Annotated in this window: 55 protein-coding genes (2 of these 55 cut by a window edge); 37 read left to right on the top strand and 18 right to left on the bottom strand. The window is 64.9% G+C overall.

The genetic code is table 11. The features are described 5' to 3' along the window. A protein-coding gene (locus ACW5CM_RS05915) for an ABC transporter substrate-binding protein (protein ID WP_457124453.1) crosses the window boundary here: on the top strand, positions 1-167 show its 3' portion. Its footprint begins 1366 nt before the window's first position; the window shows 167 of its 1533 coding nt (coding positions 1367-1533); its start codon lies beyond the left edge, outside the window; the stop codon is at positions 165-167. Positions 168-225: 58 nt separating this feature from the next. Continuing rightward, a complete protein-coding gene (locus ACW5CM_RS05910; protein WP_457124452.1) occupies positions 226-738 on the top strand; it encodes a hypothetical protein in 513 nt (170 codons plus the stop codon). 180 nt (positions 739-918) lie between these two features. Here ACW5CM_RS05910 and ACW5CM_RS05905 read toward each other — a convergent pair whose 3' ends face one another. Continuing rightward, on the bottom strand, positions 919-2085 hold the full coding sequence (locus ACW5CM_RS05905; protein ID WP_457124451.1) for an acyl-CoA dehydrogenase family protein: 1167 nt from the start codon (positions 2083-2085) through the stop codon (positions 919-921). 58 nt (positions 2086-2143) lie between these two features. Further along, positions 2144-2611, bottom strand: coding sequence for a MarR family winged helix-turn-helix transcriptional regulator (locus tag ACW5CM_RS05900; protein WP_438253893.1), 468 nt, complete (start codon positions 2609-2611; stop codon positions 2144-2146). Between the two features lie 88 nt (positions 2612-2699). On the opposite strand from ACW5CM_RS05900, the gene ACW5CM_RS05895 reads away from it, so the two are divergent. From ACW5CM_RS05895 to ACW5CM_RS05875, 5 genes are all read left to right on the top strand, one after another. Beyond that, complete coding sequence (locus ACW5CM_RS05895; protein ID WP_457124450.1) at positions 2700-3623, top strand: SDR family oxidoreductase; 924 nt, start codon at positions 2700-2702, stop codon at positions 3621-3623. 13 nt (positions 3624-3636) lie between these two features. Continuing rightward, complete coding sequence (locus ACW5CM_RS05890) at positions 3637-4521, top strand: amidohydrolase family protein (protein WP_457124630.1); 885 nt, start codon at positions 3637-3639, stop codon at positions 4519-4521. A gap of 37 nt (positions 4522-4558) precedes the next feature. Continuing rightward, positions 4559-5011, top strand: coding sequence for a MaoC family dehydratase (locus ACW5CM_RS05885; RefSeq protein WP_457124449.1), 453 nt, complete (start codon positions 4559-4561; stop codon positions 5009-5011). Positions 5012-5107: 96 nt separating this feature from the next. Further along, a complete protein-coding gene (gene menE, locus ACW5CM_RS05880; protein WP_457124448.1) occupies positions 5108-6637 on the top strand; it encodes an o-succinylbenzoate--CoA ligase in 1530 nt (509 codons plus the stop codon). A 51-nt stretch (positions 6638-6688) separates the two neighbouring features. Next, the gene (locus tag ACW5CM_RS05875) at positions 6689-6943 is read left to right on the top strand and encodes a hypothetical protein (protein WP_457124447.1); all 255 of its coding nucleotides are present in this window, start codon (positions 6689-6691) and stop codon (positions 6941-6943) included. A 501-nt stretch (positions 6944-7444) separates the two neighbouring features. Here ACW5CM_RS05875 and ACW5CM_RS05870 read toward each other — a convergent pair. After that, positions 7445-8530, bottom strand: a complete 1086-nt coding sequence (locus ACW5CM_RS05870; protein WP_457124446.1) for a PQQ-dependent sugar dehydrogenase — start codon at positions 8528-8530, stop codon at positions 7445-7447. Between the two features lie 138 nt (positions 8531-8668). On the opposite strand from ACW5CM_RS05870, the gene ACW5CM_RS05865 reads away from it, so the two are divergent. Genes ACW5CM_RS05865 through ACW5CM_RS05850 form a run of 4 tightly spaced genes read left to right on the top strand, consistent with a single transcriptional unit; the run spans position 8669 to position 12914 of the window. Further along, positions 8669-9286, top strand: coding sequence for a TetR/AcrR family transcriptional regulator (locus tag ACW5CM_RS05865; RefSeq protein WP_457124445.1), 618 nt, complete (start codon positions 8669-8671; stop codon positions 9284-9286). Beyond that, positions 9283-10869, top strand: coding sequence for an MDR family MFS transporter (locus ACW5CM_RS05860; RefSeq protein WP_438255604.1), 1587 nt, complete (start codon positions 9283-9285; stop codon positions 10867-10869). Before ACW5CM_RS05865 ends, ACW5CM_RS05860 begins: the two co-directional genes overlap by 4 nt. Positions 10870-10909: 40 nt before the next feature. Further along, positions 10910-11917 carry an NAD-dependent epimerase/dehydratase family protein gene (locus ACW5CM_RS05855; protein ID WP_457124444.1) on the top strand — a complete coding sequence of 336 codons (1008 nt, stop codon included), beginning with the start codon at positions 10910-10912 and terminating at the stop codon, positions 11915-11917. Between the two features lie 10 nt (positions 11918-11927). Further along, positions 11928-12914: an aldo/keto reductase gene (locus tag ACW5CM_RS05850; RefSeq protein ID WP_457124443.1), complete on the top strand. Its 987-nt coding sequence runs from the start codon at positions 11928-11930 to the stop codon at positions 12912-12914. A 24-nt stretch (positions 12915-12938) separates the two neighbouring features. Here ACW5CM_RS05850 and ACW5CM_RS05845 read toward each other — a convergent pair whose 3' ends face one another. Together ACW5CM_RS05845 and ACW5CM_RS05840 are read right to left on the bottom strand one after the other, a co-directional pair. Beyond that, entirely contained in the window at positions 12939-13913 is a 975-nt protein-coding gene (locus ACW5CM_RS05845) for a serine hydrolase domain-containing protein (protein ID WP_457124442.1), read from the bottom strand. Beyond that, complete coding sequence (locus ACW5CM_RS05840; protein ID WP_457124441.1) at positions 13913-15673, bottom strand: glycoside hydrolase family 35 protein; 1761 nt, start codon at positions 15671-15673, stop codon at positions 13913-13915. Before ACW5CM_RS05840 ends, ACW5CM_RS05845 begins: the two co-directional genes overlap by 1 nt. A gap of 75 nt (positions 15674-15748) precedes the next feature. Here ACW5CM_RS05840 and ACW5CM_RS05835 point away from each other — a divergent pair, with 75 nt between their 5' ends. The 16 genes from ACW5CM_RS05835 to ACW5CM_RS05760 all read left to right on the top strand — a co-directional run bounded on the left by ACW5CM_RS05835 (position 15749) and on the right by ACW5CM_RS05760 (position 33680). Then, positions 15749-17524: an ABC transporter ATP-binding protein gene (locus ACW5CM_RS05835; protein WP_457124440.1), complete on the top strand. Its 1776-nt coding sequence runs from the start codon at positions 15749-15751 to the stop codon at positions 17522-17524. Positions 17525-17563: 39 nt separating this feature from the next. After that, positions 17564-17719, top strand: a complete 156-nt coding sequence (locus ACW5CM_RS05830) for a hypothetical protein (RefSeq protein WP_439255799.1) — start codon at positions 17564-17566, stop codon at positions 17717-17719. After that, positions 17716-18609: a DUF6807 domain-containing protein gene (locus tag ACW5CM_RS05825; protein WP_439255800.1), complete on the top strand. Its 894-nt coding sequence runs from the start codon at positions 17716-17718 to the stop codon at positions 18607-18609. The genes ACW5CM_RS05830 and ACW5CM_RS05825 overlap by 4 nt, the downstream gene beginning before the upstream one ends. Then, entirely contained in the window at positions 18606-19334 is a 729-nt protein-coding gene (locus ACW5CM_RS05820; protein ID WP_457124439.1) for a cupin domain-containing protein, read from the top strand. The genes ACW5CM_RS05825 and ACW5CM_RS05820 overlap by 4 nt, the downstream gene beginning before the upstream one ends. Then, on the top strand, positions 19331-20425 hold the full coding sequence (locus ACW5CM_RS05815; RefSeq protein WP_457124438.1) for a Gfo/Idh/MocA family protein: 1095 nt from the start codon (positions 19331-19333) through the stop codon (positions 20423-20425). The genes ACW5CM_RS05820 and ACW5CM_RS05815 overlap by 4 nt, the downstream gene beginning before the upstream one ends. Further along, complete coding sequence (locus tag ACW5CM_RS05810; protein ID WP_457124437.1) at positions 20422-21339, top strand: family 43 glycosylhydrolase; 918 nt, start codon at positions 20422-20424, stop codon at positions 21337-21339. The genes ACW5CM_RS05815 and ACW5CM_RS05810 overlap by 4 nt, the downstream gene beginning before the upstream one ends. A 129-nt stretch (positions 21340-21468) precedes the next feature. Continuing rightward, positions 21469-22761, top strand: a complete 1293-nt coding sequence (locus ACW5CM_RS05805; RefSeq protein WP_457124436.1) for an ABC transporter substrate-binding protein — start codon at positions 21469-21471, stop codon at positions 22759-22761. A 90-nt stretch (positions 22762-22851) separates the two neighbouring features. Beyond that, positions 22852-23838: a carbohydrate ABC transporter permease gene (locus ACW5CM_RS05800; RefSeq protein ID WP_457124435.1), complete on the top strand. Its 987-nt coding sequence runs from the start codon at positions 22852-22854 to the stop codon at positions 23836-23838. Beyond that, on the top strand, positions 23835-24728 hold the full coding sequence (locus tag ACW5CM_RS05795; protein ID WP_457124434.1) for a carbohydrate ABC transporter permease: 894 nt from the start codon (positions 23835-23837) through the stop codon (positions 24726-24728). Before ACW5CM_RS05800 ends, ACW5CM_RS05795 begins: the two co-directional genes overlap by 4 nt. 4 nt (positions 24729-24732) lie before the next feature. Continuing rightward, entirely contained in the window at positions 24733-25404 is a 672-nt protein-coding gene (locus tag ACW5CM_RS05790; protein ID WP_457124433.1) for a hypothetical protein, read from the top strand. Positions 25405-25455: 51 nt separating this feature from the next. Beyond that, complete coding sequence (gene arfA, locus ACW5CM_RS05785) at positions 25456-26979, top strand: arabinosylfuranosidase ArfA (RefSeq protein ID WP_457124432.1); 1524 nt, start codon at positions 25456-25458, stop codon at positions 26977-26979. A 15-nt stretch (positions 26980-26994) separates the two neighbouring features. Further along, on the top strand, positions 26995-29226 hold the full coding sequence (locus ACW5CM_RS05780; protein ID WP_457124431.1) for a beta-galactosidase: 2232 nt from the start codon (positions 26995-26997) through the stop codon (positions 29224-29226). A 93-nt stretch (positions 29227-29319) separates the two neighbouring features. After that, positions 29320-30483, top strand: coding sequence for a Gfo/Idh/MocA family protein (locus ACW5CM_RS05775; RefSeq protein ID WP_457124430.1), 1164 nt, complete (start codon positions 29320-29322; stop codon positions 30481-30483). Beyond that, positions 30480-31652 carry a dihydrodipicolinate synthase family protein gene (locus ACW5CM_RS05770; RefSeq protein ID WP_457124429.1) on the top strand — a complete coding sequence of 391 codons (1173 nt, stop codon included), beginning with the start codon at positions 30480-30482 and terminating at the stop codon, positions 31650-31652. Before ACW5CM_RS05775 ends, ACW5CM_RS05770 begins: the two co-directional genes overlap by 4 nt. 92 nt (positions 31653-31744) lie before the next feature. Continuing rightward, positions 31745-32611, top strand: coding sequence for a sugar phosphate isomerase/epimerase family protein (locus ACW5CM_RS05765; protein WP_457124629.1), 867 nt, complete (start codon positions 31745-31747; stop codon positions 32609-32611). A 10-nt stretch (positions 32612-32621) separates the two neighbouring features. Further along, positions 32622-33680, top strand: a complete 1059-nt coding sequence (locus ACW5CM_RS05760; protein ID WP_438255623.1) for a LacI family DNA-binding transcriptional regulator — start codon at positions 32622-32624, stop codon at positions 33678-33680. A gap of 25 nt (positions 33681-33705) precedes the next feature. On the opposite strand, the gene ACW5CM_RS05755 is transcribed toward ACW5CM_RS05760, so the two are convergent. Both ACW5CM_RS05755 and ACW5CM_RS05750 read right to left on the bottom strand, forming a co-directional pair. Beyond that, on the bottom strand, positions 33706-35037 hold the full coding sequence (locus tag ACW5CM_RS05755; RefSeq protein WP_457124428.1) for a cellulase-like family protein: 1332 nt from the start codon (positions 35035-35037) through the stop codon (positions 33706-33708). Continuing rightward, on the bottom strand, positions 35034-38312 hold the full coding sequence (locus ACW5CM_RS05750) for a DUF5107 domain-containing protein (protein ID WP_457124427.1): 3279 nt from the start codon (positions 38310-38312) through the stop codon (positions 35034-35036). The genes ACW5CM_RS05755 and ACW5CM_RS05750 overlap by 4 nt, the downstream gene beginning before the upstream one ends. Positions 38313-38403: 91 nt before the next feature. Between ACW5CM_RS05750 and ACW5CM_RS05745 the strand changes: the two genes are divergently transcribed. Next, positions 38404-39267 carry a helix-turn-helix domain-containing protein gene (locus ACW5CM_RS05745; RefSeq protein ID WP_457124426.1) on the top strand — a complete coding sequence of 288 codons (864 nt, stop codon included), beginning with the start codon at positions 38404-38406 and terminating at the stop codon, positions 39265-39267. A 29-nt stretch (positions 39268-39296) separates the two neighbouring features. On the opposite strand, the gene ACW5CM_RS05740 is transcribed toward ACW5CM_RS05745, so the two are convergent. The 3 genes from ACW5CM_RS05740 to ACW5CM_RS05730 form a co-directional block, all read right to left on the bottom strand. Further along, entirely contained in the window at positions 39297-40184 is an 888-nt protein-coding gene (locus tag ACW5CM_RS05740; protein ID WP_457124425.1) for a carbohydrate ABC transporter permease, read from the bottom strand. Continuing rightward, positions 40178-41104, bottom strand: coding sequence for a carbohydrate ABC transporter permease (locus tag ACW5CM_RS05735; protein WP_438255628.1), 927 nt, complete (start codon positions 41102-41104; stop codon positions 40178-40180). The genes ACW5CM_RS05740 and ACW5CM_RS05735 overlap by 7 nt, the downstream gene beginning before the upstream one ends. Positions 41105-41194: 90 nt before the next feature. Beyond that, positions 41195-42520 carry an ABC transporter substrate-binding protein gene (locus tag ACW5CM_RS05730; protein ID WP_457124424.1) on the bottom strand — a complete coding sequence of 442 codons (1326 nt, stop codon included), beginning with the start codon at positions 42518-42520 and terminating at the stop codon, positions 41195-41197. A 252-nt stretch (positions 42521-42772) separates the two neighbouring features. Here ACW5CM_RS05730 and ACW5CM_RS05725 point away from each other — a divergent pair, with 252 nt between their 5' ends. The 6 genes from ACW5CM_RS05725 to ACW5CM_RS05700 all read left to right on the top strand — a co-directional run bounded on the left by ACW5CM_RS05725 (position 42773) and on the right by ACW5CM_RS05700 (position 50189). After that, on the top strand, positions 42773-43780 hold the full coding sequence (locus ACW5CM_RS05725) for a LacI family DNA-binding transcriptional regulator (protein WP_439255815.1): 1008 nt from the start codon (positions 42773-42775) through the stop codon (positions 43778-43780). A 113-nt stretch (positions 43781-43893) separates the two neighbouring features. Then, positions 43894-44865, top strand: a complete 972-nt coding sequence (locus tag ACW5CM_RS05720; protein WP_457124423.1) for an aldo/keto reductase — start codon at positions 43894-43896, stop codon at positions 44863-44865. A gap of 52 nt (positions 44866-44917) precedes the next feature. After that, a complete protein-coding gene (locus tag ACW5CM_RS05715) occupies positions 44918-46912 on the top strand; it encodes a beta-galactosidase (RefSeq protein WP_457124422.1) in 1995 nt (664 codons plus the stop codon). 150 nt (positions 46913-47062) lie between these two features. Further along, positions 47063-48394, top strand: coding sequence for an APC family permease (locus ACW5CM_RS05710; RefSeq protein ID WP_457124421.1), 1332 nt, complete (start codon positions 47063-47065; stop codon positions 48392-48394). Between the two features lie 26 nt (positions 48395-48420). After that, positions 48421-50055, top strand: coding sequence for a sodium-dependent transporter (locus ACW5CM_RS05705; protein ID WP_438255634.1), 1635 nt, complete (start codon positions 48421-48423; stop codon positions 50053-50055). Beyond that, on the top strand, positions 50052-50189 hold the full coding sequence (locus tag ACW5CM_RS05700) for a methionine/alanine import family NSS transporter small subunit (protein ID WP_438255635.1): 138 nt from the start codon (positions 50052-50054) through the stop codon (positions 50187-50189). Before ACW5CM_RS05705 ends, ACW5CM_RS05700 begins: the two co-directional genes overlap by 4 nt. Positions 50190-50191: 2 nt before the next feature. Here the strand turns inward: ACW5CM_RS05700 and ACW5CM_RS05695 are convergent, their stop codons facing one another. After that, positions 50192-51184, bottom strand: coding sequence for a cation diffusion facilitator family transporter (locus ACW5CM_RS05695; RefSeq protein ID WP_457124420.1), 993 nt, complete (start codon positions 51182-51184; stop codon positions 50192-50194). Next, positions 51181-51585: a transporter substrate-binding domain-containing protein gene (locus ACW5CM_RS05690; protein ID WP_457124419.1), complete on the bottom strand. Its 405-nt coding sequence runs from the start codon at positions 51583-51585 to the stop codon at positions 51181-51183. Before ACW5CM_RS05690 ends, ACW5CM_RS05695 begins: the two co-directional genes overlap by 4 nt. A gap of 236 nt (positions 51586-51821) precedes the next feature. On the opposite strand from ACW5CM_RS05690, the gene ACW5CM_RS05685 reads away from it, so the two are divergent. Both ACW5CM_RS05685 and ACW5CM_RS05680 read left to right on the top strand, forming a co-directional pair. Then, positions 51822-52388, top strand: a complete 567-nt coding sequence (locus ACW5CM_RS05685) for an NADPH-dependent FMN reductase (RefSeq protein ID WP_457124418.1) — start codon at positions 51822-51824, stop codon at positions 52386-52388. 52 nt (positions 52389-52440) lie between these two features. Continuing rightward, positions 52441-53697: an FAD-binding protein gene (locus ACW5CM_RS05680; RefSeq protein WP_457124417.1), complete on the top strand. Its 1257-nt coding sequence runs from the start codon at positions 52441-52443 to the stop codon at positions 53695-53697. On the opposite strand, the gene ACW5CM_RS05675 is transcribed toward ACW5CM_RS05680, so the two are convergent. The 4 genes from ACW5CM_RS05675 to ACW5CM_RS05660 form a co-directional block, all read right to left on the bottom strand. Next, complete coding sequence (locus tag ACW5CM_RS05675; RefSeq protein WP_438255640.1) at positions 53675-53947, bottom strand: DUF7218 family protein; 273 nt, start codon at positions 53945-53947, stop codon at positions 53675-53677. The genes ACW5CM_RS05680 and ACW5CM_RS05675 overlap by 23 nt on opposite strands. A 9-nt stretch (positions 53948-53956) precedes the next feature. Next, positions 53957-54370, bottom strand: coding sequence for a CBS domain-containing protein (locus ACW5CM_RS05670; protein ID WP_457124416.1), 414 nt, complete (start codon positions 54368-54370; stop codon positions 53957-53959). 80 nt (positions 54371-54450) lie between these two features. Beyond that, positions 54451-54936 carry a hypothetical protein gene (locus ACW5CM_RS05665; protein ID WP_438255642.1) on the bottom strand — a complete coding sequence of 162 codons (486 nt, stop codon included), beginning with the start codon at positions 54934-54936 and terminating at the stop codon, positions 54451-54453. Between the two features lie 96 nt (positions 54937-55032). Then, positions 55033-55347 (bottom strand): DUF7882 family protein, encoded by a 315-nt coding sequence (locus ACW5CM_RS05660; protein WP_438255643.1) that lies wholly within the window; start codon positions 55345-55347, stop codon positions 55033-55035. A 77-nt stretch (positions 55348-55424) separates the two neighbouring features. Between ACW5CM_RS05660 and ACW5CM_RS05655 the strand changes: the two genes are divergently transcribed. Further along, on the top strand, positions 55425-55775 hold the full coding sequence (locus tag ACW5CM_RS05655; RefSeq protein ID WP_438255644.1) for a DUF7882 family protein: 351 nt from the start codon (positions 55425-55427) through the stop codon (positions 55773-55775). On the opposite strand, the gene surE is transcribed toward ACW5CM_RS05655, so the two are convergent. Together surE and ACW5CM_RS05645 are read right to left on the bottom strand one after the other, a co-directional pair. Next, a complete protein-coding gene (gene surE, locus ACW5CM_RS05650; RefSeq protein WP_438255645.1) occupies positions 55697-56521 on the bottom strand; it encodes a 5'/3'-nucleotidase SurE in 825 nt (274 codons plus the stop codon). The two genes, ACW5CM_RS05655 and surE, sit on opposite strands and share 79 nt — an antisense overlap. Beyond that, positions 56518-56966 carry the end of a 1-phosphofructokinase family hexose kinase gene (locus ACW5CM_RS05645; protein WP_438255646.1) on the bottom strand. It continues 550 nt past the right edge of the window, so 449 of the gene's 999 nt are visible here — the last part of the coding sequence; the start codon falls outside the window, past its right edge — the gene reads right to left on this strand; its stop codon occupies positions 56518-56520. The genes surE and ACW5CM_RS05645 overlap by 4 nt, the downstream gene beginning before the upstream one ends.

Raw genomic sequence — 56966 nt, 5'->3', positions numbered from 1 at the left:
CGTGGGTGGAGTTCCAGGATGCGTTGGCGACGGATGTGCCTGCCCTGTACTTCGTTGGCGTTCCGAATGTCCTGGGTACTGCGTCTACGGTACGGGGCGTCGAGTTCATCTATCCAGAGGGGACGCAGAACGCCTTTGATTGGCGCGGTGTCTACAAATCCAACTGACAAACACTAATCGCACTACCGGGCGGGCGCTGTGTGCTCGTCTGCTGAAAGGAGAATGATGGTTGCTTACGAGGTTTCCATGGGCCGACCGCGCACGCTGGAGGAGTTGAGCGCTGAGGCGGCATGTACGGCGGTGATGCACGCGATTATCGATTGCACCGATGGATTCGGTGGGCACAGCTCGTTGGATCGGGTGAACCTGCTGACGGATGACATCAAGATGATCAGTCACAACCCACACTATCTTGCGGAGATTCGCGAGGTGATCGGCAAAGAAGCGGTTGTCAAGATGCTTGAGTTCCGTAACGACGAGACGATGAGTAAGGGCTACAAGCACCTCACGACGAACATTCGTTTCGAGCTCGTCGATGAGACGCACGCGTCGATCGTGTCGATCCGTTCGATCTATGAGATGAAGTCCGCCACACCGCTCAAACTGGACGCGATCGAGGAAGTGTTTCAGGACTTCCGGCTTGAGGGCGGTAACTGGAAGGTGTGCAGCACGCGCGTGGACGCACACGCCTCGACATCGCAGCTGAAGCTCACCGCAGCCGGTGCCGCGACGTCGTAACGGCCGGCGGCACGAGCTGCGTTCGACACAACGCGGGGCTCGGCTCGGGGCCCGAGCCCCGCGTTGCGAGCTAGTTTTGCGGGACCAGTCGAATGCAGCGCTCCCCAGGCATGCGGCTGGCCTGATCAAGCGCTGGTGCCATTGAGATTCAAGCGTCGCCAGCGCCTTTCGTTCGGGGATTTAGCGCGTCAGGCGCCGCCCGATGATCTCTTTCATGATCTCCGTGGTGCCGCCGAAGATCGTCGCGACGCGGGAGTCCATGTAGTCGTGCGCCACGGCGTATTCGCGCATGTACCCGTATCCGCCGTGTAGCTGTAGGGCGCGCTGGATGACGCGCTGGTGCAGTTCTGTTGCCCACCACTTCGCCATCGCCGCGGTCACCTCGTCCAGCTCGTGGCCGGATGCGTCGAGGATGCAGCGGTCGATGAACGTTTGCGTCACCTCGATCTCGGTGGCAAGCTCAGCCAGGTAGAAGCGGTTCGCCTGGAAGTCGGCGATGCGCTCGCCGAAGGCCTTGCGCTCGGTCGCGTAGGTCAACGCCTGGTCGAACGTCGCCCTCATCCGCGCCATGGATGTGACGGCGATGCTGAGACGCTCGACCGCGAGGTTCCGGCGCATGTGGGTGAAGCCCTCACCCGCTGTGCCGAGGATGTTCGTGCGCGGAACGCGCACGTCGGCGAAAGACAGCTCGGCGGTGTCCTGCGCGGACAGGCCGATCTTCTTCAGCGGTCCGTTGCGAGTGAATCCCGGAGTATCAGCATCCATGATGAGCAACGTGATGCCCTTGCGGCCGGCTGCGGGATCGGTGCTGACGGCGACGATGAAGAAGTCCGCGAGCAACCCGTTCGATATGAAGGTCTTGGATCCATTGACGATGAGGTCGTCACCATCCGCGATCGCTGTCGTCGTGATGGCTGCGAGGTCGGAGCCCGTGCCTGGCTCAGTCAAAGCGATGGCGCCGACCAGGTCTCCGGAGATCATCGGAGCCAGCCAGCGGGCGTTCTGCTCGGGTAAGCCGAAGGCGATGAAGTAGGGCGCCACGAGGTCGTTTTCGCCGTCGATCGACATGGAGACGTCTGTCGCGCCGGCGCGGGCGAACTCCTCGATGATGATCGCGTTGTATCGGAAGTCTTCGACGCCGCCGCCACCGAACTCCTCGGGTGCGGTGATGCCGATCAGGCCGGTCTCGGCTGCCTTGCGGAAGAAGCTGCGGTCGACGCGACCTGCTTCACCCCACGCTTCGAGATTCGGGCTGACCTCGCGTTCGACGAAACGACGAACGACGTTTCGGAACTCGTCGTGCGACTCGTCGAAGATCGTGCGGGGAAGGGCGACGGATGTCATCATCTGCTCGATTCTGGAGGCGGGTTTGCTAAGGCTGCGAGACGAGTGTTCGGGCGTCGGCTCAATCGGATGGGAAGGCGAGCTGCCGGAGCACACGGCTGAGCGTCTCGCGTTCGGATGCGGTGAGGGGAGCCAGTAGCTCTTCCTCGGCCTGTCGTACTTCGACGCGGGCGCGGGCGTGTGTTGCTTTACCCTCGGGTGTCGCAACGAGGACATTCGATCGACGGTCGCGGGGGTCCGGCACGCGTTCGACGTATCCGCGCTCCTGGAGATCGTCGATGAGGCTGACCACCTGGCTGGGATCCAGCCGCAGCAGCTCGGCGATCTCCTTCTGACTGGGCCGGCCACCGTCGCAGGCGAGCGCCAGCACGCTGTACGAACGCACGCGGAGGCCGTGGCCGGCGAGCCGGGTGTTGGCGGTCGAAAGCGAGACGGCGTTCGCGCGGGCCATCAGGAAGCTGACGTCGCTCCCGATGCTGCCAGCGGCCAGCTGCTGCTGACGTGATGGGGTGTCGATGTCGGTGGTCACACGACCAGCATAGCGAATGAAGAAGTAGATAGTTGACTTTTCCTACTATTGTATGGTCTTATCAATTTACGACCTTAAGGAGCACACCATGTCGCTGAACGGCAAAGTCGCCATTGTCACAGGTTCGGGCCGCGGCCTCGGCCTCGCCTACGCCCAGGAACTCGCGCGGCAGGGCGCATCCGTCGTGATCAACGACGTCGACGCGCAGACCGCCGCAGATGCGGTTGCCACCATCGAGGCCGACGGTGGCAAGGCAGTCGCCGTGGTCGCGCCGGTCGGTTCGACTGAGACGGCGAAGCAACTCGTACAGACTGCGGTCGACTCCTTCGGGGGACTCGACATCCTCGTCACCAACGCGGGAGTGCTCCGCGACACCGTGCTCTGGAAGATGAGCGACGAGGACTTCGACCTGGTGATCAACGTGCACCTCCGCGGCACCTTCACCTGCGTCCGCGAGGCAGCGACCTACATGCGCGAGAACGGTGTCGCTGGCCGCATCATCACGATCGGGTCCCCGACTGGTCAGCGTGGCAACTTCGGTCAGACCAACTATGGCGCTGCCAAGGCCGGCATTGTCGGGATGGTCCGCACCTGGGCGCTTGAGCTCAAGAAGGCGGGTATTACCGCTAACGCAGTCATTCCGGTTGCTGCGACCGCGATGACCGCCACCGTGCCGTACTTCGCCGCTGCTGTCGGGGCAGATGCGAAGGGCGAGCCCATGCCGGAGTTCTTCCGCAAGGAGATTGGCTTCGGCAATGCCTCCGACGTGTCCGGCCTCATTGCATTCCTTGCGTCCGACGAAGCGGCTGCGATCACCGGTCAGGCGATCGGCGTCGGCGGCGACCGTCTGCAGGTCTGGAGCCACCCGGAGCCCGCCGTTACCGAGTACCGTGACGGCGGATGGACATTCGACGCGCTCGTCGAGCAGTCTGCTCTCCTCACGGGCAACGTGCAGTCGGTCGGCGAGAAGTTCCCGGCGCTTCCTGCCGAGCTTCAGCCCGCTCAGGCGTGATCCGATGCCTGCGATGACCCGTTACGAATCTGCGATCGACCTTGGGGCGATCACTGCGATCGACATGCACGTGCATGTCGAAGTCGACGGACACGGACACACCTCCTTGCCCGATGACCTCAACGAGGCCGCGACGAAGTACTTCTCCACCGATGCCGGGCGCCCCGACCTTGACTCCATCGCGGAGTACTACCGTGAGCGCAAGATGGCGGCGGTCGTGTTCTCGGTCGACGCCGAGACTCACCTGGAGCACCCGCCGATCTCCAGCGCGGAGATCGCAGAAGGCGCGGCGCGTAACAACGACGTCCTCATCCCGTTCGGCTCAGTCGACCCGAACCGGGATGACGCGGTCGAGCGGGTCGCTCGCCTGATCGGCGATCATGGCGTGCGCGGCTTCAAGTTCCACCCGACGGTGCAGAATTTTGATCCGAGCGACGTGCGCTATCAGCCGATCTATGCAGCTCTGCAGGATGCCGGTGTCGTCGCGTTGTTCCACACCGGGCAGACCGGTATCGGCGCTGGTCTTCCTGGAGGCCGTGGCCTTCGGCTCGGGCTGTCGAACCCGATGCTGCTGGACGGTGTGGCTGCGGAGAACCCCGACCTGCAGATCATCATGGCGCACCCGTCGGTGCCGTGGCAGGACGAGGCGCTCTCGGTCGCCACGCACAAGCACAACACCTGGATCGACCTGTCCGGGTGGAGCCCGAAGTACTTCCCTGCCGAACTCGTCCGGTACGCGAACTCGCTCCTGAAGAAGCGCGTCCTGTTCGGGTCGGACTTCCCGCTCATCACCCCGGACCGATGGCTCAAGGATGTCGAGCAGACGGCCCTCAAGCCCGAGGTGATGCCGGGAATCCTCAAAGGCAACGCGGCCCGTCTCCTCGGCCTCGACGCTTGAACGCTGACGTCATTCCCCTCTGAAAGGACTCACCATTATGACCACCACTGTTACTTACGCGGACCTCGCCACCCTCATCGGCTCGGAGCTCGGCCCGTCCGAGTGGATCGATATCACTCAGGAGCGGGTCGACACGTTCGCCGATGCGACCGATGACCACCAGTGGATCCACACCGACCCCGAGCGCGCGAAGGATGGCCCCTTCGGCGGTCCGATCGCGCACGGGTTCCTGAGCCTGTCGTTGCTCATCCCGCTGTGGGAGTCGCTGCTGGATGTCGAAGGTGTCACGACCAAGGTCAACTACGGTCTCGACAAGGTCCGCTTCGTGTCGCCTGTCAAGGTTGGATCGCGTGTCCGCGCGACGGCCACGGTCGCCGAGGTCACCGAGGTGGCCGGCGGTGCCCAGCTCACGATCGATGTCACGATCGAGGCGGAAGGCAACGGCAAGCCCGCCGTCGTCGCCCGGAGCCTGCAGCGCTTCTACGCCTGACGCACTCTCCGGGTCGGCTTCCCCAGTGCGCCGGCCCGGAGATTCCACCATCGCGACGGTCGTAGACGACTGCCAGCCTCGACGGAGAGACATACGATGCATGATCATGGACTCGGTTCCTGGATGGCGACGCGTCGTCTGAAGACACCGGATAAGACCGCGCTCGTCTTCGATGACGGGCGCAAGCTCACGTATCGCGAACTGGCAGAGATGGCCGACGTCGTCGCGGCCGATCTCGACCGTCGCGGCACCGGGCCGGGAGATCGCGTCGCCTACCTGGGCGAGAACAGTCCTGACTTCCTCGCGGCTTTGTTCGGAACAGTACAAATCGGGGCGGTATTCGTGCCCGTCAACACCCGACTCGCTCCTCCGGAAATCCAGCACGTCCTCACGGACTCGGGAGCGCGAGTGCTGATCCACGATGCCGAGTTCAGCGCTCGAGTATCGGACGTCGCATCGTCGGTCGCGCATGTGATCGCAGCAGGTTCCGCGCATGAGCGGGAGGCATCTGCGCCGCGCGAAGCCGTGGACGTTCCGCGGCAGCGCAATTCGGAGGATGCGCCTGCCGCGCTGGACCGGCCCGCGGCCATCCTCTACACCTCGGGAACGACGGGGAAACCGAAGGGCGCAGTCCTCACGCACGGGAACCTGACCTGGGCGGCGCTGAACGCCATCATCGACTACGACATCGTCTCGACCGATGTGGCCCTGATGATCTCGCCGCTTTTCCACGTCGCATCCCTCGGGATGGGCGCGCTTCCGATCATCATCAAGGGCGGCACGCTGGTGCTCGAGAAGCGGTTCGATCCAGGTCGTGCGCTCGCGCTCATCGAGCACCACGGCGTCTCGATGCTCTCCGGCGTGCCGACGACATACCAATTGCTCTGTGATCATCCCGATTGGGCCGCCACGGATGTCTCGAGCATGCGGAAGCTGACCTGCGGAGGATCCGCCGTACCCTCACGCGTCCTGAACGCCTACGAGGAGCGAGGGTTGTCGTTCTCGCAGGGTTACGGAATGACCGAGACTGCTCCTGGCGCGACCTTACTTGCTCCTGAGCGCACGCGCGAGAAGCAGGGGAGTGTCGGGGTTCCGCATTTCTTCACCGATGTGCGGATCGCGGGCGAGGATGGCCGTGCCGTGCCGAGCGGCACAGTCGGGGAGATCGAGATCTCGGGACCCAACGTGTTCGCCGGCTACCACGGTCGACTTGAGGCAACGACAGAAGCGTTCACCGCAGACGGATGGTTCCGCTCCGGTGACCTCGGATACCTCGACGGCGACGGCGTGCTCTACATCTCGGACCGACTCAAGGACATGATCATCTCCGGCGGCGAGAACATTTACCCCGCCGAGATCGAGAACCTCATCAATGACATGGATGGTGTCACCGGTGTGGCCGTCATTGGAGTTCCCGACGAGCGTTGGGGTGAGGTGCCCTGGGCTGTGCTCACTGTTCGGGACGGCATCATGATCGGCGCCGATCAGGTGCGTGCTCATCTGGATGGGCGACTGGCGCGCTACAAGGTGCCGGCGAAGACCGTGATCGTCGATGAGTTGCCTCGAACGGCGAGCGGCAAGATCAGAAAGGCCGATCTGCGAGCTCGATTCGCACCGTCCGCGTAACCGCTGGGTGGCGAAACTCGAACGTCAACGAGAGCGGGGCGGCCAACAAGGATGCGCCCGATATCTACCGCATCCTCGCAGCCGCGCCCCACGGTCGACCTCGTCGGCAGCATCCGGTTCATCCTTCGCGAAGATGTGAGCTGCGATGTCGCCGCAATCGCACTCGCAGACCTCTTCGCCGCGGGACCAGAAGTGCTGGGGTCGGCCATGGCGGGGCAAGCGGAGCTGGGTATCGGTGACCCCGCGCAAACGTCGCTCGCAGCAAGCATCCTCGCCGCAGACTTGATTGAGGCCCTTGCAGGGTGAGGCGTTCGAACGGCTTTACCCCTACCGCTACCAATTGCGGTACGCGAGACTGATCTGGAACGCAGAATGTGACCGTCGACGTGGTAGTGCGAGAGCCAGTATCCGTGCCCACATTTTGCGTCAAATTGAACAAGAATCGATCCTGCCGAGACGGGCTGAGACCAGATCTTCCGGATCCCAAAATCGCGTGAATCCGGGGTTTCCGAGTGAATCGGGATGAGACCGGATTCGAAAGATGGGGTTCAAATCCCTCCGTCTCCGCCATAAATCCCTGGTCAGAAGTTGTTTTGCAGGGTTCTTTCTCCGCGTTCTGTGGGCCTCTGTTCAAATCCCACAGTCTCTGACTCCACGGGCAGTCATAGTCAAATGGCGCCTGCGGCACGCCTCTCGCCGCAGGCTTGATCGAGGGTCATGCAGGATGATGTGTTCGAACCGCTTCACCTCTAGCGTCACCAATTAGTTCAATCTTGCGTCGACCACTCATCGGTCAGCGGGGTGGCGCTATCCCCAGGTCACTTCGATGAGGCGATCATCGTCGGCATCGGGTTCGCCTCGTCCGTCAGTGTTGTTCGTGATGAACCAGATGGTGCCGTCTGGTGTGACGGTGACGTCGCGGATGCGGCCGTACTCGCCGCTGAAGTAGTCGGTTGACGCCGTGGGGTCGGCGACGGGAACTGTTCGGAGTACTGCTCCGCGTAGGTTTGCGATGAACAGAGTGCCATCAAGATGGGTCATGCCGCTGGGGCTGGCAATGCTCGGTTCCCATTGCTGCACGGGATCCGTGAAGTCGTCGTTGTTCGCGATGCCCTCTACCGTGGGCCATCCGTAGTTGGCGCCGGGGGTGATGATGTTCAGCTCGTCCCAGGTGTTCTGCCCGAACTCGGTTGCGAACATGGTGCCGTCATCCGCCCAGGTCAGCCCTTGGGGGTTGCGGTGTCCGTAGCTGTACACGAGCGAGCCGGCGAATGGATTGTCGGCCGGGGCTTCGCCGTCGGCGGTCATGCGGAGGATCTTGCCGCCTAAGGAATCCAGTTCTTGGGCGGCGCTGCCCTGACCTGCATCGCCGGTGGTGGCGTAGAGCATGCCGTCGGGGCCGAATGCCAGGCGTCCGCCATCGTGGTAGCTCGCAGAAGGTATCTCGTCGAGGATTGTCACGGCGTCGCCCAGTGCGAGTGATCCCGGTGTGCCCGTCACGTCGTAGCGTTGGATTCGGTTTCCGTCCTTCCCTGTCGAGTAGACATAGAGTCGCCCGTCGCCCACGGTCATGCCGAGAAGCCCGCCCTCGCCGGCATAGTCGATGCCCGCCACCGTTCCGATTTCGCGGGTCCTGCCATCGTCTGCGAGTTCAAGGACGCGGCCGCTGTCGCGCTCGCTGATTAGTGGGGCGCCGTCGAGGAAGACGACTGACCATGGTGCGTTCAGACCGGTAGTGACCACGCGTGGTGTCCCAGACGGTGCGTCCGCTTGATCCGTCGCCGCGTGGTCGCTCGCCGGGGGAGTGGATGGTTCTGGTGTCGCGGTGGTGCAGGAAGTGAGAAGGATGCTGAGTCCGATGGTGGCGGCAAGCGTACCGGTGGTGCGGTTCATGCTTCGCATGGGATGGCCTCAATCGTGACGAATCGGTAGCGGGCGTCGTTTGGCTTTGGTCATTCCGTCAGCCCGCTGCACTGCATAGTACGTGACCTGTATCTCGTGCATAATTGCAGATCGTGCAATAATGCGTACGTGCAACAACCAGAAGGTCTGAGAGCCCGTAAGCAGCGGCAGACGCGAGATGCGATCCACCGAGCGGCCGTGGACCTGGCTTTCGAACTCGGGCCAGAAGCGGCGACGGTCGCCGAGATCAGCGCGCGCGTTGACATCTCGCCGCGCACGTTCTTCAACTACTACCCGACCAAAGAAGATGCGTTCGTCGGCCTGCACGAGGGGCTGCCGAGCGACGACGAACTCGACGTGTTGCGCTCCGGAACCTCCGACGATCTCATCGGCGACATTCTGACGCTCATGCTCGGAGTCTTCACGCCCAGCGACGAGACACTGCTTGAACAGCGCAGGGCACTGATGGCGCAGCATCCGCAGCTCATTCAGCGGCAGTGGGCCCGAATGATCGGCGTCGAGCAGCGCATCGCCGGTGCTGTTGCCGACCGAATGCGGACCGGAGGCACCTTCACTGCACTGTCGGAGATCGACGATGCAGCGCGTGCTCTGGTTGTGACGTGCAATGCGGTGCTCCGCCTGAGCATCCGAAAGGTCATCGAGGGGCACACCTCGGCCGCTGATATCCGACCCCAGGTCGACGAAACTCTGCATACCCTTCGAGAGGTATTGCGTACGCTGCCATGATTGTTTCCTCGACCACTCCACGGCCCCGCTCGCACGAGTCGCGGCGGGGCATCATCCTGCTCTTCATCGGGCTGGTTCTGGCGATGCTGCTCGCCTCGCTCAGCCAGACGGTGCTCAGCGCCGCGATGCCCACGATGGTCGGTGAACTCGGCGGCGTCGACCAGATGCTGTGGGTGATGACCGCCTACATCCTCGCCTCGACCATCATGATGCCGATCTACGGCAAGATGAGCGACCTGATCGGTCGTAAAGGGCCGATGATCTTCGCGATAGTGACGTTCATGGCGGGCTCCGTGATCGGTGCGCTCGCCCCCGACATGACGGTGCTCATCGTCGGACGAATCGTGCAGGGGCTCGGCGGCGGCGGGCTCATCATCCTGTCGCAGGCGATTATCGCCGATGTCGTTCCGGCGCGCGAGCGTGGCAAATACATGGGCATCATCGGCGCTGTCTTCGCTGTGTCGTCGGTGGCCGGCCCGCTCCTTGGCGGCTGGCTCACCGAAGAGGTCGATTGGCGTTGGACCTTCTGGATCAACATCCCCCTCGGCGCTCTCGCGCTTGCGGCGGCGATCACTCTGCTGCATCTGCCGAAGGGCACGAACTCGAAGCCGAAGATCGACGTGTTCGGGATGATGACGCTCGCGGCGGCAACGGCGAGTCTCATCCTGGTCGCCTCCTGGGGCGGCAATGACTACGAATGGACGTCCCCGGTCATCCTTTCGCTCATCGCGGCAACCGTCGTGTTCGGGGTGCTGTTCGTTTTCGCGGAACGGCACGCCGTCGAGCCGATCATCCCGCTGGTCCTGTTCCGGCACCGCAACTTCAACCTCGCCACCGCCGCGGGCCTGCTCATCGGCGTCGCGATGTTCGGCGCGATCGGGTATCTGCCGACCTATCTGCAGATGACATTCGGTGCGGATGCCACGATGGCGGGCATCCTCATGGTTCCGATGATGGGCATGATGCTGGTCACCTCACTGCTCAGCGGCTGGCTCGTGAGCAAGTACGGGCGCTACAAATGGATGCCGATCGTTGGGGCGGCTTTGGTCGCGCTCGGACTGGTTCTGCTGGGAACGATGACGCCCGAGACCCCGCTGTGGCGCTTCTGCATGGACGTGGGCATGCTGGGAATGGGCCTGGGCATCAACATGCAGATTCTTGTGCTGATCGTGCAGAACACGTTCCCGAACCGGGTGGTGGGCACAGCGACTGCCGCGAACAACTTCTTCCGTCAGATCGGCGCCTCGCTGGGCAGCGCGGTGATCGGGAGCCTGTTCGCCGTGAGGTTGGTGGACATCATCGGAGCTCGGCTTCCTTCTGGTGCTGCGGCAGCCCAGGTCGGCGATATCGCTTCGCTCACTCCGCACAGTGTGCTGGAGCTGCCGGCATCCGTGCACGAGGTCGTGGTGCACGGATACAACGACGCGCTGACCCCACTCCTGCTCGGCATGGCGCCTCTTGCGCTTGTCGCGGTCGTGCTGCTGTGCTTCATCAAGGAGGTGCCGCTGAAGACGACCGTCGAACGCGATATCGCGCCGGACGCCGTCGGCGAGAGCCAGCTCATCACTGATGAAGGGGTGTGAGCCGCGCGCGTTCAGCAGGCCGCATCGATAGAGTGCAGACATGGCTCAGATGAAGGTGCTGTTCATCGGCGGGACGGGGATCATCTCCTCGGCAGCAAGCGCACTCGCGGCGCAGCGTGGCATGGAGGTGACGCTGCTCAACCGCGGGCAGTCCCGCCGTGCGCCCGCGGAGGGCGTCGAGGTGCTGACGGCTGACATCTCGGATGCAGCGGCGGTCGATGCCACGCTCGGTGGCCGTGAGTACGACGTCGTCGTGGACATGGTCGCGTTCACACCCGACCAGGTGCAGCGCGATATCGATCGCTTCGAAGGTCGCACGGGGCAATACGTCTTCATCAGCTCCGCATCCGCCTACCAGAAGCCGATTGCACGCCTGCCGATCACGGAATCGACGCCGTTGCGCAATCCCCACTGGCAGTACTCTCGCGACAAGATCGCATGCGAGGAGCTGCTCGCTCGGGCGTATCGTGACCGGGCGTTCCCGGTGACGGTGCTGCGCCCATCGCACACCTACGACAAGTGGACGATCCCCGCATTCGGCGGTTGGACGGCGATCGACAGAATCCGGCGCGGCGAGGAGATCGTCGTTCACGGTGACGGTACGTCGCTGTGGACGCTCACACATGCGAGTGACTTCGCGGTCGGATTCGTCGGACTCCTCGGCAACCCGCTCGCTTACGGCGACACATTCCAGATCACCAGCGATTTCGTCTACACATGGAACGAGATCTACACGATCCTCGGTCGAGCAGCAGGGGCGGAACCGAAGCTCCGTTACGCCACCAGCGCCGAGATCGAGCAGGCAGCTCCCGAGCGCGCAGGTCAGCTCACCGGCGACATGGCGCACTCCGTGATCTTCGACAACACGAAGATCCGTCGAGTGGTGCCCGACTTCAACCCGACCGTCGCGTTCCACCTCGCGGCTCGGGAGATCATCGGATGGCATGACGCCCACCCGGAGCTGCAACGCGTCGACCCCGCTGTGGACGCGCTCTTCGCTGAGCTGTTGTCTCGCAGTCCGGGCCGCGCTCACCCCGGTTCACCGTAGACTCGGCCCCATGCAGCATCGCACCCTGGGTCGCACTGGCCGCGACGTCTCCACCATCGGTCTCGGAACCTGGCAGCTCGGTGCCGATTGGGGCGAGGTGAGCGAAGCTGACGCCCGTGCCGTGCTCGATGCGAGTGCGGAATCCGGAGTCACTTTCTTCGACACAGCCGACGTCTACGGCGACGGACGCAGCGAATCGATCATCGGACAGTGGCGACGCGACAACGCGGATGTCGAGCTGACGGTCGCCACCAAGATGGGCCGCCGCGCGGAGCAGATCCCGGCCAACTATGTGTACGAGAACTTCCGTGAGTGGACCGATCGCAGTCGCCGCAATCTCGGCGTCGACACGCTCGACCTCGTGCAGCTGCACTGCCCGCCGACGGCGGTGTACGCCGACGATACTGTGTTCGACGCGCTCGATCGCCTCGTCGAGGAGGGGGCTATCGCGAACTACGGTGTGAGCGTCGAGACGACTGCCGAAGCGCTCGCCGCGATCGCGCGCCCCCGCGTCGCGACGGTGCAGATCATCCTCAACGCATTCCGGTTGAAGCCGCTCGACGAGGTCCTTCCGGCAGCGCGCGAAGCCGGTGTCGGCATCATCACGCGAGTGCCGCTGGCAAGTGGACTTCTCTCGGGCCGCTACTCCCGCGACACGGTCTTCGCCGCGAACGATCACCGCACCTTCAACAGGCAGGGTGAGGCCTTTGACCAGGGGGAGACCTTCTCTGGCGTCGACTACGACGAGGGCGTGGAAGCGGCGCACGAGTTCTCCACACTCGCCCAGAACGTCGGGCTCGAGCCGGCCACAGCCGCCCTCGCGTGGGTCTCACAGCTCCCGGGCGTCTCGTCTGTCATTCCTGGTGCTCGCAGCGTCGCGCAGGCCCGATCGAACGCGGCGGCGGGCTCGGTGCCGGAACTCGACGAGGCCTTCACCGCGTCCGTGCGGGAGCTCTACGACCGCCGCTTCCGCGCCGCCGTCCACCCGCGCTGGTGACGGGGGCAACCCCCCTGAGGGATGTCAGAAGGCCGCGATGATCGCGTTGTCGAGCTGATCGAGCTCGACTCCATCGCGCATCGCGCGGTTCGTCAGCAGAACCCAGGCGAGTCCTGCAGTCGGGTGCACCCAGAATTCCGTGCCGGCCCAACCGCCGTGGCCGAAGACGTCGCGATCGATAAGACCGGGAGCGCGCGTGCGCAGGTTCCAGGTGAATCCCCAGTCCTGCCCGCGCTCGGCGATGTACGGCTCCAGCCGGGGGATGTCGCCGGTCAGTGGGCGGCGCATCATCGCCAGGGTCGACGGATGCAGGATGCCACCCCGCTCGCCCGTGCCGATCCGCAGGAGCGCGGAGCCGAGGCGCAGCAGATCATCAGCGCGTCCTGCAAAGCCTGCGCCGGGGGAACGTTTGAGGGCAAATCGTTCCATGTCGACGCCGGCGGCGGAGGCATCCGCAACGGTGTGCGCGTCGGACAGGTCGAGACTCAGCCCATCCGCGCCGATCTCGGCTGCCCAGGCACTGACCTCGGCGTCCCAGGTGCCGCCGGTTGCCTGCTCGATGAGCGCGGCGATGCCCTCGAAGGCGAGCGTCGAGTATCGCGAAGCGGTACCCGCGACGAAGTCGCGGCCCTGCGCGAGCAGTTCCTCCCGCATCGGGGTCACCGAGTCCAACGCTGTCTCGCTGATCCCCGACGTGTGGCTGACAAGATGTCGCAGCCGCACGATGTCATCGCGTCCGGCGCCGAACCCGGGCAGTGCCGCGGTCAGCGGGGTGTCCGGGGTCAGCAAGCCGCGCTCGATCGCACGAGCCGCGGCTATGCCGGTGAGCGGCTTCGTGATCGAGAACAGTGGGTAGCGGTCGTCGATCCGAGCATCGCCGAACGCCTCCAGTGCGACTGTGCCATCGGCCGTTGCTACGCCGAGTACGGCGGTGGGAAGTCGTTCGGCCTCGACGTGTCGTCGGACCCAGTCGAATGCGGCGTTGAATGCGGGGGCCATCACTCGACCTCGTGCCCGAGATCGGGGCGGGCGAGGAACCGGGCCGTCGCGTCGGTCACTGCTTCGAGTTCGACGATGACGACCTGATTGTCTCCGGCACGCGTCACCGGCGCTGGCACATACAGGGTCCGTTGCGGGCCGCGGCGCCAGTACCGTCCGAGGAAGAAGCCGTTCACCCAGGCGTAGCCCTTGCCCCAGCCGCGGGTGTCGAGGAAGAGGTCCGCCTGCTCGTCGAGCACGAACGCGCCGCGCAAGCCCACCGGACCGGAAGCGCGGCCGTTCACGATCAGCGCGGTATCGGTCGCGGCATCCGCCACTGCCCGGCCGAGCGCCGGCACGTCGATCGTGCGCACCTGCCACGGGCCCGCTACGGGTTCACCGTCGATGCGAGGGGCGTCGATGAGGCCCTTTGCCTCGCCGATCCGGGTGTCGTAGTTGACGCGGCCGGTCTCTTCGACGAGAAGCTCCAGCCGATTGCCGGCGGGAAGCATCAGGCTGTCGTCGCCGATGCTGCGCTGCAGACGACCGACCGGCTGCGCGTCACGCGAGACCCACGCGTAGTCGCGGATCTCGGCCTCGAGCACACCGGGGCTCGAGGTATGAGCCGAAGCCGAGTACTCCACGAGCACGACGTCCGCGCCGAGCTCGTCCATCGTCGCAGGCGTCTCGAAGGCGCCGCGATCGGTCGCAGTCAGCCCCAGCGGATCGGCGACCGCCTCGAACGGGACGGAGAACGTCGGGGCATCTGCCGGCGTCGTAAGCGGCAGATCGGGAACCGGCGCGTGCTTCGCGATAACCTCGCGGAAGGCGTGGAACTTCTCGGTCAGATCGCCTGATTCGGTGATCGGCGAGTCGTAGTCGTAGCTGGTGACCATCGGCAGGTAACGCCCGGAGTCGTTCGCGCCCGCGGTGAGACCGAAGTTCGTGCCGCCGTGCACCATGTAGATGTTGACGGATGCTCCGGCGGCGAGCAGCCGGTCAAGGTCAGCGGCGCTGTCGGCGAACGCGGTGGTGTGATGCTTCTCGCCCCAGTGGTCGAACCAACCGCACCAGAACTCCATGCACATCATCGGCCCGGTGCTCTGGTGTTCGCGCAGGGTTGCGAGACGCTCCTGGATGCGTCCGCCGAACGAGCCGGTCTTGTGCAGCGCGGGGTGCGCGCCGCCGGCGAGCATGTGCGGGATGGGCTGGTCGACCTGAGTCAGGGGCACGGTGATGCCGCCAGCGCGGGTGGTGGTGACGAGGGCGTCGAGGTAGGCGGTGTCGGCTCCGTAGGCCCCGTACTCGTTCTCGATTTGCACGAGGATGACGCTGCCGCCGTTGTCGATCTGGCGGGGCGCGATGATCGCGTTCACCTTCTCGAGGTACGCGGTGACCTCGGCGAGGTAAGCAGGGTCGGAGCTGCGCAGCCGCAGCGACTTGTCGGCGGTCAGCCACGTCGGAAGTCCGCCGTTGTGCCACTCCGCGCAGATATAGGGTCCGGGCCGCACGATCGCGTGCATCCCTTCTTCGGCGATGATGTCGAGGAACCTGCCGAGGTCGACGTCCCCGTCATCGCGCCACTGGCCCTTGACCGGTTCATGCGCGTTCCAGGCCACGTAGGTCTCGATCGCGTTCAGCCCCATGAGGCGCGCCTTGCGGATGCGGTCACGCCACAGATCGGGGTGCACCCGGGGGTAATGCATGGCGCCGGAGATGATCTGGTGCGGCTGGCCGTCGAGTAGGAAGTCGGTCTCACCGATGAGGAAGCGCGAAGTCACGCCGTCAGCCTACCCCGCTCGGGCAAGCGCTTTCCAAGTGGCGGGATGCTGTGCTCGAGGGGCTAGCATGGACTCGTGACGCGGAGAGCGCTTTCCCGGATTCCCGACCTCATCGATGGGTCTCACCCGACGCGGTCGGTGCTGAGGCTGCTCCGGCGCCGGCCAGGACGGATGCTCGTCGCTGTTCTCGCCTTCACGATGAAGGAGGTCCCGCTGTGGTTCCTGCCCGTCGTCACAGCAGCCATCATCGACATCGTCGCAGGACGGGGCGAGGTATCGGCAGTGGTGTGGTGGTTCGTGCTTGCGTCCGTCCTGCTGCTGCAGAACTACCCGAACCACATCCTCTATACCCGCAACTTCATGACCGTCGTGCGCGATACCGGCGCCGACCTGCGTAATGCCCTGGCCGCCCGGTTGCAGAGTCTGTCGATCGGATACCACACGCGAGTCAGCTCTTCGATCGTGCAGACCAAGGTCGTCCGCGACGTCGAGAACGTCGAACTCATGCTGCAGCAGGTCACGCATCCGCTGCTGTCCGCTGCGATGGTGATGACCGGCGCCCTCGCGATGACGGCGATCGCCGTGCCGCAGTTCCTGCCGGTATATGCACTGGCTGTGCCGATCGCGATCGGCATCCGCTACGGCATGCGCAACCGCTCCCGGGCGCGCAACGAGGTGTTCCGCCGCGAAGTCGAGACGCTCTCCGCACGTGTGGGGGAGATGGCATCACTCATCCCGGTCACCCGTGCCCACGGCCTCGAGGAGACCGCCGTCACCCGGGTGGCCAGCGGCGCGGACGGCGTGCGGCGTGCGGGTCTTCACCTCGACATGCTCAACGGGCACGTCGCTTCTATCTCCTGGGTCGCGATGCAGCTGCTCGGTGTCGGATGCCTCGTGCTCGCCGCGGTATTCTCACTCACCGACTTCCTGCCGATCACGCCCGGTGAAGTCGTGTTGCTGTCGACATACTTCACGCTGCTCACCGGTGGGCTCACCCAACTTCTCATGCTCATCCCGGTCGGTGCTCGAGGTCTGGAATCGGTGCGCTCGATCGCCGAAGTTCTGCAGGAGCCCGACCTCGAACTCAACGAGGGCCGACGTGCGATCGCCGCCGTCGACGGCGCGATCACCCTCGAGAAGGCCTCGCACCGCTATGCGGATGCCGAAACGGATGCCCTGCACGAGATCGACCTCGAGATCCCCGCCGGCGCGACCGTTGCCTTCGTCGGGTCATCCGGATCAGGTAAATCGACGCTCCTGAACCTCGTGCTCGGCTTCGTGCGCCCCAGCAGCGGACGCATCCTGCTCGACGGCCTCGATATGCAGACGCTCGACATGCGCACGGTGCGCCGGTTCGTCTCGGTCGTCCCGCAGGAATCGGTGCTGTTCGAAGGATCGATCCGCGACAACATCGCGTACGGGATGCCGGATGCCACGGACGAGCGGATCGTCCGGGCGCTGCGCGATGCCAACGCCTGGGACTTCGTGCAGGAGCAGCCGCACGGCTGGAACACCGTCGTCGGTGAGCGCGGCGCGCGGCTGTCCGGCGGGCAGCGGCAGCGCCTTGCCATTGCCCGCGCGCTCGTGCGCGACCCGCGGATCCTGCTGCTCGATGAGGCTACGTCCGCGCTCGATCCGGAATCCGAGGGGCTCGTCAAACAAGCGCTGGAGCGGCTGATGCGCGGGCGCACCACCCTCGTCGTCGCCCACCGCCTATCCACCATTCGACAGGCCGACCGCATCGTCGTGCTCGAACAGGGCCGCATCGTCGAGAGCGGCGCGCACGACGAGCTGCTCGCCGCCGACGGCCGCTACGCGAAGCTGCACCTCACCCAGTCGGGGCTCACCTGAGCCGCGATCTCGAAGAATCCGCGTCCACAAAGGAGTGACATGGCAACGGACCGACCGTTCCAGGCGGCCATCATCGGCACCGGAGGGATCGCCGCGGGTGAGACCACGGGCGATGATCCGTTCTTCAGTACGATGTCGGGCGATGCTGTGCCCTGGCATCCTGTCAAAGACCGCACCGAGGAGGCCGTGTCATGACCCTGTCCGCCATCCGCACCGAGTCCGAGTTCGTCGTCCGCGATGGCGATGTGGAGCTGCTCCGTTACGTGTTCGTGCCCGATTCGCCGCAGCTCGAGTCGCCCAAGCCCTACCTCGACCCGCTGCGCACGCGCGCTGGCCGCGTTGTGAGCCTGTTCCGGCCGTGGGACCACGTCTGGCACAAGGGCATCGCCTGGTCGCTGCCGGTCGTCGACGACCAGAACTTCTGGGGCGGGCCGACCTACGTGCACGGGCATGGCTACGTCCAGCTGCCCAACGACGGCACGCAGGCGCACATCGCGGTCACCGCAGTCGAGGAGGGTCAGATTGCCCGCTTTGCGCACGACCTGGAATGGATCACCGAGAACGGCCGCCGTCTGTTCACCGAGCGCCGCGAGCTCACCGCGCGACTACTGGCCCCCGAAGCATGGGCGCTCACGTTCGCGACCGAGATGACCAACATCACGGATGCACCGATCCTGATCGGCTCCCCGACGACGAAGGGCCGCGACAACGCGGGCTACGGCGGACTGTTCTGGCGCGGCCCGCGCTCGTTCACCGACGGAATGCTCGTCACCGCAGACGGCACAGGGTCGGGATCCGACATCCGTGGTCAGCGCCATGAGTGGATGGGATTCGCCGGCAGGCACGACGAGATCGACGCGACCTCTCTGCTCGTGATGGTCGATTCGGCCGCCAACCCGCACCATCCGCCGCAGTGGTTCGCGCGCTCCGAGGAATTCGCCGCGCTCAACCCGGCGCCGTTCTTCAGTGAAGAGCTGACGATCGCCCCGGGCGAGAAGGTGGTGTTCCGCTACGCGGTCGGGATCGCGGATGCCGGAGCGCATGCGGCATCGGCACTCGCGGCGCACTTGCGGGAGCTACTGTGACGGGTATCTTCCCCGGCGGCGTTGCCGTCTCCGACCTCGAGGTGTACGACTGGGAGGCCGCGGACGGATGCCGAAGCGGATCCCCACACGTGCACACCGCATCGAGCGAGGGGTACGTCGTGATCGCGGGGAGCGGCGCCGTCCAGACGCTGTCGGCCGCGGGATTCGACGAGCAACCGCTCACACCCGGCGACGTCGTTTGGTTCTCGCCCGGCACAGTGCACCGCCTCATAAACCACAGCGACCTGCGCCTGTTGGTCGTGATGTCGAACGCCGGCCTGCCGGAAGCGGGCGACGCGGTGCTCACCTTCCCCACCGAGGTGCTCGACGATCCGGATGCTTACGCTGTGGCGGTCGCTCTGCCCGCGGGCGAAGGCCGTGCCGCTGCTGCCCGAGCTCGACGTGATCTCGCGCTGGAGGGGTTCACCGTGCTGCGCGCCGGGGGAGCAGAGGCGCTCGCCCGCTTCCACGAGCGCGCCGTACGACTTGTTCGGCCCCGCACCGCCCAGTGGCGCGCCCAGTGGGAGACGACCGTCGTGGCTGAGACCGCGCGTGTAGACGCGCAGTTGACCGCGCTCGCCGCGGGAGAGCCCGGGCTGATGTCGGCCGCTTCCGTCACCCGCATCGCTCCCACATCCCCCGAGCGCAGCTACGGCATGTGCGGGCGCCTGCACACCTGGCAATGGGCCGCCGCACCCCCACGAGATTCCGAGGCATCCGCATGACTTCCCTCCTCCGCACCGCGATCGTCGGCACCGGATCCGTCGCCAATCTGCACGCCCAGGCTGTGGCGCTGCATCCACGCGCTGAGCTCGTCGCCGTCACTGACCTGTCGCGCGCCGCCGCCGACGTGTTCGCCGCTCGATACGGCGGACCCGCGGTGCATGACACTCTCGACGAGCTCCTGGCCGCCGAGCATCCCGACGTCGTCCTCATCTGCACGCCGCCGGTCGTGCACCGGGAACAGGCGCTCGCCGCGTTCGCCGCCGGGGCGCATGTCGTGGTGGAGAAGCCCCCGGCGCCGTCGCTGGACGAACTCGACGAGATGCGCGCGGCCGCTGTTGCAGCCGGCTGTCGGCTGGCCGTCGTGTTCCAGCAGCGCACCGGAACCGCAGCAGCGCACGTGCGGCGCCTGCTGCATCAGGGGGCGCTGGGGCGCCCACTGATCGCTCTGTGCCAAACGCTCTGGTATCGCGGCGAGGACTACTTCTCCGTGCCCTGGCGCGGCAAATGGGAGACCGAGGGCGGTGGCACCACATTGGGCCACGGTATTCATCAGCTCGATCTGCTGGGGTTCCTGCTCGGCGACTGGGCGAGTGTGCAGGGGCGCCTGTGGCGGCTCGATCGCGAGACAGAGACGGAGGATGCATCCACGGCGACAGTCACGTTCGCGAACGGCGTCGTCGCGCAGGTCGCCACCAGCGCCGTCTCGCCGCGCGAGACCAGCTCGATCCGCATCGATACGCAGAAGGCGACGGTAACCGTCGACCATCTCTATGGGCACGGACATGAGAACTGGGCGATCACCCCGGCGCCCGGTTTCGAGCATGAGGCTGATGCCTGGGTGCTGCCCTCGGCGGAGGAACGCAGCGACCACTCGGTGCTGCTGCGGGAGGTGTTCGATGCGCTGTTGGATGGTCGGCAGCTCCCGGAGACCGCCGACGAGCCTGCCCGCTCGTTCGAGCTTGTCGCCGCGATCTACGCCTCGGCTGCGGCCGACGGTGCGGTGATCACCCCAGCCGATCTGGCGACGCATCCGACGCATCGCTCCGGATTCGCGAGCCCGGTGACTGATATGCGTGGCGTCAGAGGATGACGCTCGCCGAGCTCTACCGTGATCCGGTCTACGACGGCGCGACGGATCCGACCGTCGTCATCGCTGACGGGCGGTGGTCGATGTTCTACACGCAGCGCCGGGCAACGCATCCCGATCCGGGTCCCGGCGTCGCCTGGGTGCACGGTAGCCGCATCGGCGTCGCGCACTCCGAGGACGGGGTGGACTGGACATATGCGGGGACCCTCGAACCGACGTCCGACGGGCTACAGCTATCAGCCTCGGGGCCGCCAGCTTCCACCGATCGTACCCACTGGGCACCCGAGGTCATCTACGACGGCATGTGCTGGCGGATGTACCTCACCGAGATCGACGGGGTGCCCGATCGCTGGCCCGGATATGCGCGCGAGATCGTCGAATATGTCTCCGATGACCTCGCTCGCTGGACGCGCCGCGGCCCGATCGTGCTGTCGAGTGATCGCGTCATCGACGCAGCCGTCGCACGCGCGCCGCATGGTGCATGGCGGCTCTGGTACAAGGATGAGGCGGCGGACAGTGTGACCATGGTCGCAACATCGCCCGACCTCGAGGACTGGACTGTCGAGGGCGTCGCGATCGGCGGGCGTCCGCACGAAGGACCGTACGCGTTTGAGCTCGACGGCTGGTGGTGGATGATCGTCGACGAGTGGCGTGGCATGGCCGTGTACCGCTCGACGGATGCGACCGCGTGGGAGCGGCAGGGCGACGCGGACAGCGTGATCCTCGGCGCCGGGAAGATGCCGGGTCTCGGGGTCGGCCATCACGGTGCCGCCGTGCGTGACGGAGAGCGCCTCTGGTTCTATTTTTTCGGCCATCCCGAGGGCGCCCAGGAGCGGCGCTGCGCGGTGTATCGAGTGCAGCTGGACGTCGTCGATGACAGGCTCATAACGTCGCTTGCAAAACGTTTCAACGCGTAGTACCGTTGCGGGCAAGCGCTTTCCCGGTTGGTGACTCTTGCCGATGGGAGCGCACCCACCCTGCATTCATACGGACAACGAACGTTCGCCAGAGCACCGAGAACGCTGACGTTCACAGAGAGGACAAAGATGTTCAATAAGAAGCGGTCACTTGCCGCGGTCGCACTCGCGACCGGCGCGGCACTGGCGCTCGCCGGCTGCGCCGGTGGCGGCAACGAACCAGCAGCGGAGTTCGACCCCGATGAGGAGGTCACTCTGGACCTCGCGTTCTGGGGCAACGACGTGCGCGCTGACCTGTACAACGAAGCCATCGCGGCGTTCAACGAGGAATACCCGAACATCACGGTGAACTCCACCTTCCTCGGCTTCCCGGAGTTCTGGGAGAAGCGGCAGACAGAGGCGGCAGGCAAGAACTTGCCCGATGTCATGCAGTTCGATTACTCCTACCTGCGTCAGTACGCCGAGAACGGGCTTCTGCTCGACCTCGATCCGTACCTGGGCGACGTCATCCAGACTGAGCCGCTCACCGAGAGCGCCCTGACGATCGGTGTCGTTGCCGACGCCACCTACGCGCTTCCGACCGGGACCAACGCCTGGGGCCTGTTCACCAACCCCACGATGCTTCAGACGATCGGCGCCGAGGACTTCGATGGTGGCACCTGGGCCGATTACACCGACTGGATGGCCGGTGTCACCGAGGCTGCAGGAGGCGAGGTCTGGGGCGGCAGCGACTACACCGGTCGCATTCAGAACTTCGAGCTGCAGCTGCGTGCCGATGGCAAGGAGCTATTCAACGAGGACGGCACGCTCGGCTTCGATGAAAAGCGCCTCGCCGAGTTCTGGCAAGAGGGACAGGAGATCCGCGATGGGATCGGCGCCCCGCAGCAGACCGTCGAAGAGCTCCTCCCTCTCGGCCCGTTCGATTCTGCAGTGGTCGCCAGTGAGCTCACCTGGGACAACTTCGGCAGCGGCTACCTCGGCAACCTCGGCGAGGCATACCCCGAGCTGAACCTGCAGGCACCGCCGGTGACAGTCGAGGGCGCGAAGGACCTGTACCTGAAGCCCACGATGCTGCACTCGATCGCTGCGAACACCGAGCATCCCGTGGCCGCCGCAACCCTGGTCGATTTCCTGATCAACTCGCCTCAGTCGGGCGAAATCTTCGGCACCAACCGCGGCCTGCCGGCATCGAGCACGGCACTGGACGCTGCCGAGCTCGACCCGCTGAGCCAGCAGATCAAGGACTACGAGACCGCGATCGCGGATCGTCTCGGCGACGCTCCGCCGGTACCGGTCGTCGGCTACGGCACGATTGAGGAGAAATTCCGTCAGCTTGGCGCTGAACTGAACTTCGGTACGATCACCGTCGATGACGCCGTCGCACAGCTCTTCACAGAGATCGATGTCGTCCTGAACGGCTGATCCGGCTCACGGGGCCGGGAAGGCGCAGCTGCTGCGACCACTCGGCCCCGGACGCCACTTCGCACTGCCCCCATCACCACAGGAGTTCCCGTGAGCACGACCGCGACGAGAGTCATCGTCACCGGCGAGAAGCGGCGCCCGCTGCCGCGCCGCCGCCCTGAAAGCCTAAATCGACCCGGTCAGAAGCGCCGCGAGCGGCGCGAGACCGCTGTCGGGTATGGCTTCCTCGTGCCGTGGCTGATCGGCTTCTTTGGTCTCACGATCATTCCGATGGTCTACTCGCTCTACCTGTCATTCACTCGATACAACATCTTCCAGCCGCCCCGTTGGATCGGTCTGGACAACTACGTGCGGCTGTTCACCAACGACCCGCAGTTCATGCAGTCCGCGCAGATCACCCTGGTCTACGTGCTCGTGGGAACGCCGATCACCCTCGCCGCGGCCCTGGCCATCGCGATGCTGCTGAACTTCCGAGACAAGGGCTCCGGCTTCTTCCGCTCCGCCTTCTACGCCCCCAGCCTCATCGGCGGTTCGGTGTCCGTCGCGATCGTGTGGCGGGCGATGTTCGGCTCCGACGGGCCGGTCGACAGCACGCTGAGCTTCTTCGGCCTCGACATCGGTGGCTGGATCGGCAACCCCGCGCTCGTGCTTCCGGCGATGATCGTGTTGGCGATCTGGCAGTTCGGCGCCACCATGGTGATCTTCCTGGCCGGCCTCAAGCAGGTGCCGAAGGAGCTGTACGAAGCAGCCGAGATGGATGGCGCGAACGCCTGGCACCGATTCCGCGCGGTGACGCTGCCGATGCTGTCGCCGGTGATCTTCTTCAACCTGCTGCTCGGACTGATCGGCGCGTTCCAGGTGTTCGCCTCGGCGTACATCATCTCCAACGGCTCGGGCGGGCCCGCGGGCATGACGAACTTCATCACGCTGTACCTGTACAAGCGTGGCTTCTCCGACGGTCAGATGGGCTACGCCGCTGCGATCGCCTGGGTACTGCTCGTCGTCGTGGCGATCATCGCCTTCATCCTCTTCAGAACCCAGCGCTCCTGGGTGCACTACGCGGGAGACAACCGATGACTGCTACCGAAGCCGTTGTGACGGCATCCGCCCCAGCCCCGCGTCGTCGCGTCAAGCGCAAGACCTGGCAGACCGTGGTCTGGCTCGTCGTCCTGGTGATCCTGACCGCGATCGTGCTGTACCCACTGCTGTGGCTGTTCTTCTCGACGTTCAAGCCGAACGCCGAATTCGGTCAGAACCCCGGACTGCTGCCGAATGCACCGACGATCGACAACTACATCAAGGTCGCCGACGGCATCGCCGGCGTGCCGATGTGGCGGTTCTTCTTCAACTCGCTTCTCCTGGCCGTTTCGGCCGTGGTCGGCACGGTGCTGTCATCAGCGCTGGCCGCATACGCGTTCGCGCGGGTGCAGTTCAAGGGTCTGGGTATTCTGTTCGCCGCGATGATTGGCACGCTGCTGCTGCCGTTCCACGTCGTGATCATCCCGCAGTACATCATGTTCAACAGCTTCGGTCTGGTGGACACCTTCTGGCCGCTGATCCTGCCGAAGTTCCTGGCCACCGAGGCGTTTTTCGTGTTCCTGCTCGTGCAGTTCATGCGGCAGATGCCGCGCGATATGGACGAGGCCGCCCGTATCGACGGAGCGGGGCACTTCCGCATCTTCTGGGCGATCATCCTGCCGCTGGTCAAGCCAGCGCTGATCACGTGCGCGATCTTCTCATTCATCTGGTCGTGGAACGACTTCCTGGGGCCACTGCTCTACCTCACGAGTCCCGACAACTACCCGTTGCCGATCGCGCTGCGTCTGTACAACGACCAGACTTCCACCAGCGACTACGGCGCGACGGTCACGGCCTCGTTCATCGCGCTGCTGCCGGTGCTGCTGTTCTTCCTGGCGTTCCAGCGGTTCCTCGTCGACGGCGTCGCAACTCAGGGTCTGAAGGGTTAGAGGTGTGGCTGTGCCCGAGGAGATGACGTTGTCCCGCAGTCAGGAGCGTGCCGCTCGCCGCGCCGCGCTCTCGGGCAGCGGCCCCACGCGGGGTGAGATGCCGCCAGCGCGCTTTCCCGGTGCCGGCGCGAAGTTCGCCCTGTTCGGCGAGGCCATGCTCATCGGGTTGCTCATCACGCTCATCGCTCTGCCGGTGATCACGCTGCCGGCAGCACTGGCGGCCGGTGTCCGTCATCTGCGCCGCTTCATCGCGGCCGAGGACTCGCGACTGGGGCTGTTCTGGACGGACGTTAAGAGGGCCATCCTGCCCGGACTTGTCGTGGGTGCCGCGGCCCTCGTGCTCACGCTGATCCTGTTGCTGGACGTCGATCTGGCACGCTCGGGCTTCCTGCCCGGTGGACCCGTCATCGAGGTCATCGGCTGGGCAGGACTTGCCGCACTGTCGCTTGCGCTGCTCGCCTCCGCCGGCACATGGACGCCCGAGATCGGCTGGCGCGGTGCGCTGCGCGCCGTTCCCGGTCTTGTACGTGCGGATATTGCCGGCGCCGCCTATCTCGTCGTCACGGCGGTGTTCGTCGGTGCGACGACCTGGGCGCTCGTGCCGCTGTTCATCGCGGCGATCGGATGCGCGGCGCTCGCCGTCGTCTCGATTCCTGAGCGCCGTCGGTCCCGCTGATCCCCAGCTCCCAGACTTCCTCGCTCCTCGCACCTCGCAGAACGGACCTCCATGAACGACGCCTTCGGCCGCCTCGATCCGCACCGTGAGATCGCAGACATCGACCGCCGGATTTTCGGTGGGTTCGTCGAGCATCTCGGCCGTCACATCTACGACGGCATCCATGAGCCGGCGCACGAGAGCGCAGACGCCGACGGCTTCCGCCGTGACGTCATCGATCTCGTGGCCGAGCTCGGGGTCTCGACCATCCGGTATCCCGGCGGCAACTTCGTCTCCGGATACCGCTGGGAGGACGGCATCGGGCCGGTCGATCAGCGCCCGCGGCGACTCGACCTCGCCTGGCACTCCACGGAGACGAACGAGGTGGGGCTGCATGAGTTCCAGAGCTGGCTCGACAGGGTCGACAGTGAACTCATGCTCGCCGTCAACCTCGGCACCCGTGGAACGCAGGAGGCACTCGACCTGCTCGAGTACGCCAACGCCTCGGCTGACACCGACTGGACCAGGCAGCGCGTCGCGAACGGACGGCCGGATCCGTTCGGCGTGAAGATGTGGTGCCTCGGCAACGAGATGGACGGTCCGTGGCAGCTCGGGCACCGGGGCGCTGATGACTACGGAAAGCTCGCTGCGCGTACCGCGAAAGCTATGCGGATGATCGATCCCGGCATCGAACTCGTGGTGTGCGGATCGTCAGCTCACGGCATGCCGACATTCGGGTCGTGGGAGCGCACCGTTCTCGAGCACACGTTCGACGACGTCGATTTCATCTCGTGCCACTCCTACTATCAGGAGCACAGCGGCGACGCACAGGAGTTCCTCGCATCCGGTGTCGACATGGCGACGTTCATCGAGGAGGTCGTCGCGATTGCCGACTCGGTCGCGGCGACCCGCAAGAGCGACAAGCGCATCATGATCTCGTTCGACGAGTGGAACGTCTGGTATCTCCACCGTGAGGACGGCACCCAGTCCGGTGAGGAACTCAAGGACAAGGGCTGGCCGGTGGCGCCTCGCCTGCTTGAGGATCAGTATCACGCGCTGGATGCTGTCGTCTTCGGCGACCTGCTCATCACGCTGCTGCAACACGCCGACCGCGTACGCTCGGCGTCGCTCGCACAGCTGGTCAACGTCATCGCGCCGATCATGACAGAGCCGGGCGGCCCGGCATGGCGGCAGACGACGTTCTTCCCGTTCTCGATCACGTCCCGACTGGCCGGCGACCGTGCGGTGCAGGTGCCCATCAGCGGTGGCACTCTTACGAGCGCGCGGTTCGGGGAAGTGGCGGCCGTGAACGCGGTTGCGACGATCGACGAAGACGGCGTCTCACTGTTCGTGGTGAACCGATCGACGACGGATGCCACGCAGCTGCGCGTCGACCTCGCCACGCTCGTCGCCACTTTCGGGCGCGCGCTCCGCGTCACCGAATCGCACCTGCTCCACGAGGACGACATCTACGCCGCGAACACGCTACAAAATCCGGAGCGGGTCGGCGTCCGCCCCGCCGATGCGACGCTCGCCGATACCGAACTATCGCTCGAGCTGCCCGCGGTGTCGTGGGCTGCCATCCGTCTGAGCTGAAGAATCGAGAAGCACATGCGTACGACTACTGCGCTGCGGAGCATCCGTCTGCAGGATGCGCGTCCGCCGCTTACCGAACCGGCCATGAGTAACCGGGAGGATCCGCACGAGCGGATGCGGATCACCAGCCGCTGGATCGAGGTGAACGGTGCACCGACCATTCCGGTAACCGGTGAACTCCATTACAGCCGCGTCCCTCGCCGTCGCTGGGAAGAGACGCTGCGGCTAATGCAGGCATCCGGGCTCACATCGGTGTCGACCTACGTGTTCTGGATTCACCACGAACCGGTCCGCGGCAGCGTCAGCTTCGAGGGAAACCTCAACCTCGCCGGGTTCATCGAGACGGCCGAACGCGTCGGAATCGACGTCGTACTGCGGATCGGTCCCTGGTGTCACGGCGAGGTGCGAGGGGGTGGGCATCCGGATTGGGTCATCTCGGAGGTCGGTTCCCGCGCACGGACGGATGACGCCGAGTATCTGGCGCTCGTCCGTGATTGGTACGCCCGCATCGCCGGCCAGGTTGCGCGCTTTTGCGGACCGGATCGGCCGATCGTCGGCATCCAACTCGAGAATGAGCTTCACGATCAACCCGACCATATTTCCTCTCTCAAGCGCATCGCGCAGGAAAGCGGACTGTCCGCGCCGCTGTGGACGGCCACCGGATGGGGCGGAGCGCTCCTGCCGGCACATGATGTGTTCCCCCTATACAGCGGCTACGCCGACGGATTCTGGGCGGGGCAGGGATCGACCTGGGACGACAGCTTCCGCGACCACTTTCGGTTCACGCACATCTGGGACGACCCGGGCGTGGGCGGCGACTTCCGGGACGACGCCGAGGCGATCATGCTGCGGCCAGTCGACCCGGAGTTTCCACCCGCCACCTGCGAGCTCGGCGGCGGAATGGCGACGGCCTATCATCGTCGGCCGATCGCGCGCGGCCGCGACATCGCCGCGCTCGCGAATGTGAAGATCGGCAACGGCTCGGCATGGCAGGGGTTCTACATGTTCGCCGGGGGCGTGAACCCCGCCGATCAGCTGCAGGAGAGTCTGGCGACTGGATATCCGAACGATCTGCCCCGATTCGACTACGACTTCCAAGCGGCGCTCGGTGCCACCGGGCGACCAGGGTCGAGCCTCGGCCTGTTGCGCGATCACAATGCTTTTCTGGCGGCGTTCGGCGGCCGGCTCGCCGACATGTTCAGCGCACTGCCCGAGGATGCGCCGGTCGGCGTGCGCGACGTCGACACGCTGCGGTGGGCCGTGCGCAGCAACGGCTCTTGCGGCATCCTCTTCCTCAACACTCATCAGCCGCACGAGCCGCTGTCCGGTTCGACGAATGTGCAGTTCCGCGTCCCCTTCGCGGACGGTGATCTGCTGGTGCCAGATCAGCCGGTGGACATCCCCAGCGGAGCCATCGCGCGCTGGCCGTTGCGACTGGACGTCGCGGGCATTCGGATCGAGTGGGCGACGGCGTCGGTATCCGGGCTCGTCGGTGGTGACGTGCCGACCCTCGTCCTGCGCGCACACGATGGGCTTCCCGCGCGCATTCAATTCGCCACGGGCGCCCCGCGCGATCTCGCGCCCGGCGACACCTTCCTCATAGACGGTGCGCTGCGCATTCTGGTCGTCGACGAGCAGCAGGCTGAGCGGCTGTGGTATCTCGGCGACGAACTCTACGACTGCGCTGACGCGGTGTGGCAGGAGCCCGACGAGATTGTCATCCGCGCTGAGGACACACCGTCGATCCGTCGCTGGACGGGGGAGGGATTCACCCGTCTCGCGCTGCGAACTCTCGGCCGACCGGGTTCGGCAGCCGTTGCTCTGGATGAGCTGCGACCGGCGGGAGAGCCTCCGGCGCGATACGGGGAGTCGATGGGGCACTCGGCAGCACCCGATGACGCGCAGTTCGATGAGGCGGCAGGGATCTGGCGGCTGCGGATGCCGGTCGTCCGCGCACATCCATGCGGAGACCTCGTCGAACTGGTGATCGACTGGGAGGGCGATGTTGCACAACTGCGTGCGGACGGTGTGGTGATTGGCGACCGCTTCTGGGATGGCAGCGCGTGGCGCATCGATGTCACGGAACTCGACCCCGCCGCAGAACTGACGCTGCACATCGCGCCGATCACTGAGCGCAGCGTGATCGATCTGGACGCGACAGTGCGCGCACGTGTGGATGCGGCGGGGTGGCTCGGGGCGATTCGACGCGTGGACCGAGTGGTCTCCTCCCGATGGACACCGTCATAACGCAAGTTGCGGAAAGCGCTCTCCGGTGCCACACTGTTGGAAAGCGTTTACCCACTTGATCGGCACTGGGCCAAACAAAGAAACGGATAGGCAATGTCACAGGCGACAACCCGCGAGATCGGCATCATCATGAACGGCGTCTCTGGACGCATGGGTTATCGGCAGCACCTGGTGCGGTCGATCCTGGCTATCCGTGATCAGGGCGGCATCGAGCTGTCCGACGGCACCCGCGTCACCGTAAAACCGATCCTCGTTGGCCGCAACGAGCAGAAGCTCGCTGAACTCGCAGCCCTCCATGGCATCGAGGACTACACCACCGATCTCGATGCGGCACTGGCCGATGAGAAGTGGGAGATCTACGCTGACTTCCTCGTCACGAAGGCGCGGGCATCCGCTATCCGCAAAGCCATCGCCGCAGGCAAGGCGATCTACACCGAGAAGCCCACCGCAGAGTCGCTCGAAGAGGCCCTCGAGCTCGCACACCTTGCGAAGGAAGCCGGCGTGAAGACCGGCGTCGTGCACGACAAGCTCTACCTGCCTGGTCTGCAGAAGCTCAAGCGCCTCATTGACTCAGGATTCTTCGGCCGCATCCTCTCGGTGCGCGGCGAATTCGGTTACTGGGTGTTCGAGGGCGACTGGCAGCCGGCGCAGCGTCCGAGCTGGAACTACCGCACCGAAGACGGCGGCGGCATCATCTCCGACATGTTCCCGCACTGGAACTACGTGCTGGAGAACCTGTTCGGCGAGGTCAAGAGCGTCTACGCCCAGGCGGCCGTGCACGTCGCCGATCGCTGGGATGAAAAGGGCGAGCACTACACCGCCACCGCGGAAGATGCCGCATACGGCATCTTCGAACTCGACGGCGGCATCATCGCCGAGATCAACTCGTCCTGGACGGTGCGCGTCAACCGCGATGAGCTGGTGGAGTTCCAGGTCGACGGCACGCACGGCTCGGCCGTGGTCGGACTGTTCGGGGCGAAGATCCAGCCGCGAAATGCCACCCCGAAGCCGGTGTGGAACCCTGACCTTGAAGACACCCACGACTACGACGCCGATTGGCAGAACGTGCCGACGAACGACGTGTTCCTCAACGGCTTCCGCCAGCAGTGGGAGGAGTACCTGGAGTCCTACGTGCTGGGCACCGACTACCCGTTCGACCTGCTCGCCGGCGCCAAGGGTGTGCAGTTCGCCGAGGCCGGACTCGCGTCCAACGCCGAGGGACGCAAGGTCGCGATCGAACCGTTGAGCCTGTCATGAGCACGCTCCGTCTGCTCGCAGCCGATGGCGCCGTCTCGGATGCCGTGCTGAACGAGACCGGCGTCTACGCGCGGCCCGACGGCCCGCTGCGCAGCCGCATCGCGTACGCGGCAGCGCACGTGGTGCCCCAGGCCTTCGCAGACAACACCCCCGGCAAGCCGGCCGACATCGACTGGGATGCGACGCTCGCCTTCCGCCGGAATGTCTACTCGTGGGGTCTGGGAGTCGCCGACGCCATGGACACGGCCCAGCGCAATATGGGACTGGATGCTGCGGCCACGCGTGAGCTCATCACGCGCAGCGCCGAGGTCGCCCGCGAAGAGGGCGGCTCGGTCGTCGTCGGCGTCAATACTGACCACGTCGACGACTCGCACATCACGCTCGAACAGGTGATCGACGCCTACAAGGAGCAGTTGCAGTTCACCGAGGAGCAGGGCGCCGGCCCCGTGCTGATGGCGTCGCGTCATCTCGCCCGGGTGGCATCGGATGCCGCGGACTACCGCCGTGTGTACCGCGAGGTGCTGCAGAGCGCGAGCGTCCCCGTCGTGCTGCACTGGCTCGGCACCGCGTTCGATCCGGAGCTGGAAGGCTATTTCGGCGCGAGCGACTGGCAGACGGCATCCGGTGTGCTGCTCGACATCATCGAGGAGAACCCCGGCAAAGTCGTCGGCGTGAAGATGAGCCTGTTGAACGCCGAATCCGAGATCTCGGTGCGTGCGCGCCTCCCCGAGGGGGTGCGCATGTTCACCGGAGACGACTTCAACTACGTCGGCCTCATCGGCGGCGATTCCTTGGGCCAGGGGGACTCGCATTCGGATGCTCTGCTCGGTGCCTTCGCCGCACTCACGCCGGTGGCATCCGCGGCCATTCAGGCGCTGGATGCTGGCGACCCGGAGGCGTACCTGCGCATCCTGGGACCCACGGAGGAACTCAGCCGTCAGGTGTTCGCGGCGCCCACTTTCTACTACAAGACCGGCGTCGCTTTCCTGTCTTGGCTGAACGGTCACCAGCCTGCCTTCCAGATGGTCGGAGGGCTGCACTCGGCACGGAGCCTGCCGCATTTGAGCCGCATCGTCGAACTCGCCAACACATCGTTCGCACTGGAGGATCCCGCGCTCGCGCAGGATCGCTGGCACGGACTGCTGCGGCTGAACGGAGTAAGCGCATGACCGCCGTCGACCCGGTACAGATGTCAGCCGAAAGCACACATGTCGGTCGACACGCCGCGTCAGCGACTGACGCCCGTGATCTCGACCGACAAGTGTCCCCGCACCCGCGGCTCTCGATCAATCAGGCCACGATCAAGCACGCCGACCTCGCGACCGCGTTGCGAGTGACGGCCGAGGCCGGAGTACAAGCGATCGGATTGTGGCGTGAGCCGGTGCAGGAGGTGGGACTTGCCACGGCGGCGAGCATGCTCACTGATTCCGGGCTTCGTTTCACCACGCACTGCCGGGCAGGGTTCTTCACCTTGCCGGAGGGGCCGGCACGCCGGGCCTCCCTTGATGACAACCGGGTCGCCATCGAAGAGGCGGCGACGCTCGCCGCAGCCGGTGCTCCCGGATCGACAGCCGTGCTCGTACTCGTCGCCGGCGGCCTGCCGGCGGGGGATCGGGATCTCGCCGGAGCGCGCGAGCGTGTGCGCGACGCGATCGGCGAGCTTGCCCCGACAGCCGAAGCGGCGGGTGTGACCCTCGCGATCGAGCCGTTGCATCCGATGTACGCATCCGATCGATGTGTCGTCTCCACGCTCGGACAGGCGCTGGACATCGCAGCCGATTTCGATCCGACGGTCGTGGGCGTGACTGTGGACACGTTCCACATCTGGTGGGACCCGCAGGTGCTCGAGCAGATCGCCCGGGCCGGTCGAGAAGGGCGAATCGCGACGTACCAGGTGTGTGACTGGAAGACGCCGCTGCCGGCTGATGTGCTCCTGGGACGTCATTACACCGGAGACGGAGTCATCGACTTCGAACCGATGACGCGAGCGGTGATCGCGACCGGGTACGACAGGGATATCGAAGTGGAGATCTTCAACGAGGAGATCTGGGCAACCGACCCGCTGGATGCTGTTCGCCGAACCGCTTCGACGTTCGGTGTTGCCGTCTCACCGTTCCTGACCGCCTAGAATCACGAGTGTGACCGACATCACCGCGCGCTCGCAGACCGGCTCCGTCACGCTGCACGATGTTGCACGTGAGGCCGGCGTCTCGCTTGCCACGGCATCCCGAGCGCTGAACGGCTCGACGCGCAAGGTTGCTGATTCGTACCGGGAGAGAGTCGAAGCGGCGGCGGATCGGCTCGGATACACCGCGAACCTGTCCGCTCAGGCGACGGCGCGCGGTACATCCGCGATCATCGCACTGCTCGTCGCGGACATCGCTGACCCATACTTCGGCGAGCTGGCGTCCGGTGTCGCGCGCGGTGCGGACGAAGCAGGACTCGTCGTCACCATCTCCATCACCGAGAGGGACCCAGAACGTGAGTTGCGTCTGGTGCGGGCGTTGCGGGGGCAGCGGCCGCACGGCGTGATCCTCGCCGCGTCTCGCACCTCGCCGGAGATCGCAGCCGATTTGGCGAAGGAGCTGGCGCTCATCGCGGGGTTCGGCGGACGCGTCGTCGCGCTGGGTGTGGATTCCTCAGAGGTGCGGTCGGTCTGGATCGATAACCGCGGTGGCGCACGTGCTCTGGGCGCTGCGCTCGGCGAGCGCGGCTACCGGCGCGCGATCGTGCTGGCGGCGGCAGAGGGCGTCATGACCAGTGATGCGCGTCTGGCCGGGTTCACCGAGGGATTCACGGATGCTGGCGGAGATGCCAGTCGGGTGTATCGAGACGCGTTCACGCGAGACTCGGGTGCCGAAGCTATGCGGCAGGCGCTGAAAGATGGGATCGAACCGGGCACGGTCGTGTTCGGGATCAACGACGTCGTTGCGATCGGTGCCATGACAGCGATTCGTGAAGCCGGCCGGGAGATCGGTGCAGACATCGCCCTCTGCGGCTTCGACGACATTCCCACGGGGCGTGACATCACACCGGCGCTCACCACCGTGCACGTTCCGCTCGACCAGGTCGGTTACGAGACCTTTCGGGCTGCGACGGATGCGGAATGGACTCCCGATCCGGATGCGTTGCGCCTCGAGGTGCACATGCGCGCGAGCACGCCTGCGTTGGCCGCCGAGGCGACGAAGCCGAGCTGATCGGCGGCTTCGTCGCGTCAGCCGATCAGCCCTCGAGGAACAGCGTGTTCATGCGCTGCTGCCAGTCGATGTCGGACCACAGCGGATGGTGCGGCGCGGCGTTCGAACACGCTACGACACCCCAGACGCCGTTATCGAGGGCCGTGCGGATGCCGTGCTCGGCAAGCGCTCGGCCGATGGGGCCCTCTTCGAAGTTGCCGTCGCGAGGCGTGTAGCCGATCCACCCCTCGCCGACGACTGCCGGCACACTGCGCCACCGCGCCCACTCCGCAATGGCGATGACCCGCGACTCGATCTCGCGCTGCATCACCTCGTGGTGCGCGCCGTAATGCTGTTCGAGCCAGGCATCCCAGGCCTGGGCGTCGATCCAGTCGTAGCCGTAGATCATCTGGTCAGTGATGACCGTCGCCTTCAGCTTCCACTCTGCGGGCCGTCCGTACTCGGCGACGCTCGGTGCATCGGAGCGCAGCAGCGCACGCAGTTCGGCATTCGGGAAGCCCTCCGTGCCTTCGGATCGGATGTCGATGCGCCGCTGCAGCGCGTCGAGCACGCCGTAACTGTAGACGTGGAACTGCGCGACCTCTAGTTCGGGCGCGACGCGGTGCATGGCCAGGTGCGGCGGCTTGCCGTAGCTGACGGTGATGAGCTGGTCGGGATGCCGCGTGCGAAGCTTCTCCATCGCCGCGATGCCGTTGACCGGCGCATCCGCGTCCTCTGGTGCATCCACGGGCGGCAGGATCGAAAAATCGACCTCATTGTGCAGTTCGGTGAAGGCGATCGACTCGATCAGGCCTGCAGCGCGGATATCATCCAGGAGCCTGCCGAAAGCGTCGGCAAGGACCTCGTGACGACGGTTGAGTGGCACCTGGTCGATCGCTTCGAACCACGATGGATCCGCCGCGAACGCCGTCGACTGCTGATACTCCCAGCTGGCGAGGATGACGACGACATCGTGCTTGCGCGCGGTCTCCAGAAGTGAGAAGAAGCGCGCCCGTACATCGATCGTGTAACCACCCGGGCTGTCGTACCACCGTGTGCGCTGACCATAGAAGCCGCCGCCGGGTGCTGCGCCCAACCCTTCGATCGGCAACGCTTCAGCCAGAGCCTCCAGGCCCAGGCCTCCGGCCAACAGCAAGGGGGCCGCACAGATCCGCACCGCGTTGTACCCGCGGGCGACAGTTTCAGCCATCGCCTGCTCAATGTCCGCGTAGGGCTCGCCGGCACCCGCGCGGGTGTACCAGGAGAAGTCCCACAGGCACACCCCGAGACGCTCGGGCAAGTGCGGCGGCACCGGCCCCGTCAGTGCGCTGTTGGGGGCGGTCGGCATCACCGGGGTGCCGAGATATCGCTCGCTCATGCTGTCATCTCCGTTTCGCGGCGTCCTCGGGCGGCCAGATCGCGCAGCTGGTGTGCCTCGCCTGCCCGCCGTTCGGCGGTGTCGACCGAGAACAGTAGCAGCTCCGGCATCGACGTCGCGAAGTAGTCGATGCGGTCGGCGGCAGCATCGAGAGCATCCGCCCGAGCATCCATCGCATCCCAGACGCGACCGGCCTGTTCGCTTTCGCCGAGGCGGAGATGAGCGAGCCCGACCCACATGTCGCGCACCGTGACACAGTGTCCCGTGGCGGCGAGCGGGCCATCGACATCGCGAGCCCGACTCCATGCTTCTGCGGCAGCCGCATCGTTGCCCAGCGCAGCTTCGGCGTCACCGAGCAGAACGAAGCGCTCGGCGACGACATCGGCAGGATGACGCCCCTCGCCGAGATGCTCGGGCGGAACGATGCCGACTCGCAACAGCTCACGTGCAGCCTGCGGGTCCGTGTCGATCAGTTCGCGAGCCACCGCGGCCGTTGCGCGATCGAAGACGTCGAGCACCTTGCCCTCACCGCCTTCGAACGGCTGGAAGCTGCGTTCGCCGAGGAACGACAGAGCCTCAGCCGCCCGCCCGAGATCGATGAGCAAGCCGGTGTATTCGACAGCGAGATCATCGCGGATCAGAACGGCAGGGCCCGCCTGTTCGATCGCAGCCAGACGCGTTGCGGCATCCATTCGGCGCAGCACCGCGAGCTGGTCGCGCTCGTACACGAGTCGGGCGTCGGAAGGACCGCTCAGCTCGAGCGCGCCCGCATACCGCTGGTCGGCGATCTCGAGATCACCACCGGTGTTCACCTGCGCGACTGCGGCGTTGCGCCAGACGACCGGGTCATCGGCACCAGCGTCGATGGCCGCGTCCAGGACGCCGAGTGCTTCTGCCGTTCGTCCAGCATCGAGCAGCCAGCACCCGAGCATGCCATTCGCGCGTGCATCGTGCGGATCAGTGACAAGGGCGAGCCGGAGGACGGCCAGATCATCGAGTCCAGCGGGGAAGGCGAGATGCGGATCGGCAGCACGCGCCCACGACCGCGCGTCGGCCGCCTGCTCGTGTTCGCCCTGCTCATCGAGGAAGGCAGCCAGAGCATAGGCCGCCATCGGAGCGGGGTTGCCGAAACGGCCAGGAGCCACCCGCATCGCTCGCTCGGCGAGACTGATGCCGCGGACGCGATCGCCGAGCCGGTGAAGCTCATGCGCCATCGTGAGCAGCGTCCGAGGGTCGATCGGATCCAGCACGTCGTCGAGAGCCGCCAGCAACGGATCCAGCGGATCAGCGGTCCGAGCGGGCGCGAGGATGCGATCGGCTTCTGCGCCCCGTCCGAGGGCCCGCAGGGCCGACACGTGAGCTGCGATCGCCTGACTGCTCGATGCATCCGACCGTGTCGCCTGGGTGGCGAACTCCAGCGCGCGCCGGGCGTCGCCGGCACGCATCGCCAAGCGGGCGCGTCCGAGCAGCGCCGGCAAAGTCAGCGCGCCATCCCAGACGGCTTTCCCGAATGCGTCTGCGGCCTCATCGAGGCGCCCGAGCCGTTCGAGGACGAGGGCGCGAAGCAGTGTGAGGTCTCCGTGCTCGGGGTTGAGGTTGCGTCGAGTCTCGCGGGCAAGTGCCACCTCCAGGTGCTCAAGCGCCTGGGCGAACTCACCGCGAGCGAAGGCGAGCCGGGCGATTCCCTCGTGCGCTCGGGCATCGCCCGGATCGCGACGAACAGCCTCGGCGAAGTACGGCTCCGCGGCGCGGCTCGGATGCCGATACTGCACCAGGTGGCGCCCCGTGACGACGAGTTCGTCGTTCGATTCGATTCCGCTCGGGTCGTTCGGCTCTTCCGCAACCCAGGGCTCCACGACCGGGGTGAGGTGTGCGCTCCAGCGCACGAGCTCTCGCCCGCCGTCAGCAGGTGAGCAGACGACAAGCTCAAGGTCATCTCGGGTGGCGGGAGTGCTCAGTTCCACCTGCGCGGTGAATGGTGTGCCGGGGGCACAGGGCACGGACCAGTGTCCGAGCGTTGACTCGCCACGACGAAGAGTGATGTGCAGTTGATCGTGTTCCCCGGTCGTTGCCACACCGAGTCGCACCGCAGAACCGTCGATTTCGAGTCCGACGGCTGCGTCGAGCGTGGCCTGCACCGCAGGACCGATGTCCTGGATCGGATACCAGTACTGGCTGAACGTACGGGTCTCACCGGAGCGGAGCCAGGTGAAGTCCGGCTGATTGTCGGTGAAGACACCGGCCATGAGCTCAACGTAGGGACCGTCGCTGTCGGTCAGGTGGCGGTCCCAGGCGTGGCCGACGGGGCCATCGCCCCATGTCCACATCTTCTTGCCTGGTGCGATGGCTCGATCGGCCCAGTGCACGAAACCGGCCTGGACATCGTGGTCGTAACCGCCGAAGAAGTCATCGACGGTATCGGTGATCATGTAGGAGGTGGGCACCTGCACATTCCCATAGAAATCGATGCGATCGGCTCCGGGATCAGTTTCTGCCAGAGCCGGGTAATCCACGCCGTAGTAGGGGCGGTCGGCGGCAGGGAACGCGGTGATGGCGCGGCGAGCGTGGTCGGCGACGTAACCGACATCGGTGGGGAAGAACGACTGGTAGCGATCATGCGAGCGGGCCGCGACGTTGGCCCACCACAGGAATGTCTGCGGGACGTCAGTGCGGTTCGTCAGTCGTGCTTCGAGTTCGATCAGGGTCGAATCTCCGCGCATGCCGATGCCATGACGGGCGCGCATGCGCTGCAACTGATCGAGGTCACTGTGCCAGACGGTCACCGAATTGTCGTCGTGCCGCTCGATGTGCGCTTCAACGGGCAGGTGCGTCGCCGGCCGGTGATGCTGAGGCCAGTTGAACTCGACTCCGCCAGAGACCCACGGGCCGGCGACGCCGACCAGCGCGGGCTTGATGACGTTGTTGCGGTAGAAGAAGTCGTAATCGCGCGTCTTGTCATAGCCGATGTGGATGCGTCCACCGAGCTCGGGGAGAAGGACAAGTCGCACCCACCGGTTCTCGAGGTGGATCGCACGCCAGGTCCGTGGGCGACTCTCGGACTCGATGCGGTCGGTGAAGGGCATCGGGTAGATCTTGCCGCTCGAGCCCTGGTAGACCCTGCGGTCGAGGAACGCCGGATAACGGTCCGGCTCGGCTGGGTCGTAGGTGTCGATCGTGATCGGCTCTTCCCAGCATGCGACGCCACCGGCCTCCAGGCGGGCACGTTCGGCCTCCGGCGGGGCAGGCAGCATGATCGGTTGGTGCGAGGTGTTCATATCCTCAAAAGTACTGCTGCTGTGCCCTCGGAAACATGGGCGATCGTGGTGCAGGCCTGGACGTTTCACTGATGTCTGCGATGATCAGTGCATGGAACGTCGAGATGGATTCGAACGGCAGCGGCTCTGTGTCGTGCCACGCCCTGCTATTGCTGAAGCCTTGGGCCAGCCCGTGACTCGACGACTCGTGGTGACCGATGCGGGATGGTTCCCCGATGCGGTGGGGCACCTGCGGATCAGGCCACAGGGAGCCGAAGAGGGGATCGTCCTTGTTTGCATCGATGGCAGTGGCTGGGTCGACCTCGGATCGGGCCGCCATCGCGTCGTACCCGGCACGGCGGTGCTCATCCCTCGTGACACCCCGCACTCCTACGGTGCGGACAATGAACGACCATGGACGATCTGGTGGTGCCACCTGCTCGGCAGCGATCTGACGGATCTGTGGACTGCGACCGGCGTGGATCGCAGCAAACCAGTGATCTCGCTGCGCGCGCTGGAGCGCGTTACAGCGCTGTTGGATGAGATCGTCTCATCGCTGGAGCGCGATCAGTCGCCGGCCCGCCGGATCGCGACGGCGGGGATCGCCTGGCGGTTGATGACGCAGTTCGTGGTCGATCGCCGGCTCCCCGAACAGGGCGAACCGTTGGAGCGTGCCATGCGATATCTCGAAGAACGAGCCGATGGAAATGTCCGGGTCTGGGAGCTGGCACGCCTCATCGGCATCTCGCCTTCGCATCTCGGCGCACTCTTTCGTGAAGCCACCGGTGGGGGAGTGCTGGCGTACCACAAGGGCCTCAAGATGGCGCGGGCGCGACGCTACCTCGATACGACCTCGTTGCACGTATCTGAGATCGCACGGCAGATTGGCTATGAAGATCCGTTCTATTTCTCGCGTCAGTTCAGCCGGATGCACGGAATGAGCCCGAGTGACTATCGCCTGCATCGCAAGGGATAATCACTCGGGCTCATTCAGCCGGGGCGTGCTCAGCCCTTCGACGCACCTGCCGTGAGATCAGCCTTCCAGAACCGCTGCAGCGAGACCATCAGCACGACCAACAGGATCACCGATACGGCCGATCCCGTGACCACCAAAGAGGTGAACGCCGGATCGCGCTGGATCTGCGAGTTCCACAGGGTCAGCCCGAGTGTGATCGGGAAGCGCTTCGTGTCGCTGAGCATGACCAACGGAAGCAGATAGTTGTTCCAGATCGTGACGAACTGGAACAGGAACACCGTCACGATTGCCGGCGTCATCATGCGTGTGGCGATCGCGCCGAAGATGCGCAGGTCACCGGCTCCGTCGATGCGGGCAGCCTCGATCACTTCGTCGGGCACGGACCCGCTCGCGTGGATACGGGCGAGGTAGACACCGAAGGGACTCACCATGCTGGGAAGCAGGACGCTCCAGTACGACCCGGTGAGCTGCACGGAATTCAACAGGAAGTACAGGGGCAAGGCGATCACCGTCGCCGGTACCAGCACTCCGCCGAGAATCGTCCAGAACAGTGCCTCTTTGCCACGGAACTCGTACTTGGCGAAGGCATAACCGGCAGCCGTCGCGATGACGGTGGCGACAAGCGCGCCTCCGCCCGAGTAGAGGATGCTATTGATGATCCAGACCGAGAAGGCACCGTTGTCCTGTGTGAACAGGTTGACGAGGTTCTGCCACGCCTGCGGTGCATCAGAGAACCACAACCCGAAGCTCGAGTAGAGCTGGCTCGGGGACTTCGTTGCGGCAATCAGCACCCAGACGATGGGCAGCAGGAAATAGATCGCGGCCACGACGAGCGCGGCGTTCACGAAGATGGCGCCGGCCATGCCACCAGGGCGGGGCATCGAGCGGCGGCGGGAGTATGCGTCGGCGGTCACCATGCGCGGTTCCCCTTTCGGTTCACGACACGGATGAAGATGGCTGAGAAGGCGAAGGCGAGCAACGCCACGATCACTGCCATCGCCGCGGCGAGGTTCGGGTTCCCCTGCGAGAACGCTTGGTTGTATGCGGCAAGGTTCGGGGCGAAGTCGGAGCTGATCGCTGTGGTCAGCGGGCGGAGCACGAGAGGTTCCACGAACAGCTGCAGGGTTCCGATGATGGTGAAGAGTGTGATGAGTACAACCGAGGGGCGAATGAGCGGCAGCTTGATGTGCCAGATCATGTGCCACTCGCTCGCACCGTCGAGGCGCGCGGCCTCGTAGAGCTCGGACGGGATCGCATCAAGCGCGGCGATCAGGATGAGCATGTTGTATCCCGCGAACGCCCACAGGGCGATGTTCGCGATGGCGAAGAGAACGGCGTCGCTCGACAGCGGGCTGAGATCAATCCCGAACTTCGACAGCAGTTGCAGCACCGGGCTGGTCGCCGGCATGTAGAGAAAACCCCAGAGCAGGGCAGCGATGACTCCGGGTACTCCGTACGGCATGAAGTAGGTGACTCGGAAGACCCGCGGAAAACGTGCGGCACCGGCGCCGAGTAGCAGCGCGAGAGCAAGTGCCGTCACGACCATGAGCGGCACTTCGATCGCGGCGAACGCGACGAGCCGGCCCAGGCTCGCCACGAACGACGGGGTCGATAGCGCGCTGAGGTAGTTATCGAGGAAGACGAACTCACGTGTGGGGGCAGTCAGCCCCAGACCACTCGACTTCTGCGTGAACAGGCTGTCGATGATCGCGTAGACGATCGGGGCGATGAAGAACGCCGCGAACATGATCATGAACGGCAGCAGCAGAAGCCAGAGCGCCGCGGGCGGGCGCTTGCTGCGTCCTGGTCGGGTGATGGGGGCGGCTGTGGCCGACACGTTTACTCCTCGGTGATGCTGAGCGGATGCCTGGTAGCTTCCGCGGATCGGATCGGGGTGGGCCCGAGGTCAGGCCCACCCCGGATGTCGTCACTCGGCGACGGAGATGCCCTTGTCCTTCATCGCAGCGACGAAGTCCTTCTGGGTCTGCACGAAGGCCTCCGAAAGCGGTGTGCCCTGCTCAACGCTGGATTTGACGTTGTCCGTCAGATTCGCGAACAGCGTCTGCGACAGCGGCGGCCAGACCCAGCTGGAATCCACAGCGGCGTCCGAGACCGCGAAGACGTCCCAGATGTTCTGTCCGCCGTAGAACGCGAACACCTCCGGGTCATCCTGCAGGCTGTCAACAGCGGCCAGATCAGTGATCGCGGGCCAACCGGCACCGATGCTGGTCAGCGTGCTCACGCTGCCGGGATCGCTGTTCAGCCAGAGCGCGAACTCAGCGGCCTCCTCAGGGTGCTTCGAACCCTTAAGTACGATGTTCGCCGAGCCGCCAGCCCAGGTCGCCGAGACGTTCTCACCGGCGTTCCACTGCGGAACAGCGGAGACTGCCCACGAGCCAGCAGTGTCGGGCGCCGTTCCGCGAACGATCGCATCGGCCCAGGAACCAGAGATCCACGTGAGGATGTTGCCGTTCTGGATGTCTGCGTTCCATTCGCTGGACATGTCGGCTTCGAGCTTGACGAGATCCTCGTCGATGAGCTTCTGCCAGTATTCGGCGACCTTCAGCGTGGCCTCATCGTCGATCGCGACGCCCCATGCGTCTTCTTCGGCGGTGAACCAGGCGCCGCCGGCCTGCTGCGAAAGCCCGATCAGCCACGGTGCCTGGTTGAACGCGAACGCCGCGATGTAGCGATTCGGGTCGGATGCCCGGATCACCTTGGCTGCTTCGTAGTACTCGTCCCAAGTGGTGGGTGCTTCCAGGCCGAGCTCCGTGAAGATGTCCTCGCGGTAGAACTGGCCGAGCGGACCCGACGCCTGCGGGATCGAGTAGACGCGGTCGTCGAAGACTCCGGTCTGCCACTGCCAGTCGGTAAAGAGATCAGCCGAGTCGCTGACGTAGTCCGTGATGTCTTCGACGGCGCCGTTCACCAGGAACTCGGGGATCGCGTCGTATCCGACCTGGGCGACGTCAGCGGGGTTGCCCGCCTGCACGGCCGAGAACATCTTCGCGTAGCCGCCGTCGGGGCCCGCCGTGATGGTTTCGAGGGTGACGTGGATGTCCTCGTGTGCTTCGTTGAACGCGTCGACGGCACGGTCGACGTTCGGTACCCACGACTGGAAGGTGAGCTCGACGGGGCCATCGGCCGGGGCACTTTCGGCGCCTCCACCGCAGGAGGTGAGAGTGAGCGCGGCGGCGAGAGTGCCGGCCGCGATGGCCGATACGCGGATGCCGCGACTGTGACGTTGCCACATAGTAGATGCTCCTTTGCAAGCAAGATATGAGTGTTGGTGCGGATGCGACGCTACGCCGGTGAGGCGCGCTTGATCCATAGGTGAACCAGGCGTTTAACCTGGACATTTCGACGGTGATTGCTAGGCGATCTCGTCTGAAACTAACCTCGTCGATAAAAACGATTCAACTGACACTATCGCTCCGGCTAGAAAAATTGTAACGTTTTACCTGTAACGTTCAAATCGAGCGTGATCGCAGGACGAGGAGGCAACGTGGCAGAGATTGGCATTCGTGACGTTGCCGCCCGCGCGGGCGTTTCCACCACCACGGTTTCCAACGTCCTCAATCGACCGGAGACCGTTTCGCGTGCAGCGACTGCGAAAGTCGAAGCCGCCATCATCGAGCTCGGCTACGTGCCGAACGTTGCTGCCCGTCAGCTGCGAGCAGGACGATCCAGTGTCATCGGTATGGCCGTTGTCAACATCACGAACCCGTTCTTCTCAGAGGTCGTGCTCGGCGCGGAGGAGACCGCAGAGACATCGGGGTACTCGGTGTTCGTCGGCAACAGCTACGACTCGCGTGCCCGCGAAATCCGCTACCTCGACCTGTTCGAGCGACAGCGACTTGACGGTGTGCTGCTTGCTCCGCTGAGCGGCCAACTCGATGCGCTCGAGCGTTTCGTGAAGCGCAACGTTCCGGTGGTCCTCGTCGACCGGGTCGACCCCACTGGGCGCCTGGCATCCGTCTCCGTCGACGATGTGCTCGGCGGTCGGCTGGCGACAGCTCACCTCATTGCTGGGGGCGCGCGCCGCCTGATGTACGTCGGTGGCCCCTCCGAGATGGACCAGATGCGTGAGCGGCTCGAAGGATGCCAGATCGAGGCGGAGCGAGCAGGCCTTGGACTGACCGTCGTTGATGACGGGCGATTGAGCATCCGCCTGGGACGCGAGATCGGACGCCGCTTGGCCGCAATGCCGCGCAGCGAACGCCCGGACGGAATCTTCGGCGGTAACGACGAGGTCGCCCTCGGGATCATGCACAGCCTGCTTGAAGCCGGCATCGATGTGCCGGGTGAGGTGTCGATCGTCGGCTACGACGACATCGAGTTCGCTTCGGCGTCGGCGGTCGCGCTGACCTCGATCCGTCAGCCGAGTCGCGAGATCGGCCAGCAGGCGGCCGAACTGATGCTTGCAGGTCTCGGCGGGGAAGATCTAAGCGCTCGCTCGATTCGGTTCAAGCCCGAACTGATCATCCGCAAGTCGAGCAGGCCGATCGACTGAATCCGGATCACGCTCGTGGCCGTCGCATCCGTGCGTCTGTCGCGCGTCGAAACGACCACCGGTCGACGTTCAACTGAGAAGGTCGACGTTCAACTGAGAAGAGGGAATCTGCAATGGAGTACACACGTCTAGGTAGCTCTGGTGCCCGAGTCAGTCGTATCGCGCTCGGCACGATGAATTTCGGGCCGGTCATCGACGACGCCGAATCGTTCCGTATCCTCGACGCGGCGGTCGAGCGGGGGATCAACCTGATCGACACGGCGGATGTCTATGGTGGCGCGCCGTGGGGTGACAAGCCTGGACAGACTGAGGAGCTCCTCGGTCGATGGATCAGCGCCCGAGGCAATCGCGATGACCTCGTGGTGGCGACGAAGGTGCAGGGCGCGATGGGCCCTGGCATCAACGACTCCGGTCTGAGTTCACTGCACATCCGCCGGGCCGTAGAGGATTCGCTTCGTCGACTCTCCATCGAGCACATCGACCTGTACCAGATGCACCACATCGACCGGAATGTGCCCGTTGACGAGGTGCTGGATGCCTTTACGCGTCTTGTCGACCAGGGCAAGATCGGATACCTCGGCTCGTCCAACTTCGCGGGATGGAACATCGCGCAGTACCAGGAGATCGCCGGAATGCGCACAGCCTCGCGTGCGAAGCCGGTCACCGAGCAGTCGATCTATAACCTTGCGCAGCGCACCGTTGAACTCGAGGTCGTGCCGGCTGCAACCGCCTACGGCGTCGGGCTGCTTACCTGGTCGCCGCTGGCGAGCGGCATGCTCGGTGGCGTGCTGCGCAAGACCGACCGTTCGCGCAGCAGCGTCGACGCCTTGGGCGGGCGACGTGCGCAGGTCGAGGAGTACGAGCGCTACGCCGATGAGCTGGGCGTAGCCCCGGCAGAACTCGCCATCGCCTGGCTGCTGCATCAGCCGGTTGTCACCGCGCCGATTGTCGGACCGCGCCGGCTCGAGCAGCTCGAAAGCGCGGTACGCGCACTGGATATCACCCTCGGTGCGAAAGAGCTCGCTGAATTGGATCGCATCTGGCCCGGCCCCGGCGGCCCCGCTCCAGAGGCCTACGCCTGGTAGGTCAATGGCTGACCAGACACCGTTCCCCACAGTGAAGACGAGAGGACGTCACATGCATTACGGCGCCGACTACAACCCCGAACAGTGGCCCGAAGAGATCTGGCCGGATGACATCGCGCGCATGCGCGAAGCGAATGTCACCCTCGTGAACCTCGGCATTTTCGCCTGGGCTCGCATTCAGCCGCGTGAGGGTGTGTTCGACTTCGCCTGGCTCGACCGAATCATCGAGATGCTCCATGAGGCGGGCATCGCCGTCGACCTTGCGACCGCGACGGCGTCACCGCCGCCGTGGGTGAGCGCGGTGTACCCCGAGGTTCTGCCCTGTGACGAGAACGGCAGCACGTACTGGCCAGGCTCGCGTCAGGCCTACGCACCCAGCTCGCCGGTGTATCGCCGTCTGGCAGGTGAGCTCGTCACGGCGCTTGCCGCTCGCTATGCAGACCACCCAGCCGTCGTGATGTGGCATATCAACAACGAGTACGGCTGTCATCTGACCGTCGATTACTCCGACGCCGCACGCGACGCCTTTCGTGGCTGGCTGATCGAACGCTACGAGGACGTCGACTCGTTGAACGCGGCCTGGGGCACCAACTTCTGGTCGCAGCGCTACCAGTCCTTCGAGGAGATCTTCCCACCGCGCAAGGCTCCCTACAGTCACAACCCTGGTCAGCTGCTGGACTTCCAGCGCTTCACCAGCGACATGATGCTCGAGTGCTATCTCATGGAGCGTGAGATCATCCGAGCGGCCGGTGCGACCCAGCCGATCACGACGAACTTCATGGGAACGTTCAAACCCGCGGACTACGTGAAGTGGGCGCAGTATGTGGACGTCATCAGTGACGATTGCTACCCAGACCCCAACGAGCCAGACTCCTTCCGCGATGCCGCGCTCACTCGGGATCTGATGCGATCGCTCAAACCGGGCGTTCCTTGGATCCTCATGGAACAGGCGACAAACGCCGTGAACTGGCGTCCGGCGAATGCGCCGAAGGCGCCGGGACAGATGGCCGCGCTCAGTGCACAGGCGATCGGACGAGGCGCTGACAGCATCATGTTCTTCCAGTGGCGTCAGTCTCAGGCCGGAGCCGAGAAATTCCACTCGGCGATGCTGCCTCATGCCGGAACCGGCACCCGGACCTGGCGCGAGGTCACATCGTTCGGGAAAGCTCTCGCCGATCTCCCCGAACTGCCGTCATCGCCCACGGGAGATGCCCGCGTAGCGCTGGTTCTGGACTGGGATAACTGGTGGGCGGTGGAGGCATCTGATCACCCGCAGAACAGACTGGATTACCTGGCCGTGGTGCAGCGCTGGTACCGAGCACTGCACCGGCGACACGTGCAGGTGGACATCGTTCCCCCAGAGCACGTCGATGATCGCTACCGGCTCGTGATCGCTCCGGCGCTGTATCTGCTGCGTGAATCCGGTGCTCAGGCACTCACCGATTTCGTCGAGTCCGGCGGACACCTGATCGCCGGACCGTTCACCGATGTTGTGGACGAATGCGACCGATTCCGAGACGGCGGCTACCTCACTCAACTCGGGGGGATTCTCGGAGTCACTCTCGAGGATTTCGGTGCGCTGGTCACGCCAGTCGATTCGGCGGCAGGAACACCTGGTGAGCACACCGCACTCGTTTCAGGAGTGTGGGGCGAGGCCGCTGGGACGCTCTTCGCAGAGGAGATCGCAGCGACGGATGCTGAGGTCGAAGCTGCATTCACGAGCGGACGCCTCGCCGGGCGTCCTGCCCTCACCGTACGTCGTTCAGGTGCTGGAAGCGCTCGCTATCTCGCGACGATCCTCGATGAGGCCGGGACACAGCAGATCGTCGAGCATCTGATCGCGGAGGCCGGGGTCGAGCCCGTTATCGACGGTTTGCCAGAGCACGTAGAAGCGATGCGTCGCGGCGATATCGTCACGCTGGTGAATCATGGCGGTCCCGAGACCGAGGTATCCGTGCGCGGCGAATCTGTCAGCGGCGAACCGATCAGCGACGGACGAGTCCGACTCGCGGCTTGGGAATGGACGATGATCCGCACGGCGCAGTAGCAACGGACCTCAGCGCCGAGCACGATTGCCCGGTGGAATTGACGGACTGCATCATCATCTCGTCAATCCACCGGGCGTCGGTGTCAACCCCCGCGCCGGAATACTCGCAGTGGGCAAGACTGTGGCACCTTCGAAAACAGAGGAGCCGCCATGCCAGAGCCCCGCGAGCAGCCCGCCCGATTGCGCCGCGCCATCACCGGACCGATGCTCTTCGCCTTCATTCTCGGTGACGTCCTCGGAGCTGGGATCTATGCGCTGATGGGAGTGCTTGCCGGCCAGGCTGGGGGGATGCTGTGGGCGCCGTTGCTGCTCGCGCTCCTGTTGGCGCTGCTGACGGCGGGCTCCTACGCCGAGCTCGTCACGAAGTACCCGCGCGCTGGCGGGGCGGCGGTTTTCGCGGAGCGCGCGTTCCGCAGACCGATCGTGTCGTTCCTGATCGGATTCAGCATGATGGCGGCCGGCGTGGTCAGCGCTGCCGGCCTCGCCATCGCTTTTGCCGGCGATTATCTGCAGACCTTCTTCGCCGTCCCCTCTATTCCCGCGGCGATGGTCTTCCTCCTCATCGTCGGAGCCCTCAACGCTCGCGGCATCCGAGAATCGATGGGGGCGAACCTGGTGATGACGGCGATCGAGGTCACCGGTCTCGTGATCGTGGTGGTCGTGGTGGGCCTGTTCGTCGCGGGCGGTGGAGGCGACCTGTCCCGCGCGATGCAGGCTCCAGCGGATACCGGTGTCGCCGTGGCAGTGCTGGGAGGCGCGATCATCGCCTACTACTCGTTCGTCGGATTCGAGACGTCCGCGAACGTGATCGAGGAGGTCAGACAGCCGAGCAAGAACTATCCGCGTGCGCTGTTCGCCGCTCTCATCACCGCCGGTGCGGTCTATCTGCTTGTCGGGATCGCCAGTGCCGCAGCACTTTCGCCCGCGGAACTCGAACAGTCCAGCGGGCCTCTTCTGTCCGTCGTCGAGGCGACGGGCCTGGGCGTGCCGGCCTGGCTGTTCAGCGCGATCGCGCTCATCGCCGTCGCCAACGGCGCACTGCTGACGATGATCATGGCAAGCCGGCTCGCCTACGGCATGGCAGAGCAGAAGCTCCTGCCAGATGTGCTGGGCAGGGTGCTGCCTCGCCGGAAGACCCCGTGGGCGGCGATCGTGGCGACGACCGCGGTTGCAATGCTGCTGACGCTGATCGGCGACCTGGCCACGCTGGCCGAAACAGTGGTGCTCCTGCTGCTCTTCGTCTTCCTCAGCGCGAACATCTCGGTATTGGTGCTGCGCCGCGACCGGGTGGAGCACGATCACTTCCGGGTGTGGACTTTCATCCCCGTGCTCGGTATCGCATCGTGCGTGCTGCTGCTCACCCAGCAACGCGCAGTCGTGTGGCTCTTCGGGGCTGCTCTGCTCGTGGTCGGTGTGGTGCTCTACGTAGTGGCGCGATGGTCGCGGCGTCGCAGCATGCCACGCGGGAGTGGTCGCGTCTGAGTGACGCCAGGGGTAGTGTCTGCGTCATGGCGACCGCATCGACGCAGACACAAAAACGCGAGGCTTTCGGATCGCGCAACGTATTCATCCTTTCCGCTATCGGCTCAGCGGTCGGACTGGGCAACATCTGGCGCTTCCCGTACGTTGCCTACGAGGGGGGCGGCGGCGCATTCCTCATCCCTTATCTCTGCGCGCTATTGACTGCCGGCATCCCGCTGCTCTTCTTCGATTACGCGATCGGACATCGGTTCCGCGGGTCGGCACCCCTGGCATTTCGTCGCATGCATCGTGCGGCGGAACCGCTGGGCTGGTGGCAGGTGCTGATCTGCGTCGTGATCTCGGTCTACTACGCCGTCATCGTCGCGTGGGCTGCGATGTACACCTGGTTCTCGGTGGAACTGACCTGGGGTCCTGGCAACGAGAACGACTTCTTCTTCACTGACTTCCTGCAGATGGGCGACGTCTCTGCAACCGGCGTCTCGACGGAATTCGTTCCGCAGGTCGGCATCCCGCTGGTCATGGTCTGGCTCGTCGTGATCGTGATCATGGCACTGGGTGTCAAGCGCGGTATCGGCGCGGCGAACATGGTGCTGATGCCGCTGCTGACGGTGATGTTCGCGGTGCTCGTGGTGCAGTCGCTGTTCCTTCCCGGGGCGATGGACGGTCTCAATGCCTTCTTCACACCGAACTGGGAAGCCCTGGCTGACCCGGGCGTGTGGGCGTCGGCGTACGGACACATCTTCTTCTCCCTGTCGGTCGCGTTCGGCATCATGGTGACCTACTCGTCGTACCTGAAGCGCAAAACCGACCTCACCGGATCCGGTCTGGTGGTGGCGTTCGCCAACTCGGGCTTCGAGATCCTCGCCGGCATCGGTGTGTTCGCGGCTCTCGGATTCATGGCGCAGGCGCAGGCGACAGACGTCGCGGGTGTCGCGACCTCAGGTATCGGGCTGGCGTTCATCGCGTTCCCCACGATCGTGTCGCAAGCCACCGGCGGCTCCATCATCGGTGTGCTGTTCTTCGGTGCATTGGTCTTCGCCGGCGTCACGTCGATGATCTCGATCCTCGAAGTGATCGTCGCGGCCTTGCAAGACAAACTCGGCTGGGGGCGCGTGCGCACGACGCTGACGGTGTCGATCCCGCTCGCCATCATCTCGATGGCGCTGTTCTCGACGACGACCGCCCTCGCGGTGCTCGACACAACGGATGCCTTCATCAACGCCTTCGGCATCATGGCAGTCGCCCTGGTGGCCGTCATCGTCGTGGCCTGGCTGCTCTATAAATTGCCCGCGCTTCAAGAGCATCTCAACCGACGCTCGAGTTTCGGTGTCGGTCTCATCTGGAAGCTGCTCGTGGGGCTGCTCAGCCCCATCGTTCTGGGCTATCTCTTCGTCAGCGAGCTCATCACGAAGATCTCGTCTCCGTATGAGGGCTATCCGACCTGGTTCCTGGCCGTGTTCGGCTGGGGAATGGTGATCGCCCTCGTCATCCTCGCCGTTTTGCTGTCACTGCTGCCGTGGAGCAGGCGTTCGCATGCGAAGGACGACCCGGATTATGACGAGTTCCTCGCCGAGGAGCATTACGACCCCGATCCGGAAACCGACACGATCAGGATGCCGTCGCCGGTGGCAACATCGAACGAGAAGGGAGCGGGCGCATGACTCCGACCGCGATCATCTTCATGGTCATCGCCATGGTCACCGTGTGGGGCGGGTTGGTCGCGGCGATCATCAACCTCGCCCGCCACCCGGAATCAGCAGACTCCGAGCCCGAGGCGCCTCCGGTCGAGCTCTGAGCTCAGCTTTCGCGCGCGGGGAGGAGGCCCCGGTCGGCTTCATCCGGGATCTCCTCGCAGGCGATGATGACGACATCTTGGACTTTCCAGTCCATATCGGCGACGCCCCGCGAGAGCCGGTCGATCTGTGCGAGTGCGATCCGCTTCCTGCGCGGAACGACGAACGCTTCGATGTGGAAGACCTGACCCTGGTCGCGCATGCGCACGCCGGCATCTTTCACATCCGGCTGAGCGCGCAGATATCTGACGATCTCGGCGGCGAGGGGATGGGGCTGCTTGTCGTCGTAGGTTCGAGCTCGTTCATCCATGAGATCCACGACCGCCCCCTTGGTGTTTCGGATGCCGTCCCAAATGATGCTCAGTGAGATGAACAGCGCTGCGGCGCCGTCGAGCCACCACAGGCCCGCGCCGACACCCAGTACACCGACGATCGATGCGGCGTTGGTCTGCCAATCTGCCTTGGCCATGTCGGCATCGGCATAGAGGATCTTGTTATGCAGAACGGGGGCGAGTTTCGCCTTCGCGCGACCGTATATGAATGGTCCGCTCACGATGATCGCCATGACTGCGACCATGAGCCAGCCGAGCCAGATGGTGTGGCCGAACAGGTTGACGGTGCCGATGGTGGGGTGCTCCACGGCAACCAGCCCGGACGCCGCCTCGAATGCCAGATTGAGTCCCACGCCGAGGAGCGCGACTCCGGCGACGAGATGGCCGATACCCATTGATCGATGAAAACCGTAGGGATGGCGCACCGTCGGTCGCCGCCGCACGAAGATCAGCGCGATGAGGAATGAAACCTGCGGAATGAGGGAGAGCATGTCCTCGATCCACGCGGTCTTCATCGCCTGGGAGTTCCCGACGACGAACGCGACGAGAGCGATCGTGCATGCGGTGTAAATGATGGTGAAGTACTCCCACCACACGGCCTTCTTCAATGCCTTCTGCTGTTCGAGCGGAAGATCCGTGCGCCCGAACTGGTGCCGAGCACTCATGACCCGACTTCCGTGTCTAAAAAGCCTTCCAACTCGGTGAGAAAGGCATTTTCTCCGAGAGGGACGAACATGACGATCGAGCGGCCATCTGCCCCGTCGATGCCGGGGTAGCCGCGGGTGACCCCGACACGATCTGACCACGGCGTCTTATCCGTGAGACCTCCGACGATCAGGTCCAACTCACCCTTCTCCATCATCACGACCAGCGTCTCTTCGCTGCTGGCGGTGAACTGCACGTCAGCGTCCAAGGACTCTGCGAACGCATCGACGAGATCGATGAGCGGTCCGGACGGCTTGGCAGACGACGTCTGCACAAGGCCATCGTCCTGCGAAACTCCCACCCGAAGGGTTCCATCGGTGACGGCGTCCAAAGTGCCGGCGGGATCTGTCGGCACCGACACCCCACAACCCGTCAGGCAGCAGGTCAGGACAAGGGCGAGAACCGTGATCGCACGATGAGGTCTGTTCAGCTGATTCGACATATTCACTCCGATTCCACGCTGCTTCGCATCGAGCTTCGCGGAAGAACGCCGGGAGGGGAGCACCCTTGACAACCACCCCCGACAACGCGCAAGGGGCTATCGCTCTCCTCGTTCGAGGCGCACACTGGTGTCGTCACCTTCAGTGAGGAGCAGCAATGTCGTACAAGGTCGGATATTTCGTCGGAAGCCTGTCGTCCACATCCATCAACCGGGTGCTGTCAAAAGCGCTGATCAACGTCGCCCCGAAAGACCTCGAGTTCACGGAGATCCCGATCGGGGACCTGTCGCTCTACAGCCCCGATCACGATTCTGCCTACCCCGAGAACGCCCGGGCGCTCAAGGATGCCATCGCTGACAGCGACGCGATTCTGTTCGTCACACCGGAGTACAACCGGTCCATCCCCGGCGCGCTCAAGAACGCCATCGACTGGGCTTCGCGCCCGTGGGGTCAGAATTCCTTCGACCATATGCCCACCGCGGTCATCGGAGCATCCATCGGCGTCATCGGAACCGCCGTTGCGCAGCAGAGTCTGCGGGCCGTGCTCGCGTTCTGTAACGCCCGCCAGATGACGGCACCCGAGGCATACATCCACTACACGCCCGAGGTCTTCCACGACGATGGCAGCATCGCCAAGGCAGACACCGAAGAGTTCCTCCGCAACTACATGATCGAGTTCCGGGATCACATCCGCCGAGTGCTGACGGTGCTGCCCCGACAGTGACGCGCAGCGTCATCCGGCGATATTCTCGCCGCAGGCGCGGGATGATGGGCGCATGGCAATAACGAATTGGGCGGGCAACGTCGTCTTCACCCCGACCGAGATTCTCCGTCCTTCCGACATCGCCGAGGCCCAGCTGCTGGTGAGCACGGCCGAGCACATTCGCGTGCTCGGCACCGGACACTCGTTCAACGACATCGCCGATGGCCCCACTCTCATTTCGCTCGGCGGCATCGATCTGCCGTTCGAGCTCGACGAACGCGCACGCACCGTCACCGTCCCGGGGTCGGCGCCGTACGGGGCGGTCGCCGCGTTCCTGCAGGAGCACGGCTGGGCGCTGCACAACCTCGGATCGCTGCCGCACATCTCCGTCGCAGGCGCGACAGCGACAGCGACCCACGGTTCTGGCGACGGCAACGGCGTGCTCTCAACCGCCGTGCGGGGCATCGAACGCATCGGCGCTGATGGCGAATTGAGCTGGGTGCGCGCGGGAGAACCCGACTTTGAAGGAAGCGTTGTCGCTCTCGGTGCGCTGGGAGTGATCACCCGGATCACCCTCGCGATCGAACCCACTTTCGAGATCACCCAGCAGGTGTATACCGGCCTTCGGTGGGACACGTTCCTTGAAGAGTTCGATGCGATCATGAGCGCGGCGTACAGCGTGAGCGTGCTGGGGGAGTGGAGCAGCTCGGCGCTGTCGACGCTGTGGTTCAAGTATCGAGACGGCCGTGGGGATGCTCCCGCGGAACTGTTCGGCGGAGAGCGCGTGACCGCTGAGGTGCACGCGATCATTCCGGGCGCTGCCCCCGATGACAACATGACGCCGCTGGGTGCCAGCGGCGCGTGGTCGAGCAGGCTGGCGCACTTCCGCTTCGACCGCGACCCGAGTGCGGGTGGCGATGAGCTGCAATCAGAATTCTTCGTGCCACGGGAGTGGGCAGTCCCGGCGCTGCGCGCGATCCGACGGCTCGGTGACCGCATCGATCCGCTCCTGCACGTGAGCGAATTTCGCACCTTCGCCGGTGACGACCTTTGGCTCAGCGGCGGCGAAGGCGGAGCGCGTCTTGCCATCCACTTCACCTGGCGTCAGCGTCCGGCAGAAGTGGCAGCGCTGCTGCCGGAGATCGAAGCCGCGCTGGAACCGTTCTCACCGCGTGCGCATTGGGGCAAGGTCTACAGCCGTGACTTCGACCAGGCCGGTGCCTTCGACCGGCTCGGTGATTTCGCGAACCTGGCGTCACGCTTCGACCCGCGGGGCAAGTTCACGAACGCCTACCTCGGTCGCGTTCTCAGTGGTTTCGCAGCGCGCTAATCAGCTCTGCCTTGCGCTTGTCCGAGTAGCCGGTGAGCCCGAGCTCCTTGGCCCGGACCTTCAACTCGTCCACGGTCCAGTCCTCGTAGCTTCCTGCTTCACCACCGCGCCGACCGACCTCTGATCGGCCGCGTTTGGTGCCACCGGTGGCATTCGAGATACGTGCCGCCTTCTCTTTGGAGGCACCGTCCTCGCGCAGCTCCTCGTAGAGCTCGGGATCTTTCAAACGTGAGTTCGCGTCGCGTGGCATGCGGTCCTCCTAGCGTGAGATGCTCTCGACAGTGATGCCGGTGGTCTCCGGTGCCAACGAGCGAGCGATGTCGGCTTGGCTGATGATGCCTACCAGCATGTGATCGTCGATGACAGGAAGACGGCGGATCTGATGATTCTGCATCTTCTCCAGCGCGACACGGATGTCATCTGATGCCTCTACGGTCACCGGCTTTCCTTTAGCCAGTGCCCGCGACGGTGTCGTCTCGGGGTCCAGCCCCTCGGCAACTGCACGAACGACGATGTCACGATCGGTGAGTATGCCCTTGAGCTTTCGATCCTCTCCGCAGATCGGCAAAGCCCCAACATCCAGTTCTGACATGAGCGCCGCGGCGATGCTCAACGAATCGTTCTCGCCGATGCAACGGGGAGCAGCCGTCATGATCTCGTTGGTGAGTGTCATTTTCCTTTTCTCCTCTTATCTCGCTGTGCGCGTCACGCTAGAACTCGAGCGCGATCTGGCCAAGGGGGCTTGACAGCCGCTCAGCCATCCTTCACCTCGAGGTCCGCGTCGGGCTCATTGTGCTGATCCTGCGGGTAGTCAGGGCGGGCGGGTTGCGCTGGCTGGTCCGAGAGCTCGCCGCCTTCGCGCCCACCGTACGGTCGGCCGTGGTCAGCGAACTCGTCTCGCGCGAATACCAGGGTCCATCTGCCGGCGGTGAATCGAGCACCCGTCCGCAGGATCTCCGTTCGACCGCCGCGCCCGCTCTCGTCAGCCTGCGGACTGGCATTCATCTCGCCGGTACCGTGCAGGGTGAGCACGTACTCGTCACGGTCGTCGTGTGTGATCGTCGCATGCACCGGGTCGGTGTCCGCCAGGAGCAGTTCGTTGCCGGCGGCCGAGCCGATGTGCACGGTGTCGGTGGTGAGGTGATGCACGAAGCGCTCGTGCTCATGAGAGACGAGCAGCTTCGGATTCCCCGCCCCCCACTCGGCGTGGGTTGTCGTGGGTTGATATCTCTCATTCATGACTGTCGCCTCCGACCATGTTGCGTGCCTGCAACGTTAGAGGGGCCAGTCGTCAGCGCAGAGGGGCTTGACCGCGCGCAGAAGATATGGGCTGATTCATTCCGGGGTGCTGATCACGTCTTCGGGCACCAGGGTGATCCCGCCGCTGGAGCTTGCGGAGTTCGCCATCGCGGTGATCCAGTCCGATCGCAGCTGCGGCGGTTCAACATCATCGAAGACGAAGCGGAGCGGGATTGACGGGTGCAACCAGATCGTCGAACGTCCGGGCTTGGCGTTGTCCGGATGCCGCCAGGAGAGTGTGAAACTCTCATTACGTCGCAACTTTGTGGCAATCACGACTTTCAGGTGTGCGAGCGCCCGATCATCGATCGAGATCGGCTCGGCGGCACCGCCGTAGTACATCATTCCCATCACACTAGGATAACGATTGGGGGCAATTTTCGACACTGCCTAAATGGCAGGCGCAGCAAGATACGGAGGCGACGCGCATGGGTAAGTTCATCTACGAGGGTGGCGTCAAAGTCGAGATCGAGGACCGCGCACTGCTGCATGTGCAGCTCGTGATCAGCGCGAAGCTGCGTCGCGGAGAGCCCTTCTCATTCAGCTGGCGGGAAGACGCCAGCGTCGGTGGTGGGCGCACGACCGTCTGGGTGCACCCGGGCAGTTCCATCGTCTACAAGTACTACGGTGGCCGTCAGCCTTCGATCAACCGCGCCTGGGTCGATGCTTTGGCTTTCACAGCCAACGCGCCGACCGGCCTCTACATCGTTCCGGAACCGGCTGAGACCGGTGAGGCTCCGGGCACGGATGAGCTACCGACCGTGCCACCGATCAGCTGAACTTCTCCAATGTCGAGCGGGGTCTCGAGCACGGAGTCGATCCCGGTGATCGTCACCCACCCCTGCGCGAGATTGGCGGCATCGCTATCGTCGGCCGGGATGTTCGGGAGCTCTTCGACGGCTAGGCGTACGTAGCGCTCGTCGCTCTCGGTCACCGCCATCTGGACGATGCCGAACGGCGCCAGCGTGCTCTCTCTGATCCCGTGGGGATCGGGACGGTTGGGAACGTTCACGTTCATCGTGGTGCCTCGCGCACGCGCGGTCAACGCTGGGACGAGACTGGTGGCCGTGCGTGCGGCCGTTCGCCAGTGGAACGACTCCGGCTTCATACCGACATCGAGCGACACCGCCATCGCCCAGGCGCCGTTGAGTGCTCCAGTGAGGGCAGCGCCGACGGTGCCGGAGTGCAGGATCGCCCGACCGACATTGGCACCGTGGTTCACCCCGGAAAGGACGATGTCCGGCGACGGGCCGAAAGCCCGGCGTGCAGCAATCATGGCGATCAACCCGGGGCCGCCGTGGACGGCGAAAGCGGGCACATCGGGAAGGGCATCCAGCGTCCGCCGTTCCACCGAGATCCGTCCCTCCGATTCGCTGGCCATGATCGACGCACTCGAGCCGCTCGACTGGGCTACGGGGGCGGCGACGACGACGTCGAGGCCGCTGTGCACAGCAGCTTCGGCGAGCGCCGTGAGCCCGGGGGCATCGATGCCGTCATCGTTGGTGATCAGTGCGCGCAGTGTCATGAGTCGCTCGTCTCTGCCAGCGCCGCCAGCCCATCCGGGCTGACGCGTCCGTGCGGGGCTTCGGCTTCGGCATCCGCCTGCTGGATCTCTCGCACCAGCACCTCTGAGCGAAGCTGCGCGATCATGTCGGCATCTCCGGTGCCCAGGCCGTGCCGGGTGACGTTCAGCGCTCCCGCTGCGGTGCCGAGTGTGATCGCGTCGCGCAGGCTGTCGCCACGCGTGATCGCTGCGACGACCCCGGCGGTGAGGGAGTCGCCCGCTCCGCGCGTTTCGTGCTCCTCGAATCGGGGGAGGGAGACTTCGACCACGCCATCAGCATCCAGAAGCAGCGACGGGGCGGATGAGCGTGTGACGATGACGGCGCGTGCGCCTTGTTCCCGCAGCTGCTGCATTGCGGCGATCAACCGTGGCAGCGATGTTTCTCGCACCAGACCGTCGTCGCGGA

The organism is Microbacterium wangyouchuni (assembly GCF_054072595.1).
The sequence above is the reverse complement of the archived record's forward strand: the minus strand, read 5'-3'. Positions and strand labels throughout refer to the sequence as shown.

Excerpts from the sequence above, each read along its gene's own strand:
- ACW5CM_RS05910 (WP_457124452.1), top strand. The coding sequence starts at position 226 with ATGGTTGCTTACGAGGTTTCCATGGGCCGACCGCGCACGCTGGAGGAG.
- ACW5CM_RS05905 (WP_457124451.1), bottom strand. The coding sequence starts at position 2,085 with ATGATGACATCCGTCGCCCTTCCCCGCACGATCTTCGACGAGTCGCAC.
- ACW5CM_RS05895 (WP_457124450.1), top strand. The coding sequence starts at position 2,700 with ATGTCGCTGAACGGCAAAGTCGCCATTGTCACAGGTTCGGGCCGCGGC.
- ACW5CM_RS05890 (WP_457124630.1), top strand. The coding sequence starts at position 3,637 with ATGACCCGTTACGAATCTGCGATCGACCTTGGGGCGATCACTGCGATC.
- ACW5CM_RS05885 (WP_457124449.1), top strand. The coding sequence starts at position 4,559 with ATGACCACCACTGTTACTTACGCGGACCTCGCCACCCTCATCGGCTCG.
- menE (WP_457124448.1), top strand. The coding sequence starts at position 5,108 with ATGCATGATCATGGACTCGGTTCCTGGATGGCGACGCGTCGTCTGAAG.
- ACW5CM_RS05875 (WP_457124447.1), top strand. The coding sequence starts at position 6,689 with ATGCGCCCGATATCTACCGCATCCTCGCAGCCGCGCCCCACGGTCGAC.
- ACW5CM_RS05870 (WP_457124446.1), bottom strand. The coding sequence starts at position 8,530 with ATGAACCGCACCACCGGTACGCTTGCCGCCACCATCGGACTCAGCATC.
- ACW5CM_RS05860 (WP_438255604.1), top strand. The coding sequence starts at position 9,283 with ATGATTGTTTCCTCGACCACTCCACGGCCCCGCTCGCACGAGTCGCGG.
- ACW5CM_RS05855 (WP_457124444.1), top strand. The coding sequence starts at position 10,910 with ATGGCTCAGATGAAGGTGCTGTTCATCGGCGGGACGGGGATCATCTCC.
- ACW5CM_RS05850 (WP_457124443.1), top strand. The coding sequence starts at position 11,928 with ATGCAGCATCGCACCCTGGGTCGCACTGGCCGCGACGTCTCCACCATC.
- ACW5CM_RS05845 (WP_457124442.1), bottom strand. The coding sequence starts at position 13,913 with ATGGCCCCCGCATTCAACGCCGCATTCGACTGGGTCCGACGACACGTC.
- ACW5CM_RS05830 (WP_439255799.1), top strand. The coding sequence starts at position 17,564 with ATGGCAACGGACCGACCGTTCCAGGCGGCCATCATCGGCACCGGAGGG.
- ACW5CM_RS05825 (WP_439255800.1), top strand. The coding sequence starts at position 17,716 with ATGACCCTGTCCGCCATCCGCACCGAGTCCGAGTTCGTCGTCCGCGAT.
- ACW5CM_RS05815 (WP_457124438.1), top strand. The coding sequence starts at position 19,331 with ATGACTTCCCTCCTCCGCACCGCGATCGTCGGCACCGGATCCGTCGCC.
- ACW5CM_RS05810 (WP_457124437.1), top strand. The coding sequence starts at position 20,422 with ATGACGCTCGCCGAGCTCTACCGTGATCCGGTCTACGACGGCGCGACG.
- ACW5CM_RS05805 (WP_457124436.1), top strand. The coding sequence starts at position 21,469 with ATGTTCAATAAGAAGCGGTCACTTGCCGCGGTCGCACTCGCGACCGGC.
- ACW5CM_RS05795 (WP_457124434.1), top strand. The coding sequence starts at position 23,835 with ATGACTGCTACCGAAGCCGTTGTGACGGCATCCGCCCCAGCCCCGCGT.
- arfA (WP_457124432.1), top strand. The coding sequence starts at position 25,456 with ATGAACGACGCCTTCGGCCGCCTCGATCCGCACCGTGAGATCGCAGAC.
- ACW5CM_RS05780 (WP_457124431.1), top strand. The coding sequence starts at position 26,995 with ATGCGTACGACTACTGCGCTGCGGAGCATCCGTCTGCAGGATGCGCGT.
- ACW5CM_RS05775 (WP_457124430.1), top strand. The coding sequence starts at position 29,320 with ATGTCACAGGCGACAACCCGCGAGATCGGCATCATCATGAACGGCGTC.
- ACW5CM_RS05770 (WP_457124429.1), top strand. The coding sequence starts at position 30,480 with ATGAGCACGCTCCGTCTGCTCGCAGCCGATGGCGCCGTCTCGGATGCC.
- ACW5CM_RS05755 (WP_457124428.1), bottom strand. The coding sequence starts at position 35,037 with ATGAGCGAGCGATATCTCGGCACCCCGGTGATGCCGACCGCCCCCAAC.
- ACW5CM_RS05750 (WP_457124427.1), bottom strand. The coding sequence starts at position 38,312 with ATGAACACCTCGCACCAACCGATCATGCTGCCTGCCCCGCCGGAGGCC.
- ACW5CM_RS05745 (WP_457124426.1), top strand. The coding sequence starts at position 38,404 with ATGGAACGTCGAGATGGATTCGAACGGCAGCGGCTCTGTGTCGTGCCA.
- ACW5CM_RS05740 (WP_457124425.1), bottom strand. The coding sequence starts at position 40,184 with ATGGTGACCGCCGACGCATACTCCCGCCGCCGCTCGATGCCCCGCCCT.
- ACW5CM_RS05730 (WP_457124424.1), bottom strand. The coding sequence starts at position 42,520 with ATGTGGCAACGTCACAGTCGCGGCATCCGCGTATCGGCCATCGCGGCC.
- ACW5CM_RS05720 (WP_457124423.1), top strand. The coding sequence starts at position 43,894 with ATGGAGTACACACGTCTAGGTAGCTCTGGTGCCCGAGTCAGTCGTATC.
- ACW5CM_RS05715 (WP_457124422.1), top strand. The coding sequence starts at position 44,918 with ATGCATTACGGCGCCGACTACAACCCCGAACAGTGGCCCGAAGAGATC.
- ACW5CM_RS05710 (WP_457124421.1), top strand. The coding sequence starts at position 47,063 with ATGCCAGAGCCCCGCGAGCAGCCCGCCCGATTGCGCCGCGCCATCACC.
- ACW5CM_RS05705 (WP_438255634.1), top strand. The coding sequence starts at position 48,421 with ATGGCGACCGCATCGACGCAGACACAAAAACGCGAGGCTTTCGGATCG.
- ACW5CM_RS05700 (WP_438255635.1), top strand. The coding sequence starts at position 50,052 with ATGACTCCGACCGCGATCATCTTCATGGTCATCGCCATGGTCACCGTG.
- ACW5CM_RS05695 (WP_457124420.1), bottom strand. The coding sequence starts at position 51,184 with ATGAGTGCTCGGCACCAGTTCGGGCGCACGGATCTTCCGCTCGAACAG.
- ACW5CM_RS05685 (WP_457124418.1), top strand. The coding sequence starts at position 51,822 with ATGTCGTACAAGGTCGGATATTTCGTCGGAAGCCTGTCGTCCACATCC.
- ACW5CM_RS05680 (WP_457124417.1), top strand. The coding sequence starts at position 52,441 with ATGGCAATAACGAATTGGGCGGGCAACGTCGTCTTCACCCCGACCGAG.
- ACW5CM_RS05675 (WP_438255640.1), bottom strand. The coding sequence starts at position 53,947 with ATGCCACGCGACGCGAACTCACGTTTGAAAGATCCCGAGCTCTACGAG.
- ACW5CM_RS05670 (WP_457124416.1), bottom strand. The coding sequence starts at position 54,370 with ATGACACTCACCAACGAGATCATGACGGCTGCTCCCCGTTGCATCGGC.
- ACW5CM_RS05665 (WP_438255642.1), bottom strand. The coding sequence starts at position 54,936 with ATGAATGAGAGATATCAACCCACGACAACCCACGCCGAGTGGGGGGCG.
- ACW5CM_RS05660 (WP_438255643.1), bottom strand. The coding sequence starts at position 55,347 with ATGGGAATGATGTACTACGGCGGTGCCGCCGAGCCGATCTCGATCGAT.
- ACW5CM_RS05655 (WP_438255644.1), top strand. The coding sequence starts at position 55,425 with ATGGGTAAGTTCATCTACGAGGGTGGCGTCAAAGTCGAGATCGAGGAC.
- surE (WP_438255645.1), bottom strand. The coding sequence starts at position 56,521 with ATGACACTGCGCGCACTGATCACCAACGATGACGGCATCGATGCCCCC.